The following is a 55,741-nucleotide window of genomic DNA, read 5'->3' as shown; positions in this document are numbered from 1 at the left end:
CTTGGTAGTGGGCGCCGCCGGTTGCACCGACCGGGCGACTTCACATCCTGTCGCCCCGACTCTGCTTTCGGCAGGTCGGAGGCCGGTCTCTCATCCGTGGGAGGGGGGCCTTCCGTGCGTCCGGGGCCGCTGCAGCCGGGCCGCGAGCTCCACCGGCAGGACGTCCCGGTTTGCCGGAGTGAGCTGGACGACCTCGATGTCGGCGCGCCGCTTGAGGGCGTCGGTGAACGGATCGCGGTGCGTGTGGACCGTGGCGACGACGTCGACCTCTGCGACGAACAGCGCGTCGACCGCGTGCCGGAACGCCGTGCACGCCAGTTCCATCCGCCCCAGCTCGTCGATGAGCACCAGCCGCCCGGTAGCCTCCTCGGTTGCTGCCGGCCGAAGCGACGGCAGCGCCAGTCGTTCCATGACGCCCAGGTCGACGCCGTATTTCCCTACCCGTGGCGGACCGGGCAGGTCGACATGGGCGAGTACCTCCCGCCGGCCTGCCAGAGTCTCCAGGGCGAATCCGACGCGGGCGCCGGATTGCCGGATCTCCTCGGTGGTGAAGCCGGTGGCCGCGTGGGTGGGCAGCAGCGCGGCCAGCCGACGGAGGGCGGTCGTCTTGCCCGCACCAGGGCGGCTCTCGAGCAGGATCCTTGTCGGCACACTGCCATCTTCACCCCCGCTTCCAGCGGCGGCCCGGGTGGGCTCGGCCGAACGGGGGGTTTTGGGGTGCGGACCGGTGCCGGTGCCGCCGTTGCGGGTATGGCGGCGCGCATGAGCGGAATTGAACTGAGCAGCACCGCGTTCGACGACAAAACGGTGATCCCCCGTCGGTACAGCGGGGAGGGTGAGAACATCTCACCGCCCCTGACCTGGTCGGGGGTGCCCCACGAGGCCACGGAGCTGGTGCTCCTGTGCGAGGACCCGGACGCGCCGGGGACGACCTTCCTGCACTGGCTGGTGACCGGCATCGATCCGGGGACCACCGGGGCGGCGGAGGGCCAGAAGCCCCTGGGGGGCCTGCCGTGGCCCAACGGCTTCGGCCGCGTGGGCTGGGGAGGGCCGATGCCTCCACCGGGGCACGGGCCGCACCGCTACTTCTTCCGCCTGTACGCCCTGTCCGAGCGGCTGCCGCTGCACGACCACCCGGGCGCCGAGGACGTGCACCGCGCCCTGAAGGGCAGGGAGCTGGCCTCCGGCACCCTGGTCGGGACCTATCAGCGCTGAGCGCGGCACCGCTGGTCGTAGCCATGGGCGCCGTACAGCCGGACGAACCGGGCCGCGGTGACCGTCCTGCGTTGCACCAGGCCGCGGGCCCGCCGCTCGTACAGCTCGACGCGCTCCTGCCCGCCCTGCCCGATCGGCTGGACGAGCCGGCCACCGGTGCGGAGCTGATCCACGAGCGGCTCAGGCACTCGCGGGAAGGCCGCGCAGACGATGACGGCGTCGTACGGGGCACGGGCCGGCATCCCGAGGGTCCCGTCGCCGAGTACGACCTCGGCATTGCCGACGCCCTGCCCGGCCAGCCGCAGGCGGGCCTCGTCGACCAGGTCGGGCCAGCGCTCGACGCTGACGACGTACGCGGCCAAGCGGGCCAGCAGCGCGGTCTGCCAGCCGTATCCGGTCCCGACCTCCAGGACCTGTTCGTCTCCGGTGAGGCCGAGAGCGGAGACCATCATGGCGATCAGCGAGGGCTGGGTGGTCACCTGCCCGTGGGGGAGCGGAACGGGCGTGTCCCGGTACGCGCATGCCACCTCGTCCGCGGGGACGAATTCCGCCCGGGGGATGCTCCGTACGGCCGTCAGGAGACGGTCGTCGGTCACACCCACGGCGCGGGCCGCGCGGACCAGGTACTCGGGGGTCCCTTCATGGGCCATCGGACCACGGGGCCGTGGCGGTGGCGTCGGCGGCCCCGATCGTGGTGCGTTCCAGTCTGACCACGATCCCCTTCGACGTCGGCGTGTTGCTGATCTCGGCCGTACTGCCTCCTGCTCCTGTCCATGTGCCCCATCCGCCGCTCGTCCGCCGCGCTGCGCCCAAGCCCAGTGTCGGCACGTTCCGCGCGCGGCGCGATCCGGGGCGGTCGGGCGCAAGGGGCGACCCGTGATCCGGGAGGCGCAGCGCGCCGGCGTCAGGACGGGGTCCCCTGATCGGTGTACCGCAGCAGGGCGCCCACGCCCTCGTGCAGCCTCAGCTTGCTCTCCGGTACGACGACCAGCTCGGCACCGGTGCCGACGAGGGCCCGGACGAGGGCCTCGTCGGCGCGTTCCTCGCGCGGGGCCCGCACGCCGAAGGACATCAGCTCCGCCTCGGTCAGGGCGAGCTGAGTGGGCTGGGAGCCCGCCCAGAGCCGCAGCGAAGACCCTGGCGGCCGGTTCAGCAGCAGTGCCGCGACCTGGCCGCGCTGGAGGGCGGCGACGGTGGCGGCCAGCCCCTCCGCCATGGGTCCGTCCAGGGCACGCCGGCCGATGAAGATGTCCACGAGTTCCCGGTCGTGCGCGGCCATGCGGCCGCGGAAGACGCCGTCGAGCTGCGGCTCCAACAGGGCGCGTCCGGTGTCGGTGGGGGTCCGGCCGCCCACGCGTACGACCTTGTCCCGCAGGGTGTGCGGGAGGCGGCGGATCAGTACGTTGCACGCCCACTCGTCCCCGCCCACGACGACGGCGTCGGCATGGGCGCGCCGCGCCCGTTCGTCCAGCCGGTGGCCGAGCCGGAGGGAGGTGTGGTGCCAGGTCGCCACCGCGACCCTGCGGTGCAGCCGCTCACCCGGGGTGACGGTGGACGCGGGCCAGGTGCCGGTCTCCGCCTCCAGAGTTACCCAGCCGTGGGTCTCGGCGGTCGGAAGGCCGCCGTAGTGGACGACTACGGCCATGTAGGGGATCTCCGGAACGTGCTGGGTGACCAGGGGCATCGCGTCCGGCAGGGTGCTGTAGCGCGCGGAGTCGTGCTCGGGCGGCCTGGGCAGCTCCCCGTCCAGGACGAGCGTGCCGTGGGCGGCGAAGATGGCCTGACCGTGCACCCCCGGCACCTCTGTGTCGGCGCCGACCACCTCCTCCAGTACGTTCAGCAGCGCCCGGTCCGAGCCCTGACGGGAGAGACTCTCGCGCAGCCGCCGCCAGCGCAGCGCGATCGCCCGCTCGGGATGCTCGACGTCTCGGGAGGTGTCCAGGTACACGGAGGCGAACGGGCCCGGCTCCGCGTAGAGGGGATCAAGGAACGACAACCTCATCGCCACTCCTCGTCGATGTTCTCCCCTCCTTTGATGATGCGCGCCCCGGGGGGCGATGGAGCTCGACAAGCGCAAAGCGGTGCGGAATGCGGGGCGGTCAGGCGCCGGCCGGCAGCAGCCCTTCGATCTCGCCGAGCCAGCCTTCCCTCTCAGCCTCGGTGATCCGGTCGTGGAGGTTGTCGCGCATCTCTGCCAGTCGGCCCCGTTGGGCAGGATCCGGCAGTCCGCCCTTGCAGGCCAGCAGAGTTGCGATGCGTGTCGCGGCGATCCGGGCATCCTTGCGCGAGCTCACCGGCCCGGCCTCGGTCGCGCCGGGCCGCCAGCCGGTGAGACGCCGGGCCGTCACGGTGGTCTTGGTTCGGCGCAACGTCTCCGCCTGCGCCCTGCCGCGCCCCTCGGCCACGGCTTCGGCCAGGTTGGCGAACACAGCCGTCAGCCAGAGCCATGCGGTGATCACCCACGCGAAGACGCTCGGTGACCGGATCGCCGACAGCGTGGTGAGCAACGCCCCGGCGTTCAGTTCCCGTGTCACTTGTGCGGGACGGAGCCCGTAGCTCAGGGGGTCGTATCCGCGGTACGGCGCGGCCTCGATGAGCGCGTCGAGCTATGCGATCTCGTCTTCGAGGGTCATCACCTCTTGGCGAGGTGGGCCACCCTGCGGTGGCGTCGGGGCTCACCTGCGCCTTCAAGTTGGCATCTGGCCATCACAGCACCGCCCGGCCGTATTAACCAGGGGTTTCTTTCAAGCACGAACCATCCGGCACATGAAGGTCCCGTCTGCCGTCGCCGCAGTACTCACCCCTGCGCTCGCATTCACCTCCCTGGCCGCCACCGCTTCCGCGGCCTCCGCGGACTCCGCCCCCGCCTCGACATCCGCCGCGCAGCACATCCCGTTCACCGACGCCACGGTCACGGCCGACGACGACGGCTCGTACAGGATCGTCTGGAAGGCACCCGGTGCGCACGAGGTCGCCATCCACGCGAACGGCCGCGTGGTCGCCCGCGGCGGGGCAGAGGGCAAGGCCACGGTGCGCGGGCTGCCCGCGGCCGACCGGCAGTGGTTCAACCTGGTGCCGGACCGCGGTGCGCCGCTGCGCATCGCCGACCGGCTGGTCAAGCTGGAGGGGACCGTCAACTTCCGGGACGCGGGCGGCTACCGCACCCGCGACGGCCAGTGGGTCAAGATGGGCGAGATCTACCGGTCCGACGCTCTGGACAAACTCACCGACGCCGACCTCGCGAAGCTGCACCGCCTGGGCATCGGTACCGACTACGACCTCCGCATGAAGTCCGAGCGCGCCCCCGCGCCTGACCGCGTGCCCGCCGGAGCCACCTACGTCGTCGCCGATGTGCTCGCCGGCTCGGCCACCTTCACCACCATGCCGACTTCCGAGGATGCGGCGGTGCGGATGATGGTGGACGGCGAGAAGTTCATGGTGAGCGGCGACAGCGCGCGGGCTGCGTACGGCCAGGTCTTCGCCGGGATCGCGAACGACGACGCGCGCGCCGTGGTCTTCCACTGCACGGCGGGCAAGGACCGTACCGGCTGGTCGAACGCCGCCCTGCTGACGGCGCTCGGCGTGCCGCGCACAACGGTGATGGCGGACTACCTGGCCAGCAACGACTATCGCGCCGCGGCCAATCAGGCCGCTCTCGACCACATGACCTCGGAGCAGGCCAAGATCTACAAGCCGCTCCTCGACGTCCGCCCCGAATATCTCAACTCCGGCTTCGACGAGGTCCAGGAGAAGTACGGCTCCTTCAACTCCTACCTGAAACAGGGACTGGGCATCGACGCGGGCGACCTGCGCGAGCTGAAGCAGGACCTGCTGGTCGGCTGACGCCCGCTGTTTCAGGCTCTGACACACGCAATTGAGAAAGGCCGAACCACCCATGCAACGACGTAACTTCGCCGCCGCTCTGACAGCCGCCATCGCCGCACCCGCGCTGGTCGGCGCCACCCCCAGCCAGGCCCAGGAGCGCACCGCCGCCTCCGGCGATGACACCGCGCTGCTGCACAGCATGCTCGCATCCCTGTCCAAGGAGCTCGACGACAAGGACACGGCCCGCGCCGTCGTCCCGCACCTCTACGACGTCGGCTTCGACTGGCACCCTGAGACGATTCCCTTGGCGGACATCGACTTCATCGTGGCGTACGGCTTCGGGAACCGGGCGCCGGCCGGGGGCGGCGACCCGACGAAGGTGCTCTACGAGCCGGGCCCGGTCAATGAGGAGCTGGCCGATACCGTGGCGAGGATCCGGGCGGTGCGCAACATCCCGGTGTACGCGCAGTGGGAGATCGCGCGGTTCCTGGAGTCCAAGTACCACATGACACATGTGACGTCGATCGAGCCGGTGATCGCGGCGGACGGCACGATCACTTATCTGAGCACCGACGGAGTCGCCGCCCAGGTCCTGGCAGACCGCAAGCAGTTGCCCGGCGGCATCGGCACCGCAGGTGTGGTCGGCTTCCGCGATCACATCAAACGCTGTGTACAGACCACGCGGGACCGGGGCATGAAGGCGTACGCTCCGCGCGGCTTCGACATGCCGCACACGTACGACGCCAAGTCCGGTCAGGCCTGGACGCGGCGGCGGGATCTCTACCTGGTCCACGACATGTTCGCCCAGTGGGGGGTGCTGCGGCAGAAGCTGATCGCTCAGGCCTACCCCAACGGCTGACGGTGCCCTCCGGCAGGTCCACCGCGCGACGCACGAAGTCGACGACTGTCTCCGGGATCTCGTCCAGCTTCGGGAAGCACCCCATGCGCTGGTACGACTTCAGCGCCAGCAGCAGGGCCAGCAGGCGCTCGTCTCCATCGGTCGGAGCAGAAGCCCACTCGACCTCGTCACGGCGCGAAGAACAGATGCAGCTCATGCGCGGTGATCAGCCGTTTGAACCGCGGATACGCGGTCCTCTCGATCGAGGTCACAACCGACCCCAGTGGTAACGCCGCGCTCCTGAACCGAGGCGAGCACCTTCACCGCCGGCGGCGCTGCCGCGGGGCCCACCCGGCGCTTTCCGTGAGGGCCGGGGTCACGCCCGCCGAAGGAGGGGAACGGGGTGACGCCAAAGTCGCAGAGGTGACTATGTGTATGTGATCGGCTACTTTGTGGTCGTGATTCCGGGGATGTGCAGCAGGGCGGTGAGGCGCCAGGTGCGGGCAGCGTTGTTGTTCGCCCTGCTCCTGCTGGTCGGCTGTCATCTGGTGGGCGCTCTGCACGGGCCGGGGTTCGCCACCCTGTCCGCGCACGCGGCCGTCGACGGCTGCTCGCACGCCGCGGCGGAGCACCGCGCGGACCGAGCGCCCGACCACGGTGACGGCCACACGGACGTGGTCGACCATGCCGTGGACCGGCTTCGTAACCCGGCGGACCGCGCCGTCACCGATCCCGGCGACACGGCGCCTCTCGCATACACGCCCCGCGCGGTGTCCGGCCCGTCCGATCGCGAGGGCCCGGAACCCTTGAGGGGCGATACCGGCGGCAGCCAGGCGACTCTGACCCGGCTCTGCGTCCTGCGGCGGTAGGCCGCGCCCGCACGCCTTCTCTTTCCGTGCCCGTGTCCGCGCAGGCACGGTGGGGAGCAGAGGCGTGCTCGCGTGCCCGTGACCCGTCTGCCTCGCACACCCTGCTTGCTCCGGTGTGCACCAAGGAGCGTTGCCGACCATGCACGTCCCCCTGCTCGAAAACTTCTGCGCGAACTCACTCGCCCCCGCGCCGCCGGTCGCCCGCGGCGCCCACCAGTTGGTGGGCAACACCCCGGTCCTGTGGGTGGGTGAGCCTTTCGCGCCTGCCGGACGGGGCTTCTTCGCCAAACTGGAGGGAGCCAACCCCGGAGGCATCAAGGACCGGCCCGGCCTGCACATGGTCCGGGAAGCCCGTCGCCGTGGCGCTCTGCGGCCCGGAGCCCCGATCATCGAGTCCTCCAGCGGCACCCTCGCGCTCGGCCTGACCCTGGCCGGTCTGACCCACAACCATCCGGTCACCGTTGTCACCGACCCCGGCATGGAACCGGCGATGCTGCGCCTTCTCACCACGCTGGGCGCCGAGGTGCAGCAGGTGGCCGCCCCGCATCCGGCCGGCGGCTGGCAGCAGGCCCGCCGCGAACAGGTCGCCGAGCTGCTGGACGCGAACCCGGGAGCGTGGTGCCCGGACCAGTACCACAATCCCGACAACGTCGCCGCGTACGCGCCCCTGGCCGCCGAACTCATCGCCCAGCTCGGCCGCATCGACGTACTCGTCGCCTCGGTCGGCACGGGCGGCCACTCAGCAGGGATCAGCACCGTGCTTCGGGAGAACTTCCCCGATCTGGCGCTGATCGGGGTCGACGCGACCGGCTCGACGATCTTCGGCCAGCCCGCCGCCGCGCGCCTGATGCGCGGCCTGGGCTCCAGCATCCACCCGGGCAACGTCGACTACCGCGCTTTCACCGAAGTCCACTGGGTCGCCCCCGCCGAAGCCGTCTGGGCCTGCCGCCAACTCGCCCGCCACCACTACGCCTCGGGCGGCTGGAGCGTCGGCGCGGTCGCCCGGGTCGCAGGATGGGCGGCCCGCACCCGTCCCTCCGGCACCCGCATCGCTGCGATCTTCCCCGACGGCCCCCACCGCTACCTGGAAACCATCTACAACGACGCCTGGTGCCAGGAGCACCAGCTGCTCGGCCACCTTCCGCCCGAGGACCCCGACACCATCGACGACCCGGCCGAACACACCGTGCGGCACTGGACGCGCTGCGGCCGCGTGACCGACCCGCTGGATCGCACCGCCCCCGCAGGCGTTCGCACCGTGGTGGGTGTCCGGTGAAGCAACTGTGCGTGCGCGTGCGCTCCTTCGACCCCGGTCTCCAGCTGCTGATGTTCAATCAGTTCGGTATCAATCTCGGCTTCTACATGCTGATGCCCTACCTCGCCGACCACCTCGCCCACGGCCTGGGCCTGGCAGCCTGGGCGGTCGGCCTGGTGCTCGGCGTGCGCAACCTCTCCCAGCAGGGGATGTTCTGGCTCGGCGGCACCCTCGCCGACCGGATCGGCTACAAAGCCCTCATCCTGACCGGCTGCGGCCTGCGCACCGGCGCATTCGCCCTGCTGGCCCTCGCCGACACCCTCCCGGCGCTGGTCATCGCGTCCGCCGCCACCGGGCTCGCCGGGGCCCTGTTCAACCCTGCCGTCCGCGCCTACCTCGCCGACGGAGCGGGCGAGCGCCGAGTGGAGGCATTCGCCGCCTTCAACGTCTTCTACCAGGCCGGCATCCTGCTCGGCCCCCTTGTGGGCCTTGCCCTGCTCGCCTGGGACTTCCGCCTCGTGTGTACGGTCGCGGCCGCAGTCTTCGCGCTGCTCGCCGTCGTGCAGGCCCGTGCCCTGCCCCCGTGCGGCCCGGCCGCCGACGCCGAGCGCGCGGGCGGGCTGCGCGGTATCGCCGCGGACTGGCGGACCATCGCCACCAACCGGCCCTTCGTCCTGTTCTCCGCCGCGATGGCCGGCTCGTACCTCCTGGCTTTCCAGACCTACCTAGCCCTGCCCCTGCAGGCCCGCACCCTTCTCGGTGAGGACAGCGGCACCGCCATGGGCGTGATTTTCGCGGTCTCCGCCCTGACCGCTGTCGCCGGACAACTGCGACTTACCGCCTGGGCCGGAAAACGCCTCGATGGCCCCCAAGCCATCGCGATCGGCCTCGTCCTGATGGGCGCAGCCTTCCTGCCTCTGCTGCCCGGCCCCTACCATCGGGCCGACGGGCTGTCGGCCGGGGGAGGGATGACCGGCCTCGTGCTCTGCGCGGGCCTGCTGGCCGTCGGCTCGGCGCTGCTGTACCCGTTCGAGATGGACACCCTGGTCCGGCTGTCCGGCGAGCGGCTGGTCGCCACGTACTACGGCGCGTACAGCACCGTCTCCGGAATCGCGGTGGCCGCAGGGAATCTGGGCGTGGGAGCCCTGTTCGACCTCGCCGCCCGCCTGGGCACACCATGGCTGCCCTGGGCGGCGCTGGCCGCCGTGGGCGGCGGTTGCGCGGCGGCCCTGACCGCACTGCGCCGCACGGGCCATCTCGACCCTGCCGCCGGTGTCCCGGCGCCGGCGGTGGCCTGAGCCCCTGGCCGGGCGTGCGCCTCACGCGTGGGGCGCACGCCCGGTCAACCGATGATCGGCCAGCTCCAGGGCTTCGGCCACCACACGTCGCAGATGCCCGTCCGGCAGCGTGTAGATCACCCGGCGGCCCTCCTTGCGGGTCGTCACCAGCCCGGAGATGCGCAATCGGGCGAGATGCTGGCTGACCGCCGGCCGGGCCGCTCCTACGGCCTCCGCCAGCGAGGTGACGTCCGCCTCATTCGCTGCCAGGGCATGCAGCAGCGCCAGACGGGTGCGGTCCGCCAGAAGACCCAGGACCTCGGCCGCGACCAGGAAATGCTCAGTGCCCACGTCTCGCGGCTGCGAACCCTGCGCAGATGATAGATGCATGCGTGCATTCATACGCACATAATAGGCGGGTGGGATCTCCGCCCACACCGCCGCCTGACGAAAGCGAGCGCGCCGTGAGCCAGCAGCACCACCATGGTCACGCCGAACCGGGTGCCGGGCACGGGCATGACCACGGTCACGAGGACGCGCACGACCACGGGTACCCGCAGAGCCGCGAGCGCGACGGCTCGCGCTGGTCGCGGGTGCGGCACCAGGTCTCCCATGTGGTCACGCCGCACAGTCACGAGGCCATGGACAAGGTCGACTCGGCGATGGAGACCTCCAGGGAGGGGATGCGCACCCTGTGGCTGTCCCTGGGCATCCTGGGGGCGACCACGGTGATCCAGGCGGTCGTCGTCGTGCTGTCGGGGTCGGTCGCGCTGCTGGGCGACACCCTCCACAACGCCGCCGACGCATTGACCGCCATCCCTCTGGGCATCGCGTTCGTCCTGGGCCGCCGTGCGGCGAACCGCCGCTACACCTACGGTTACGGACGCGCCGAGGACCTGGCCGGCGTCGCCATCGTGCTCACCATCGCCGCATCCTCCGCCCTGGCTGCGTACGAGGCGGTCGACCGGCTCCTCGGGCCCCGCGACATCACCCACCTGTGGGCGGTCGCCGCCGCCGCGGTGGTCGGCTTCATCGGCAACGAATGGGTGGCCCGCTACCGCATCCGCACCGGCCGCAGGATCGGCTCCGCCGCCCTCGTCGCCGACGGACTGCACGCCCGCACCGACGGCTTCACCTCGCTCGCCGTCCTCCTCGGCGCCGGCGGCGCGGCACTCGGATGGCGGGCCGCCGACCCGATCGTCGGGCTGGTCATCACCGTCGCGATCCTCATGGTGCTGAGGGAAGCCGCCCGCGAGGTCTACCGGCGGTTGATGGATTCCGTCGACCCCGCCCTGGTCGACACCGCCGAAACCGCTTTGCGCGCCGTGGACGGCGTCCGAGACATCGGGCAGGTCCGCATGCGGTGGATCGGCCATGCGTTGCGCGCCGAGGCCGACATCGTCGTCGACCCGCAGCTCACCGTGGTCCAGGCCCACGCCCTGGCCGTCGCGGCCGAGCACGCCCTCATCCACGCCGTCCCCCGACTGGTCGGCGCCACCGTGCACACCGACCACACCGCCGCCCACGGCGACCCCCACGCCGCCCTTGCCCACCACTTCACCACCTGACCTCGGCACGTCCTGAGCCGCACCGTCACCGTCCCCGGGACGACCACGAAGACCCCGCTGCCCGCAGGGGCCGGCAGCGCGGAGGCCGACGGGTACACCGTCACCGTCAAGGGCGAGCCGATGGCCGGCATGGCCCACCCGCTGACCGTCACCGAGTCCAAGGACGGCGAGCCGGTCACCGATCTGCAGCCCTACCTGGACACCTACGCCCACCTGACCGCCTTCCAGGTGGGCGACGCCGCATTCGCCCACCTTCACCCGACCACCAAGGCGAACGGTGACCACGGTGGCCCCGACCTGGCTTTCCACGCCGAACTGCCCACCCCGTTCGTCACGCCGAGCCCGCAGCGCGCCGCCCCTTGTAATTGATCTTCATGGTGTCCATGTCCGTGGCGGTGGAGCGCAGTTCGCGGAAGCCGTAGCCGTACTCCTTCAGTGCCGTGTCCGCCCGGTCCTCGGCGATCGCCGACGCCATCTCCTCGCCGTCCTCGGCGTCCGACACGACCACGTACCGGAAGCTGAAGTGCTTGAGTACCGCGTCGTAGGTGAGTGAACCCTCCTCGGTGAACTGCATCGCCGCCAGGCCGTGCTGCTCGACCTCGGCCAGCAGTCGGGCGCGCGCGCCGTCCGTGAGGCCGTCAAAGGTGCCGCGCACGATCACTCGGTAGGTGTGCTGGGTACTCATCGTGTCCTGCCGCCTTCATCGCATGAGTCGTTGAGGATCAAGGCTACGGCGGCGAGGATGAGCGGCACGCGGAATATTGTCGTCGTCGACGCCCTGTCCAACCTCGGGCTGCGGCCGCCGGCTCCCGGCGCCGTCCCCGGCTGCTGCAGGCCGGCCGGCCCCGATCTCGACCCCGACGGGACCGCCGGAGCACTGCTCGCCGACCTGCTGGTGGCGGCTTTTGCCGAAGTCTGACGGCTGCGCCCTGGTCGGGGCGGCTTCCAGCGTGTTCCATGGTCATCGGGGGGCGCCCGGACCTGCGGCGGCCCGCGCGAGGGAGCGAGGTTGCCTTGGCCACGACCGTACGACGTGCCGTACTGACTCTGCCCGCCGCACCGCTGGGCCCGGAGAACCCGCTGCCGGCGCTGCGGCCGCTCGACGAGATGCATGTCGTCGACGACCGGGCCCGGGAAGGACTGCCGCGTGACATGGCACGGCAGATCGGCTACGAGCCGCTGGGCACCGTCCTGCCGGTCCGCATCCTCGACGGGTACGGGCGCGAGCGCACGCCCACCGGCCTGGACGCGATCATCATCGAGAACGACCGGCTGCGGGCCACCGTCCTGCCCGGGCTCGGCGGCCGGATCCACTCCCTCCATCACAAGCCGACCGGCCGCGAACTGCTCTACACCAACCCCGTCCTGCAGCCCGCCGACTTCGCGCTCAACGGCGCCTGGTTCTCCGGCGGCATCGAGTGGAACATCGGCGCCACGGGTCACACCACGCTGTCCTGCGCCCCGGTGCATGCCGCCCGTGTCCCTGCCCCCGACGGCGGTGAGATGGTCCGGCTCTGGGAGTGGGAGCGGCTGCGCGACCTGCCGTTCCAGGTGGATCTGTGGCTGCCGGAGGACTCCGGCTTTCTCCATGTCGGTGTACGGATACGCAACCCGCACGAGCACACCGTGCCCGTCTACTGGTGGTCCAACATCGCCGTCCCGGAAGGTGAACGCACCCGGGTCCTGGCCCCTGCCGACGAGGCCTGGCACTTCGGTTACGAGCGGACACTGACCCGGGTCCCCGTCCCGGTGACCGGTTCCGTCGACCGTACGTACCCGCTGCTCAGCGACTTCCCCGCCGACTACTTCTACGAAGTGCCCGACGGCGCCCGCCGCTGGATCGCCTCCCTCGACGCCGAGGGCCAGGGTCTTGTCCAGACCTCCACCGACCTGCTGCGCGGCCGCAAGCTCTTCGTCTGGGGCAACGGGCCCGGCGGACGCCGCTGGCAGCAGTGGCTCACCGAACCCGGCACCGTCGGCTACGCGGAGATCCAGGCCGGTCTGGCCCGCACCCAGCTGGAGCACATCCCGCTCGAACCCGGCGCCGAGTTCAGCTGGCTGGAGTCCTACGGTCCGCTGTCCGCGGACCCCCGGGTCGTGCACGGCGACGACTGGACCGCGGCCCGCGCCGAGACCGAGCAACGGCTGGCCGAGGCGCTGCCGCGGGCCGACGTCGATGCCGCGTACGCGGCCTGGCGTCCGTACGCCGACACAGAGCCCGGCGAGTCCCTCGCCACCGGCTCCGGCTGGGGCGCCCTCGAAGTCCGGCGCGCCGGATACAAGTTCCCCGGCACGCCGTTCGCCGAGTCCACCCTGGGCGAGCAGCAGGCGCCCTGGCTGCACCTGCTCGACCGGGGCGGCTTCCCCGAACCGCGCCGCGTGGCGCCGCCAGGACCGTCGCTGGTCTCCGCGCACTGGCGCGACATGCTGGAGACGGCAGCCGCCGAACCCCTCACCGAGTACCACCTCGGTGTCGCCCAGTGGCACGCCGGCGACCGTGCCCAGGCGGTCCGCAGCTGGGAACGCGGTCTCGCTCTCGCTCCGTCCCGCTGGCCGCTGCTGCGCTGCCTGGCCGTCGCCGCCCAGGAGGGCGGCCAGCGCGACCGGGCCGCCGACCTCTACACCGAGGCGTTCGGTGACCTGTGCGCGGAGTGCCGGGACGACGGCGATGCCTGGACGGCAGCCACCACCGCTCTCGGCCGCGAGACGATCGAGGCGCTGCTGGCGGCCGGGCGGACCGAGGACGCCCGGACGGTCTGGACCGGGTTGCGCCCGGCGATCCAGCAGCGTGGCCGGTTCCGCCTGCTGGAGGCCCGACTCCTGCTGGCCGAGGGCGATCGCGCTGCCGCCCGTGCCGTCTTCGACGAGGGCTTCGAGGTCGCGGACCTGCGGGAGGGGGCGGAGATTCTGGACGAGGTGTGGTCGGCGCTCACCGACGAGCCACTGCCAGATGTATACAACTACCGGATGCGCCCGAAGAGTTGACGGGACACACCGAGGAGAGGAGCGGCGCGTGATCGTCTGGGTGAACGGGGCGTTCGGCAGCGGCAAGACGACACTGGTGGCCGAACTGCACCGGCGGTGGCCCGAGGCCCTCGTCCACGATCCCGAGCAGATCGGTTACGTCCTGCGGGACATCGTGGAGGTACCGAGGGGTAACTTCCAGCATCTGCCGCTGTGGCGAAGGCAGGTTGCCTTGATGGCCATCGGGCTGGTCGAGGAGTACGGGCGGCCCGTCCTGGCCCCGATGACCGTCGTCGATCCGCAGTACGCGGACGAGATCTTCGGCGCCCTGGAAACAGCTGGAGTGACGGTCCATCACTTCTTTCTCGAGGTGCCCGCCGATGTCCTGGAGCAACGGCTCGATGCCCGGGTCGTCGCCCCGGACGACCCCGTACGCGACGAGGCCGCCCGGCGGTGGGGCAAGGCGCAGATCGCGCAGTGCGTGGCCGCGGTCGACACGCTGCGGGCCGGGACGGTGCTCCTGGACGGCGAGCGGCCCACGCGCGAACTGGCGGACAAGGTGCTGACGCACGTGGGCACGGAGCCGCAATAGGGGCGCCGCGACCGGAACCTGCCGGGTCAGACGGGCAGGTTCCGGTCGACGTACTCGAAGACCGAGCCGTCGGGGTGGACGGCGATCAGGTTCCGGCCGACCGGAGTCGGCACCGGGCCCGCGACGATCCGGGCGCCGACCCGGACGAGGGCCTCGTGGGCGTCGTCGACATTCTTCACCGCGATCGTCGCCGTCACCTTGCGCAGGATCTCAAGCTCCGACTCGGGGCCGCTCATCAGCAGAAAGCAGCTGATCGCGGCGACCGAGACCCCGCCGCGCTCGAAGCGCAGCGCCGAACTGGCCGTGAGGTCCTCGTAGAAGGCCACCGCGGCCTCCAGGTCATCGACGCAGATACGCAGCGTGGTTCCCAGAATTTCCATGCGGAACAGGGTAGTTGGCGGGTCGTAGCGATGTGATCGATTCCACCTGCCGGTCCTCGGCGGTGTCAGGCGCGGCAGAGCACCTCGCCGTGCGGGACCATGAACCATGCGTCGTCCTGCTCGCCCCAGGTGTGCCAGGCCGCCGCGATGTCGGTCAGCTGCTCGGCGGTCGCGTGGCCGCCGTCCACGGCCAGCTTCGCGTACACCGAGTCGACCGTGCGGTCCGCCCACAGGCCGCTCCACCAGGCGCGGTTCTCCGGTGTGGCGTAACACCAGGTGGCGGCGGACGGGGTGATGTCGGTGAAGCCGGCCTGCCGGGCCCAGGAGAGCAGTCGTCGGCCCGCGTCCGGCTCGCCGCCGTTGGCGCGGGCCACTCGTCCGTACAGCTCCTGCCACGCGTCCATGACGGGCATGTCCGGGTACCAGGTCATCGCCGCGTAGTCGCTGTCGCGGGCCGCGACGGTGCCGCCGGGACGGCAGACCCGCCGCATCTCGCGCAGTGCCTGTACCGGGTCGCCCACGTGCTGCAGCACCTGGTGGGCGTGCACGACATCGAAGGAGTCGTCGGGGAAGTCCAGGGCGTGTACATCGGCGGTGGTGAACTCGAGGTTGTCCAGGCCGCGTTCGGCGGCGAACTCGGCGGCCTGGTCCAGGATCTCGCGGGTGGTGTCGACGGCGGTCACCCTGCCGGGGGCGACCAGTGCCGCCAGATCCGCGGTGATGGTGCCGGGACCGCAGCCGACGTCCAGTACCGCCATGCCGGGCCGGAGTTCGCCGATCAGATAGGCCGCGGAGTTGGCGGCAGTGCGCCAGCGGTGCGAGCGCAGCACCGACTCGTGGTGGCCGTGGGTGTAGACGGCGGTCTCCTTCGGCATGGCTGTGCGTCCTCTCTCGGAGCGTGATGCGAAGCGCTGAGCGATGCGCCAACCGTACGCCGAGCTGTCGGATGGTGAGACAGTCGTCTTGACATATGGACGCACTTGGCAGTGGCTCACACAGGCATCGGGCAGTAGACCGTCAGCGCCTCCGGCAGCTTGTCGATCAACAACTCTCGCTGACTGTGCGCCACTTCGCCGTCGTATGCGTAAGGCGTTCCCGGGGTCAGGCCGGCGATCCGTACCTTGCGACGCGGTACCGCCGCATGAACGGGGGAGCGGGTCAAGGGGCCCGCGACCGCAGCCGCGAGGAGACGAAGGCCGGGCGTGCCGCCGCCGTGCACCACCCGGACGTCCAGCAGTCCGTCCGCGAGGTTGTGGCGCCGGCCGGGCGCAGGGCCCACCCGCCGGAACAGGCTGTTGCCCACGAACAGCAGCCACAACGGCCGCCGCCTGCCCTGAAGTTCGGCCTCCAGGGGGCGTTCGCCGCGCAGCACGTGGAGCGCCGCCACGACGCCTGCGGGCCAGCCACCGATGCGTGGCGCCCAGCGCTCGCGGGTCCGTACCAGCTCCGGATAGGCGCCCAGACTGAAAGCGTTGAGGAAATAGCCAGGTGCTCCGCCCGGCCCGTCCGGGCCCGGACGGAAGCGGCCCAGGTCCACCCGTACCGCATCGCCCGCGCCCAGCGCGGTGCACACGTCGTCCACTGTCTCGATACCCAGGTCGTAGGCGAAGTGGTTGAGGGTCCCGCCGGGGAACACCGCGAGCGGCACACCGTGCGCGGCGGCGACCGAAGCGGCGGTGTTGACCGTGCCGTCGCCCCCGCAGATCCCGAGCGCACGGCCCTGTCCGGCTGCCTTCTCCAGCTCGTCGGAGAGCTCGCCGGGCGCGCACTCCACCACCTCGGCGAGCGGCAGCGCGTCCCGTACCAGCGAGGCCGTGGCCGTCGCCGAGCCGGACCCCTGATTGACGACGACCACCAGGCCCCGGCCGCCCGGCAGGGCCGGCGCGTGGGCGGGCGGTCTGCCCGGCGCGGGCAGCTGTCCACGCGTCGGCACGACACCGCGCAGCGCGAACGCGGCTCCTGTGCCGAGCGCGGCACCGGCCAGCACATCACTCGGATAGTGGACCCCCGTATAGACGCGGGAGGCGGCGACGGCCAGCGCGAGCGGGGCGACCGCCGCGCCCCAGCCCTTCGATTCGAGGGCGACGCCCGTCGCGAAAGCCGCCGCCGACGCGGCATGCCCGGACGGGAAGGAGGTGGTGAACGGCTGCCGGGTGAGCCGACGTATCACCGGAACGGCGTCCAGTACCGGCCGCTCCCGGCGCACCACGCCTTTCCCCACGGTGTTGATCGCGGCCGAGGCCACGGCCAGCGAGGCCACCCCGCGGAGCGCGGCGCGCCGGGCCCGGGCGCTGCTGCCGAGGGCCGCCATGCCCGCCGCGGCGCCGAACCACAGCAGCCCGTGATCGGCGCTGCGGCTGAGCCGTGGCAGTACGGGGCCGACGCCCGGCCAGTGCCGGCCGGCCACGCTCCGGAAGACGGCGAGATCGCGCCGGTGCAGCCAGCTGCGGAGTCTGGTGGGTGAGGGGACGGAGAATGCGTTGCTCGGTGACGACACGGGAGTGCGGATACCTCTTTCGGCCGGGTCGAAGCAGCAGGCGCGCTCGCGCGCGGCTCTCCGGACGGAGACAGTGGTCACATGCCATCTCACCCTTCCGACCGCGACCTGCTCGACCGCCACTCCGAGGCGCTCCAGCTCTTCACGGACCGGGTGCACGCCGTGCGCGACGACCAGTGGTCCGCGCCGACGCCGTGCACCGAGTGGTCCGTCCGCGATCTGGTCGCCCATCTCACGTCCGAGCAGCTGTGGGTCCCGCCGCTGGTCACGGAAGGGCGTACGGTCGCCGACGTCGGTGACGCCTACGACGGTGACGTGCTGGGCGACGACCCCGTTGCCGTCTGGGACCGTGCGGCGGCAGGGGCGCGCGAGGCGTTCGCGGCACCGGGGGCGTTCAGGCGGACCGTGAACCTGTCGTACGGGGACACCGCCGCCGACGCGTACTGTGCGCAGATGGTGACCGACGCGGTGGTGCACTCCTGGGACCTGGCCCGGGCGATCGGTGCCGACGAGCGGCTGCCGGAGGATCTGGTCGCGTTCACGCGGCGCGAGGTCGGACCGTATGCGAAGGGGCTTTCGCAGACCGGTCTGTTCGCCCCGGCCGTCAGGACCGAGAAGGACGCCGACCCGCAGACCCAGCTGCTCGCACTCCTCGGCCGGCGAGTCTGACAAAGAGGCGGTAAAGGGGGCACATCGGCGTACCGGCAGGGTATCGGACCGGGTCGACGGCATTGCCGTGGCAAGTGCGCAGGCGGTGATCCGCTGGACCGAGCAGCGCGAGGAGGAGTCGGCGGTCCTCCCGGCCGCCGGCGCCGATGCCCTCTCCGGTCGGCTCGGACACCACGCGAGGGGGAAGTGATGCGCGGCCCTCGCCCCGAGGTGGCGGTACGGAAGCACGCCGAGCTCGGTGAGGGCCCCACCTGGGAACCGGCCACCGGACGGCGCACGGGCGACTCTGCCGGGCGGGCGGTGTCGCTCAAACCTCCGTATAAAGGGCCATGGGAGCGAGACGGCACAAGGCAGGGCGGGCCGGAGCCGGACAGGGTGACGGAGCGGCAGCGAAGGGGACCCGGGATGGTGCGGGAGCGGACCGAGCGGGCCGGGCCGGGAGGGGATGCCGGGCGTGCCCCGTGGATCCCTCGGGAGGATCGGGGGCCCGTACGCTACGGGCCGCCCGCCCCCGATCCGGGGCTGCCCGTGCTGCCCGAGCTGGCCCGTGTGCTCGCCGCAGCAGCCGGGCGCAGCGAGCCCGAACCGACCGGTGGCGGCGAACCCCTGCGCGAGGCGGCCGCCGCCTACTGGACCCGGCGCGGGCTGCGCGGCGGACCGGAGTGCATCGCCGCCGCCCCCGGCGCGTCGCCGCTGCTGCTCGCCCTGATCGCCGCGCACGGAGGTGATGTCCTCACGCCGCGCCCCTGTCCCGCCACCTGGATCCCGCAGGCCCGACTGCTCGGCAGGCCCGCCTACCATGTGCCGACCCCGGCCGAGTGCGGTGGCGTGCCCGACCCGTACGCACTGCTGGAGACTGTGCGAAGGGTGCGTGCCGAAGGCGGCCGGCCCCGGCTGCTGCTGATCTCCGTCGTCGACGACCCGACCGCCACCGTCGCCCCACCGGAACTCGTCCGCGAGGCGTGCGAGGCAGCCGTCGCCGAGGGGATGCACATCGTCAGCGACGAGACCTGGCGCGACACCCTCCACCGCCCCCACGACACGGTCCTGCTCAGCCCCGCCGAGATGTGCCCCGACGACGTCACCGTCGTCTGTGATCTGGCCGGGGCGCTGACCCCGTCCGCCTGGCCGGTCGCGGTCGCCAGATTCCCGGACACCGAACGGGCGGCGGTGCGGCACGCCCGTACCCTCGACATCCTCACCGCCCTGGGCGCCCTCGTCGCGGGCCCGGTCGCCGCCGCGGCCGCCCACGCGCTGACCGAACCGGAGGCCGTCACAGCCCGGGTCCGCCGGGCCGCCGCGCTGCAGGCGCAGGTCGCCGCCGCGGCCCACCGGGCGGTGCTCGCCTCGGGCGCGCTGGCCCGGCCTCCGCAGGCGGGCCGCCATCTCTACGCCGACCTGGGGCCGCTCCGGGCCCGGCTGGCCACCCGCGGCGTCACGGACTCCCTGGAACTGGAGGAGTACCTCACCGAACGCCTCGGCGCGCCCACCCCCGGCGGCCACCGCTTCGGGGACGAACTGGGCGCGCTGCGGGTGCGGCTGGGCACCGGACCGTTGCTCGGATCAACCCCGGAGCAGCAGGTGGAGTCCCTCACTGCGGTGGAGCCCCTGAAATTGCCGCATGTCGCCCGAGCGCTGAGCATTTTCGGAACAGCCCTCGACGAACTCCGATGAGGAACCGAACTCCGATGACGTACGCGCCGATGTGCCGACGACGCACCGGCATACGTGAGCGCCGACGTACCGACGACGCCTTCCGGGACGGGAGTCCTTCGATGACGGAACAGACCGAGCGCTCCGATGCCGGGGCCGCGCCTTCGGCCCCCCTCGGGGAGATCTTCTCGCCGCGCCCCCTCGGTGAGGTGAGGGTCTGGCCCGCCGGCTTCGCCGACCGGCTCACCGCCCCGCTCCCAGGTGTCAGGGGCATGTCCAGACTGGCCCGTGAGCGCGCCGTGCGGCCCAACGCGGAGGGGCTGCGCGGCATCCACCAGCTGCCGTACGCCCCCGAACCGCTGCCCGCCACCGACGCGGGCACGACCTCCGTCACCTGGGCCGGGCATGCCAGCTGGATCATCCGGACAGGCGGGCTGACCGTCCTCACCGACCCCGTCTGGTCCCGCCGCATCCTCGGCACACCCGCCAGGATCACGCCCGTCGGTGTCCGCTGGGAGGACCTGCCACCCGTCGACGCGGTCGTCATCAGCCACAACCACTACGACCATCTCGACGCCCCCACCCTGCGCAGGCTGCCGCGCGACACCCCGCTGTTCGTCCCCGCCGGGCTCGGCCAGTGGTGCCGTCGCCGCGGCTTCTCCTGTGTCACCGAGCTCGACTGGTGGGAGTCGGCGGTGCTGCGCGGCGTCCGTTTCGACTTCGTGCCCTCCCACCACTGGTCCAAGCGGACCCTCACCGACACCTGCCGGTCCCTGTGGGGCGGCTGGGTCGTCAACGCCATCGGTGGCGGCGACGGGCCGCGGGTCTACTTCGCCGGGGACAGCGGCTACGGGCACTGGTTCACGGAGATCGGCCGCCGCCACCCCGGGATCGATCTGGCCCTGCTGCCGATCGGGGCGTATGAACCGCGCTGGTGGCTCGGCGACGTGCACACCGACCCGGAAGAGGCCGTGCAGGCGTACGAGGATCTCGGCGCCCGTGCGATGGCGCCGATGCACTGGGCGACGTTCCTGCTCTCCGCGGAGCCCGTGCTCGAACCGCTCACCCGGCTCCGTGCCGCCTGGCAGCGGGCCGGACATCCGCGCGAACACCTGTGGGACCTGCCGATCGGTGGCTCCCGGCTGCTGGACGGGACCCATGCCCCGCAGACACCCCGCACCTCGCAGACGCACCGCACCCCGCACACCCCCCGGGCGCCCCGGGGCATCAGTGGCTGAACCGGGCCCGCATCCTGCGCCACACCGTGGGAGCACCGCTGATCAGCAGCGTCAGACCGACCGCCGCGACCACGCCCTGCCACGGCTCCGGGAACAGCGAACCGCCCAGAATGCCGATCAGCTGATACGTCGCCGCCCACGCCAGACACGCCGGTATGTCCCCACGCGCGAACCTCCGCAGCGGCATGCGCCCCAGCAGACACGCCAGCATCACCGGAATCCGCCCGGCCGGCACCAGCCGCGACAGCACGAGCACCACTGCGCCGTGCTCGTCCAGCTTCTGCTGCGCCTGCGCAAGCCGCTCCGGCGCCGCCCGGTCACTGATCGCCCGCAGCCACTTCGAGCCGTTCTTCGACCGCACCCCGCGCTGCCCCAGCCAGTACAGACAGATGTCCCCGAGGAACGCCGCCGACGACGCCACCCCGAACACCACGAGCAGCGCGAACGGGTCCGTCTGGTGGAACGCCACCACGGCCGCCGAACTCACCAGCGCCCCCGTCGGCACCACCGGCACCAGTGCACCCAGCGCCACCAGCAGGAACAGGGACGGATAGCCGACGGCCTGCTGCGTCGACTCAGGGGGCAGCTGCCCGACGACCTCCGGGATCACCTGGCGGCCTCCGGCCGCACATGCTCGCCGTGGGTCAGCCGGTGCACCGCCACGTCCGGCGCCAGCAGCGCCGCCTGCCGGACGAACTCGTCACCCGGTGAGTGGAACTCGTGCGGCCGGACCCCGTCCATTCCGATCGGCCAGTACGTGCCGTAGTGCACCGGCACGGCCGAGCGCGGCGCCAGCCGGGCCAGCGCCTGCGCGGCCCGGCCCGCGTCCAGATGAGTGTGGCCGAGATACGGGCCCCAGCCGCCGACCGGCAGCAGCGCCACATCCACGGGGCCGACCGCCTCCGCCATTCCGTCGAACAGCCCGGTGTCCCCGGCGAAGTACGTGCGGGCCTCGCCCTCGACGACATAGCCCAGGGCGGGGGAGCGGTGCGGGCCCACCGGGAGCCGCCGGCCGTCGTGCCGCGCGGGGACGGCCCGTACCAGAAGCTCACCGACGCGCACCTCGTCCCCCGCCGCCACCTCGGTGATCCGCAGCCCGGGCACGCGGCGCAGCATCCGCAGCCCCGGTACGGAACGGACGGCGCCAACCGGCACGATCAGCCGGGTGCCGGGGGCGAGACGGGCCAGCGACGGCAGATGCAGGTGGTCGGAGTGCAGATGGGAGACGAGGACGACGTCCGCGACGGTGGCCTCGGGGCCCGGCAGCGCGCCCCGGCGACGACGCAGATGCGCGAAGTGGCGTACGAAGAGGGGGTCGGTCAGGACGCGGACTCCGGAGTCCTCGATGGTGCAGGTGGCATGACCCCACCAGGTGACTTCCACCGGCACCGTCTGTCTCCCGTCCGCCGTGGCTCTCTGTTCGGTCCCTTGAGCGTAGTGCCGAAGCGGGTGGGGGCGGATGCGTCCGGCCGCTGAACCGAAGAGGCGCGCTCAGTCCGTCAGCCCCAGCGCCCCCGCTGCCTGGATCGCCGGCCAGACCTCCGCCGACGCCCCCGCCCCGGGATCCGCCCGGCGCCGGGGGCGCATGTGTGTGCCGGTACGTACTCCTCCCGTCCTGACATGCGCCTTTTTGTACGGGAGTCGGAGCGGTAGGGTCGCCCGTACGCCTAGCACGGGGGGAACGCCCATGGAGGACGTACGGGTGGCGGCCATCGCCAGTCTCACGCCGCTGGAGGAACTCGACAGCGACCCGTTCCTCGTGGACACGCGCAGCCAGCACGCCATGTGCGCCCGCTGGGCCGCCGACAAGGGCTATGTCGTCACGCGGCAGTTGCGGTTCTACGGGCTGCGCCCCGGCCACCACGCCCTGTGGGCGGATGTTGACGACGGCGACGTCGAACTCTTCGTGGCGCCCAACGACCGGGTGCTCGCCCGGGCACTCACCTCGGTGCCGGAGTTCGCCGCGGAGTGCGAGCGGCGAGGCGTACGCCTGGAGTTCGCCGGTTTCGACGAGCCGTCGTACAGCTCCCGTACGAAGGCGAGCGTGCACCGCAGGCTCTCCATGCCGACCGCCGGATACGACGGCTGCTGACCGTCGCCCGTCCCGGGCTCCGTGCCGTGCGAACCTGCTGTGAAAGGCTGGGGCCGGGTCCGGAACGGCAGGGCCCGGACGTGTGAGGTGGGAACGGCGTGGGTAACGGGCGATGGCGTACGGCCGGCAGCGCCCTGATGCGAGTGATCGTGGTGTGGGCCGTCTCGACCCTCACCATGCTGGTGCTCGCCGGGATTCTGCCCGACTTCCAGCTCCAGTCGGACAACGGCGACAGCTTCACCAAGATCGCGTTCACCGCTGCCTGGGGCGCCGGCGCGTTCGGTCTGCTCTCCGCGCTGGTCTGGCCGGTCCTCGTACGGGCGCTGCTCATCGTGCCCGCCCTCGTCCTCGGGCTGCTGGTCTTCTTCCTCAACGGCTCGCTGCTGCTCGTCGCCCTGCGGCTCATACCGGACGGGCGTGGCGCAGCCAACCCGGAGACCGCGGTCGTCGTCGCCGCCGTGATGTCCGCCGTCGCCTCCGCGACCTCCACCGCACTCGCCGTCCGCGACGACAACGCCTACCGTCGCAGGCTCTCCCGCCTCGCCGACCGGCGCCGCCGTCGCAGCGGCACGGACGGCGGCCGCAGCGGACCGCCGGGCACGGTCTTCATCCAGCTCGACGGCGTCGGCCACGACGTCCTCGCGCGGGCCGCCGCGGGCGGTCTGATGCCCACCGTCGCGCACTGGCTCGCCGATGGGTCGGGCCACCGGCTCACCCCGTGGCGCACCGACTGGTCCAGCCAGACCGGCGCCAGCCAGCTGGGCATCCTGCACGGCAGCAACTTCGACATCCCCGCCTTCCGCTGGTACGAGAAGGAGACCGGCGACGTCATGGTCTCCAGCAGACCCGCGAGCGCCATCGAACTGCAGCGCCGCGCCATCGTGCGCACCCGTGACGGCGGGCTGCTCACCCTCGACGGCGCCAGCCGCGGAAACCTCTTCAGCGGCGGCGCCGACCAGCTCGCCCTCGTCCTGTCGATGGCTGCCCGGCGAGGCAAGGGGCGCCGCTCCCGGGCCGGTTACTTCGCGTACTTCTCCGACCCGGCCAACGCCGTCCGTACCGCCCTGTCGTTCGTCGCCGAGGTCGGCCGGGAGATCGGCCAGTCGACCCGGGCGCGGATCCGGAAGGACACACCCCGGATCAAGCGCGGCGGGCTCTACCCCTGTATCCGTGCCTTCGCGACCGTCGTCGAGCGTGATGTGGTGGTCGCGGCGCTCATCGGGGACATGTTCGCCGGACGCACCGCCGTCTACGCCGACCTCGTCGCGTACGACGAAGTGGCGCACCACTCCGGGCCCCACAGCCGCGACGCGGACAAGGTCCTCGCGCGCCTGGACCGTTCCCTCGCCCTGATCGTCAAGGTCGCCGAACACACCCCTCGCCGCTACCGGATCGTGCTGCTCTCCGACCACGGACAGAGCCCGGGGGAGACCTTCGCCGGGGCGTACGGGCTGACGCTCAAGGACCTGGTGCGGGCGGGCTGCGGGCTGCCCGTGCCCCGGCGGGCGCAGCGTACGAAGAGCGGCTCGGAGGCGCGGGACGCGGTAAGGATCGCCCTGCACCGGCCCGTCGAGGAAGGCGAGGCGGAACTCGCCGCGACCCCGTCCGACCCGGTCGTCCTCGCCTCCGGCAATCTCGGCCTGATCTCCTTCCCCGCCATCGACGGGCGCGCGACCCGCGAACAGCTCGACCGCCGCCATCCCGCGCTGCTGAGCACCCTCGCCAACCACCCCGGCATCGGTTTCCTGCTGGTCCGCAGCGAGCTGCACGGATCGGTGGTGCTGGGGCGTGGCGGCGCACAGACACCGGTGTCGGAACTGGCGGACGGGGAAGGCCTGCTGGAGCCGTTCGGCCCGGGCGCGGCGGACGCGGTGCGGCGCACCGACACCTTCCCGCATGTCGCCGATGTGATGGTCAACTCGATGTATGACCCCACCACGGGCTGTGTGCACGCCTTCGAGGAACAGATCGGCTCCCACGGCGGCCTGGGAGGTGAGCAGTCCCGGCCGTTCCTGCTCCACCCGCGCACCATGTCGGAGCCGGTGCCCTCCCGCATATCGGCGGGGCCGGGTGCGGACGGTGCGGAGCTGGTGGGGGCCGAGCAGGTGCATGAGGTGTTGCGGCGCTGGCTGCGGGAGTGTTCCGGACCGCAGGTACCGCTGACTTCGGACGACGCCGATGATTCCGGCGGGGCGGACGGGGCGGACGGGGCGGCGGCCGACTGAGGAGCATTGTCAGTGGTGGACGGCAGGATGGGGTCCATGACGAACTCAGCTGTTGTGCTCGCCGATGCCGCCTCCTACGCCGCCGCGGTCGAAGAAGCGTCGGCGGCCGCCGCCGCGTACTACGCCGCGGGCGAGAGCACGCTCGACGACGACGCGTACGACCGGCTGGTGCGCGGGATCGCCGCATATGAGGAGGAGCACCCGCAGGACGTGCTGGCCGCCTCGCCGACCGGCAAGGTGGCCGGCGGCGCCGCGGGCGGGGACGTACCGCACACGGTGCCGATGCTCTCCCTGGACAACGTGTTCTCCGCCGAGCAGTTCGTCACCTGGACGGCGTCCCTGGAGCGCCGGATCGGCAGACCGGTCGCCGCGTGGAGCGTGGAGCCCAAGCTCGACGGGCTCGCGGTCGCCGCCCGGTACCGGTCGGGCCGCCTGGAGCGCCTGATCACCCGGGGCGACGGCACGGCGGGCGAGGACGTGTCGCATGCGGTCGGCACCGTCGTCGGGCTCCCCGAGCAGCTCGGCGAGCCGGTGACGATAGAGGTCCGCGGCGAGATCCTGATGACGAACGAGCAGTTCGAACAGGCCAACACGGCCCGCACCGAGCACGGCGGCGACCCCTTCGCCAACCCGAGGAACGGCGCGGCGGGCACCCTCCGCGCCAAGGACCGCCCCTACAGGGTCGAGATGACGTTCTTCGCGTACGGCGCCCTGGCGCTCCCCGAGTCCGGCGAGCTGACCGGCACGCCGGCCGGACTCCCGCACAGCGAGGTCCTCAGGTACGTCGCCGGGCTCGGCGTGCACACCGCGGCCGACACGGACGTGGCGCCGCGCACTGTCACCACGGTCGAGGAGGTGCAGGCCCGGGTCGAGGAGATCGCCGCACTGCGCGCCTCGTTGCCGTTCGGCATCGACGGCATCGTGATCAAGGCCGATCTCGCGGCCGACCAGCGCGAGGCCGGTTCGGGCACCCGGGCGCCGCGCTGGGCCATCGCGTACAAGCTCCCGGCCGTCGAGAAGGTCACCCGGCTCCTCGGCGTCGAGTGGAACGTCGGCAGGACCGGCATCATCGCCCCGCGCGCCGTGCTGGAACCCGTCGAGATCGACGGATCGACTGTCAGTTACGCCACACTGCACAACCCCGCCGACATCACCCGCCGCGATCTGCGCCTGGGCGACCGGGTGATGGTCTACAAGGCCGGCGACATCATCCCCCGCATCGAGGCCCCGGTCGCCCATCTGCGGACCGGCGACGAGCAGCCCATCGTCTTCCCCGGGACATGTCCGCAGTGCGGTTCCGCGATCGACACGAGCGAGCAGCGCTGGCGCTGTGTCCGGGGCCGCGACTGCCGCCTCGTCGCCTCCATCTCGTATGCGGCGGGCCGCGACCAGCTCGACATCGAGGGCCTCGGCACGACCCGCGTCGTCCAGCTCGTCGATGCCGGGCTGGTCACCGACTTCGCCGATCTCTTCACGCTCGAACGCGAGCAGCTGCTCGGCCTGGAGCGGATGGGCGAGACGAGCACCGACAACCTCCTGGCCGCCATCGAGACGGCGCGTACCCGCCCGCTCTCCCGGGTCTTCTGCGCCCTGGGCGTACGGGGCACGGGGCGTTCCATGTCGCGGCGGATCGCCCGCTACTTCGCCAGCATGGACCGGATCCGCGCCGCCGACGTCGACACGCTCCAGCAGGTCGACGGCATCGGCAAGGAGAAGGCCGCCGGGGTGGTCGCGGAGCTGGTCGAGCTCGCCCCGCTGATCGAGAAGCTGGTCGCCGCCCGGGTCACCATGGTGGAGCCCGGCGCGACGCCGCCGCCGGAGCCGGGCGGGGAGGGCACGGGCGCGGCTGCCGCCGTCGCGGACGGCGGGACGGTGGCCGAACGGCCGCTGGACGGAATGACCGTGGTCGTCACCGGGGCCATGACCGGGGCGCTGGAGAAGCTCTCCCGGAACCAGATGAACGAGCTGATCGAGCGGGCCGGCGGGAAGTCCTCGTCCAGCGTCTCCAAGCGCACCACGCTGCTCGTCGCCGGAGAGAAGGCCGGGTCCAAGCGCACCAAGGCGGAGGACCTCGGCGTGCGGATCGCCGCACCGGACGAGTTCGCCGAACTGATCGCCGAGTTCCTGCCGTCGGAGGTGTGAGGGGCTCACACGCGGGCGCCCGTCCGCGAGGGTGGACGGGCGCCCGCGCCGAGCCCTTGGATTTTGCCTGAGAGTGGCTTTCTTTGCCTTCTTATTGCATAGTGAGGGCTCGGTCATGCCTCGCTATCGGCGAGCCGAGTGTGTGAACGGCTGCTGCGGCAGGCCGGGGGATGAGGGACGATGCATTCTCCGCACGACGGACGGCGACACGGCCGGTCCGTCCGCAACGGATATCGCGGTGTCACGCGCGGACTCGCCCTCGACCTCGGCAGTTCCCGCACCCGCGCCTGGATCCCCGGACTCGGCATCGTCACCGACGCCGAGTCCACCGACGATCCCGAGGGTGGGCGCGGTCACGGCCGCCCGGTCCGGCGCGGGCGCATCGTCGACCCCGAGTCCTGCGGCCGGATGCTCAGCCGCATCGCCGACACGGCACTGGGTGCCGACCGCAGCGAGACCCTGATCGTCCTCAGCCACCCGGTCCTCGCCGGGCCCGAACACCGCGCCGAGGCGCGGGAGCTCCTCGCCGCACTCGGGCCGACGAGCGTCATCGTGCTGAACAGCGCCAGGGCCGCCGCCGCATACGCCGGGCCGCAGGACGGCGGCCCGCTGCTCGTCGTCGACATCGGCGCCGAGCTGACCGAGGTCACCCTCCTGGTCGACGGAATGGTCCGGGACGCCCGCCAGGCCGAGACCGGACTCAGCGACCTCGGACCCGCCGAGCCGCCCACCGACGTCGTCCGCACCGCACTGGACATGATCATGGAGATGTGGCAGCAGGACCGGCACGGCGCGGTCCTCGGAGCCCTGCGCAAGGGACCGTTGCTCGCCGGAGGCGGTGCCCTGCGCCCCGACATCACCAACCGGATCGCGGTCCGCCTCGGGGTTCCGGTGCGGCTCGCCGACGACCCGGCCACCACGGTGGTCCGCGGCGCGGGGCTGATCCTCAGCTCCGCGCTCCGGCACGCCGCCGCGGCACCGGCCCTGCCCGGCCCGGCGAGGTGACCACATTCCCGGGGCCGCCCCCGGGGAACACACCCCCGAGAGGGCGACCGGACAGCCCGGCACACCGCACGGCGCGCCGAGGGCGCGCGACAGCGGCCCGTCAGGCCCTGATCGTGTTCCTCCTCGTCGTGCTCACCGTCGTCGGCGGCGCGTCCGCGGCCGTCGCGGCCGCCGGAGCCGTAACCCCGCCACGCTCCCTGTCCGGTCCGTCACCCGCCGCCGCGCACACGGCCGTCGTTCCGCCGTCCGCCCAGCACACCGACCGGACCGCCCGCCCCGGCCACCCGCACGACACCCGGCGGTCCCGCACGGCCACGGCGACCGGCCACGACCGCACAGTTCTCCCGGCCGTTCCCCGCCCCTGGGTCGCCACCGACCACATCCGCATCCAGCACCAGCTCCCGCCGCCCGGCCCCGGCGGCGCCCTGCTCCCGGGGGCGCCCGGCATCCTCGTGCCGTTTCCGGCTCGGCAACGGGCCCCGGACACCCGCTCCTTCGCAGCCGACCCCCTCCGCGTGGCGCTTCCCGGCGTACGCGGCCCTCCGAGGACGGACCGTTCCCCCGGCCACCGTTCTGCTCGACAGACCTGACGCCGCGTCCTCGCCGAGGCGAGTGCGGCAGGCGTCCCTCTCGGAGGATTTCCATGACTCGCGCCACCACGGTGCGAGCGGTTCTGGCTGCGGCCGTGCTGCTCGTCTCCGTGCTCATCACGCTGACCATGTCCCCTAGACTCGGCCTCGATCTTCAGGGCGGTACCAGGTTGGTGCTCCAGGCCAAGGACTCCGCCACCACGAAGGCGGACCGGGAGAGCACCGACCGAACCCTTGAGGTGCTCCGCCAGCGCATCGACTCGCTCGGCGTCGCCGAACCGACCCTGACCCGGTCCGGAGAGGACCGGATCATCGTCGAACTGCCCGACGTCCAGGACCCGCGCAAGGCCGCCGAAGTCATCGGCAGGACCGCCCAGCTCAGCTTCCACGCCGTCCAGGGCCCCGGCACGGAACAGGAGAAGGGGAAGGCCGCCGGGCTGACGCTGCCCGACGAGGAGGGCCGCCCTCTCGCCCTCGGCCCGGCCCGGCTCACCGGTGCGGGCGTCAAGGACGCCGGCGCCTCCTTCGACGCCCAGCAGGGCGCCGGCTGGACCGTTGCCCTCGACTTCCACAAGGGCGCGGGCCGGGACTGGACCCGGCTGACCGGCGAAGCCGCCTGTCATCCCGTTCAGGACGATCGGCGGCGGGTCGCGATCGTCCTCGACGACCAGGTGATCTCCTCGCCCCAGGTCGACCCGTCCGTCGGCTGCAACGTCGGCCTTCCGTCCGGCTCCACACAGATCACCGGCTCCTTCGGCGCCGACGAGGCCCGCGATCTGGCGCTGCTGATCAAGGGCGGCGCGCTGCCCGTTCCCATCGAGATCGTCGAACAGCGGACCGTCGGTCCGACGCTCGGCGCCGCCGCCATCGACGCCAGCGCCCAAGCCGCCCTCATCGGCGCCGCCGCCACCGCCCTCTTCATCACGTTCGTCTACCGGCTCTTCGGCGCCCTCGCCGCGGTGGCCCTGGCCGCGTACGGACTCATCTCGTACGCCGCGCTGGTCGCTCTCGGCGTCACCCTCACCCTCCCCGGACTCGCCGGATTCGTCCTCGCCATCGGGATGGCGGTCGACGCGAACGTGCTGGTCTTCGAACGCGCCAGGGAGGAGTACGCGGAACGTCCGGACCGCTCCCTGCGCTCCGCGATGACCGCCGGATTCCGTAACGCCTGGAGCGCGGTCGCCGACTCCAACGTGACCACCCTGATCGCGGCCGGTCTGCTCTTCTTCCTCGGCTCGGGACCGGTCAAGGGCTTCGGAGTCACGCTCGCCATCGGTGTTCTCGCGTCGATGTTCTCGGCACTCGTCATCGCTCGCGCCCTCACCGAGATCGCGTCCAGCTCGCGGTTCGTCAGCGACTACCGGGGCGTCAATGGCATCGCCCGCCCCGGCCGCGTACGGACCTGGCTGGCCCGCCGTGATCCGCAGCTGTTCCGGTCCCCCCGCCGCTGGCTGCTGATCTCCACGGCGCTGATCGCCGTCGCGGTCCTCGGTATCGTCGTACGGGGTGTCAACCTGGGCGTGGAGTTCACCGGCGGCCGGCTCGTCGAGTACTCCACCAGCCGGCCCGTCGACGTGGAGACCGCCCGCACTGCCCTGGCCGGCGCGGGGTTCGGCGACGCCGAGGTCACCACGGCGGGCGCGGGCGACCTCTCCGTACGTACCGGGGACCTCAGCAACGACGATGAGCACGCCCTGCGTGCTGTCCTCGCCGAGGAGGGCGGCGACACCACCAAGGTCCGCGACGAACTCATCGGCCCCAGCCTCGGCGACGAACTGCGGCGCAACGCGCTGATCGCGCTCGCCATCGCCGTCCTCGTGCAACTCGCGTATCTGGCGGTCCGGTTCCGCTGGACGTTCGCCCTGGGATCGGTTGCCGCGCTCGTCCACGACGTCATCATTCTGATCGGCGCGTTCGCCTGGCTCGGCCGCACCGTCGACGGCATCTTCCTGGCCGCACTCCTCACCGTCATCGGCTACTCCGTCAACGACTCGGTGGTCGTCTTCGACCGGGTCCGCGAACTGTGGGCGAAGGCGCGCCGCGTACCCGTGGCGACCGTCGCCAACCGCGCCGTCCTGCAGACCGTCCCCAGAACCGTCAACACCGGCATGGGCGCCCTCTTCATCCTGGCCGCTCTCGCCGTGCTGGGCGGCGACTCCCTCGCGGACTTCGCGCTCGCCCTGCTCATCGGTATCTGCGTCGGCACGTACTCCTCGGTCCTGACCGCCGTACCGGTCGCACTGACCCTGGAGAAGAGCAGCAAGGCCCCGCCGCCCGCTCGCAAGCGGGCCCCAGGGCGCACGTCCGGCGCGGGGACGAAACGCCGGGACCCGCTCGACAACGGGGCGCGCGTGTAACCGCTTAGCGCTCCCGCAGCGTGTGCCGCCCCCGCCCACCGGGGCGGGGGCGGCACACGTCGCGGCGGTCCTGTGTTCCGCACCCCGGTCACGGCACAATCCTGATTCTGTCCCGGTGATTGGAGCGTGCCCATGCGCGTCATGCCGCGTGAGGCATGGGCCACTCCCGTACCGGACATGACGGACCGGCACGGGCCGCTGCCCCCGCTGATGCTCGCCCTGACCGTCGTCACTCCCGACGCCGCCGCTGCTGCCCGCCGTCGCGATCCTGGCCGCGGCGAGTGCGGCGGCCACCGCCCTGGCGCGCACCGACGCACCGTGGCCCCGCCCCCTCGCCGAGAAGTGATGCACCGGACGCGGACCGTCAGGACGGGAGCGACCTCAGATACGCGGCGGTCTCCTGATCGGCGGGCAGAAACGTCTCGATCGCCAATTCGGCCACCGTCACATCCATCGGCGTATTGAACGTCGCGATGGAGGCGACGAACGAGAGCACCCGCCCGTCGTGCTCGACCACCATCGGCAGCGCGAACGACAGTGCCGACGGCGGTCCAGCCGACTCGTCCTGCCCGTCGGTGCTCTCCGGTACGGGATAAGCGGCGACCTCCTCGTACAGCTCACGCAGCTCCGCCGAACGGGCCAGCGCGATCTGACGTTCCATCTGCGCCAGCAGGTCGGCCCGCCACTCCCGCAGATTACGGATCCGCGGAGCCAGACCCTCCGGGTGAAGGGTGAGCCGCATGGCGTTGAGCGGAGGTGCGAGCAGGTGCTCGGCCACCCCCTCCAGCATCATGGCGATACCCCGATTGGCGGCCACCACGTTGTACGTCCCGTCGACGACGAGCGCCGGATACGGGTCGTACCCCTGCAGCAGCTGCTCCATGGCCTCGCGCAGCGCGCCCATCGCGGGATCGTCGAGCGCGGTCTCCGCGTAACGGGGCGCATAACCGGCCACCACCAGCAGGGCATTGCGTTCCCTGACCGGCACATCGAGATGCTCGGCCAACCGGATGACCATCTCCTCGCTGGGGCGCGAACGGCCCGTCTCGATGAAGGAGATGTGGCGGGCCGAGGAGTCCGCGCGCAGTGCCAGCTCCAGCTGGCTCAGTCGGCGCTGCTCCCGCCAACTGCGCAGCAGTGGCCCTACCCCTGTGTCAAGCACGACAGTTGTCATACGGAGACCGTAACGTCACCGGCACGGCCCATCGACAACCGACCTCGTGAGGGAGCCGCACCATGCCCGCCGAACCGCTGTCACAGAAAGAGATCGAGGACCGGCTGCGCGAGCTGCCCGGCTGGGCGCTGGAGGGAGACCGGATCACCCGCAGATACCGGTTCCGCTCGCACTTCGCCGCCGCCGGACTCACCATCCATGTCGCGCAGATCCAGGAGGAGCTGAACCACCACTCCGATCTGACGCTCGGCTACAACACCGTCTCCCTGTCGGTGAACACGCACGATGCGGGCGGGGTGGTCACCGAGAACGACCTGGAACTTGCCGCGCGTGTGGAGGCGATCGCCGCGGGGCACGGCGCGGCGTGACGGAGCGGGGGCGCCGCGCTCGTCGGGGCGCCGCGCCGGACCGAACGGTGCCACCCCGAGGACCCGGTTGATGCGCCTGGGCATGACCGATTTCCTTCGACGGTCCTGGGGACGGGAGGTGGGGGAGGCTGCCGGTGGCCAGGTTGCCACCGGCGGCGTCTCATTCTTGATCAACTACCGACGCGCGTAACCAACCTCATGGCCGAGTACACCTAGGCAGCCGGAGTCGAACTCTGCCCGCGCCTTACAGGCGGCGTGCGGCGCACGGGAGATCCTCCTGGGCCGACGCTACCGCCGTACGCGGCGCGCCGCCTGTTCGCGAGGAGGTTGTCCGTCCACAGCGGACGATGAAGGGAAAGGCGGAGTACCCACTCCTTTCCACTCTCAATGTATAGCGCACTGGGGGCCTTGCGGCAAGACCCGGGTCATGCCGCAGAATCGTCGGCCGAGGCCAGAACCTGCGGAAATGGGAGATTCACGAAGTGCGTGTGTTGTTGGCGACGTATGGGTCGCGCGAGGACGTCGAACCGCTGGGAGGACTCGCGGTGCACCAGGTTCCTCACGCAGGTCCAGACAGCTTGCTGTGCCCAATGGTTGCCATCGACCTCAGATCGGAGCTGATGCTGTGAACCCCCTGACCACCAGCGCGTTTGACCTTCCCGACCACCTCTCCCCCAAGGCCGACCCGGCGCTGATCGCCGACGACGAGCAGCACTTCGCGGCCATCGCGGAGTGCCTCGAGCAGTCGATCGCCGACCTGTCCGACCGTCTCGATGCCGAGCGCAAGGCGCCCGGCGGCGCCGGCCGGCAGGCGATGGACCGGGACACGGAGATCCACCGGCTGACCGCTCGCCTGCGCGCACTGCGTCGCTTCGGTTTGGACCTGTGCCTCGGACACATGGTCAGCGCAGACAACCCCGAGCCCGTGCACGTCGGACGACTTGGGCTTACGGACAGTGCGGGTCGCCGGCTGCTGCTCGACTGGCGCTCCCCCGCGGCTGAGCCGTTCTTCGGAGCCACCCACGCCAACCCGATGGGTCTGGCGAGCCGCCGCAGGTATCGCTGGACCCGCAGCCGGATCAGCGACTACTGGGACGAGGTGTTCACCCCGGACGGGCTTGTCGGGCACGCCGCGCTGGACGACCAGTCCGCTTTCATCGCCAGCCTGGGCAGCAACCGGTCGACACGGATGCGAGACGTGCTCGGCACCATCCAGGCCGACCAGGACACCATCATCCGCGCGGGATCCCGCGGCGCTCTCGTCGTCGACGGCGGCCCGGGTACGGGGAAGACCGTCGTCGCTCTGCACCGCTCCGCCTACCTCCTCTACTCCGACCCTCGCCTGGGTCACCGCCGGGGCGGCGTGCTGTTCGTCGGTCCGCACCAGCCCTACCTGGGCTACGTCGCCGACGTCCTCCCCAGCCTCGGAGAGGAGGGCGTGCAGACCTGCACTCTGCGGGACCTCGTCGCCGAGGGAGCCGTAGCAGCGATCGAGGCCGACCCGAATGTGGCCCTCCTGAAGTCGTCCGCGAACCTGGTGAAGGCGATCGAGACGGCCGTCAGGTTCTACGAGGAGCCGCCCACCACGGGGATGACCGTCACAACCCACTGGTCCGACATCTGGCTGAGCGCCGACGACTGGGCCGTGGCGTTCGAAGCAGCAGAACCCGGTACTCCGCACAACGAGGCGCGCGACCAGATCTGGGAGGAGCTGCTCACAATCCTGGTGGACAAGCACGACGGCGACGTCTCGGCTGACCTGCTCCGCAAGTCGCTGCTGCGGAACAGGGAGCTGCTTGCGGCCTTCGACCGCGCGTGGCCGCTGCTCGAAGCGGCTGACCTCGTCGGAGACCTGTGGTCGGTCCCGGCCTACCTGCGGAAGTGCGCTCCCTGGCTCAGCCCCGAGGACGTGTCGCAGCTGCAGCGCGGGGACGCCCAGGCCTGGACGGTGTCCGACCTGCCGCTCCTGGACGCAGCACGCCAGCGGCTCGGCGACCCGGAGGCGGCGCGACGTAAGCGTCGGCATAGCGCCTCTGTCGCCGCCGAACGCGAGCACATGGCCAAGGTCGTCGACGCCTTGCTCGAGGCCGATGACGACGGAGAAGGTGTGATGACGATGCTGCGCGGACAGGACCTGCAGGACGCCCTGGTCGACGAGACCGCGCCGCCCACCACCGAACCGGACCTGCTCGCCGGCCCGTTCGCGCACATCGTGGTGGACGAGGCTCAGGAGCTGACCGACGCAGAGTGGCAGATGTTGCTGCTCCGGTGCCCGTCCCGGAGCTTCACCATCGTCGGGGATCGAGCCCAGGCCAGGCACGGGTTCACCGAGTCGTGGCAGGAACGGCTCGAGCGGATCGGGCTCGACCGGATCAACCTGGCCTCCCTGAGCATCAACTACCGGACGCCGGAAGAAATCATGGCGGAAGCCGAGCCGGTCATCCGGGCCGTGCTCCCCGACGCCAACGTGCCGACCTCCGTCCGCAGCAGCGAAGTTCCCGTCGTACACGGATCTGTTGCGGATCTGAGCTCGATCCTCGGCACCTGGCTTGCCGCACATGCCGACGGGATCGCTTGCGTCATCGGCGATCCCACATTCCGGACGACGTCCCGCGTCCGGTCGCTGACACCGGAGCTGTCGAAGGGGCTTGAGTTCGACCTGGTCGTCCTCATCGACCCAGAGGCGTTCGGCAAGGGCATCGAAGGAGCGGTCGACCGCTATGTCGCGATGACCCGAGCGACCCAGCAACTCGTCATCCTCACGAGCTCCTGACGTCGGCCGGACGAACGCCCGCTCGCGGCCGAGTCGGTGGCGTTCCTGGACGCCGGCACACCACCGGTGCACATGGGCTTCGGCAGCATGCGCGTCCCGAAGGGCAACGCCCGGGTGACCGTCGAGGCGATCCGCGCGCAGGGCTGCCGAGCACCGGTCTTCCGCGGCTGGGCCGACCTTGCTTTCTGCCCAGCGATGCCGGGCGGTTGTCCTACAGTCGTCCTCATGCTGGATTACGACGCTGAGGCAGCTGCATACGACGCGACGCGTGGCGGCGTGCCCCGGGCCGAGGCGGCGGCCCGCGCGCTGCTCGGGCTGGTCCCGGAGTCCGTCCGCACGCTGCTGGACATCGGCTGCGGTACGGGACTGGTCACCGAGCGGATGGTGCTGGCCCGGCCCGCACTGCGGGTGCTGGGCACCGATGACTCGTACGGCATGGCGCGGTTCGCGCGGCAGCGGATCGGCGCCGTGGCGCTGGCCGACGCGCGGCGGCTGCCGCTGCCCGCCGCCGCGGTCGACGCCGTGGGCACTGTCTGGCTGCTGCATCTGTTGCGGGGGGCGGGTGACGTGCGGGCGGTGGTGTCCGAGGCGGCACGGGTGCTGCGGCCCGGCGGAGTGTTCGTCACCACGGTCGACAAGGACGCGGCGCACGACGTGGGCAGCGACATCGACGAGCTGTTCGCCCCGTACCTGCGCCCCAGCCCGTCCGACCCCGAGGAGCTGGTCGTCGCGTACGGGGCGGAGGCCGGGCTCGATGTGGTGGGGGAGAACCGATTCCTCGGACACGGGCAGGGGCGGACGCCGCAGAGTGCCGCGCGTGCTGTGCGTGCCGGCTACTTCGTCTCGCGTCTGGAGCTGCCGGGGACGGCGGCCGACGAGCTGGCGGCGGCTCTGCTGGCGCTGCCCGAGCCGGACCGGCCGCGCCGTGAGCCGGAGTACAGGCTGCTGGCGTTCCGGCGCAGGGGCTGAAGCCGGCGGAATCGGGGAGTCTCGGGGCTGCATCGCAGGTGGGAGGGGGCCACAGGGCCTTGTCCTTCGCCTTCAGCGCCGCCTTCAAGCGCGGCCGCGGCGTCAGCCCCCATGAGTACCGGAGCGGCCGCGGCTTGCCGAACCGGCAACAAAGGTCGCCACACGCCTGACGTCCGGAGAGGCTTGTCCGCATGACGAAGCACGCCGATCACGGCCCTCATCACGACAGCACGCACGGCCGGCACGACCACACCGGGCACGGTCACCGCCACGACACCACCGACTTCGACTGGGACGTCATGGGTCCGCTGCTGGAGCAGAACGGGGAGCTCAGCAGCGCCCAGTACGCGGCGGCGGCCCACTGGATCGCCGGACTGCCCACCGCCCCGCAGGTGCGCAGGGTCCTCGACATCGGCAGCGGCCCCGGCGTGATCTCCTGCCTGCTCGCCGAGGAGTTCCCCGAAGCCGAAGTCGTCGCCGTGGACGGCACCCCGGCGCTCCTGGAGCGCACCCGGGCCCGCGCCCAACGCCTCGGACTCGGCGATCGCGTCCGTACCCTGCACGCCGAAATCCCCGACGACCTGGCCAAGTTGGGAGAGGCGGACCTGATCTGGGCGGGTAACGCCCTGCACCACATGGGAGACCAGCGCGCCGTCCTCGCCGGCTTCGCCGGACTGCTGCGTCCCGGCGGGACCGTCGCCCTCGTCGAGGGCGGGCTGTCGCCCCGTCAGCTTCCGCGCGACATCGGTATCGGCCGGCCCGGTCTGGAGGCCAGGCTCGACGCGATCACCGCGGAGTGGTTCGAGGAGATGCGGGCGGCGCTCCCGGACGCCAAGCGGGAGATCGAGGACTGGAGCGCCCTGTTCACCGCGGTGGGGCTGGCCCCGCAGGGCACCCGCAGTTTCCTGCTCGACCTGCCCGCACCCGTCTCCGGCCGGGCGCGCGACCATGTCATCGCCGAATTCGCCCGCCGCCGCGAGATGTTCGCCGGGGAAATCGCCGCCGACGACCTCGCCACCCTCGACCGGCTGCTCGACCCCGAGGACCCGGCCGGACTGCACCACCGCCCCGACGTCTTCCTGCTGACGGCGCGCACGGTCCACCTGGCCCGACGCGCCTAAGGGATGCTCGGCACCGGCTCCAACTGCCACCACTGGCCGGGGGAGTCGGTGTCCTCCCACTGCTGCACATCGGCGCCGTCCGCCGTGGAGCCGTCGGCCACTTCCAGGACGAGTCCGCTGATGAAACTGACCAGCGTCACAGTGCCCGGCGCATCCAGGTGCTGTTCGATCAGCCACTCCTGGGCGCCGTAGTTGTTGGCCTTCCACTGCTGGATGTTGGCGCCGTTCTCCGTGGAGGCATTGGCGACGTCCAGTCGCTTGCCGCTGTGCGCATTGGTCAGGTGGTACAGCGCGGCGCCGTCGTGCACGGGGGAGAGCTGCCAGTGCTGGCCGCTCGCCCCCTCCTGCTTCTCCGGGCCCTGCTGCACCTTGGCGCCGCTGCCCCTGGCCGAGCCGTACACCTCCAGCAGCAGTTTGCTGCCCACATTGCGCAGCCGGTACAGACCCGGTGCGACGACGGGTGCGGCGTCCGCGCTCATGACGGTGTCTCCTCCGGGTTCACCCGCAGCAGACCGCCGCCCGGCGGGGAGCCGGACGGCGGTCGGTGCGTGATTCGGTCTTCAGCGGCTGGGCTCAGGCGCCCAGGTTGAACTCGCCCGGGTTCGGGCCGAGGCGCTTGCCCTCGTCCAGCGCGGCGAACGCGGCCAGGTCGTCGGCGTCCAGCTCGAAGCCGAACACATCGATGTTCTCGGCGATCCGCGACGGCGTCACGGACTTCGGGATCACCACGTTGCCCGTCTGCAGGTGCCAGCGGAGCACCGCCTGCGCGGGTGTGCGGCCGTGCTTCTGGGCGATCGCGATGACCGTCGGGACCTCCAGGAGGCCCTTGCCCTGGCCCAGCGGGGACCAGGCCTCGGTGGCGATGCCGTGCCGCGCGTGGAAGGCGCGCGACTCGGCCTGCTGGAGCTGCGGGTGCAGCTCGATCTGATTGATCACCGGGACCACGGAGGTCTCGTCGAGCAGGCGCTCCAGGTGCTCCGGCAGGAAGTTGGAGACGCCGATGGCCTTCGCGCGGCCGTCGGCGTAGATCTTCTCGAACGCCTTGTACGTGTCGACGTACGCGTCCTTGGCGGGCACCGGCCAGTGGATCAGGTACAGGTCGACGTAGTCGAGGCCCAGCTTGTCCAGCGAGGCGTCGAAGGCACGCATGGTCGACTCGTAGCCCTGGTCGCCGTTCCACAGCTTGGTGGTGACGAAGAGCTCCTCGCGGGGGACGCCGGAGGCGGCGACGGCCTTGCCGGTGCCCTCCTCGTTCCCGTAGATCGCGGCGGTGTCGATGCTCCGGTACCCGGACTCGATGGCCGTCGCGACCGCCTTCGCGGCCTTGTCGTCGGGCACCTGCCAGACACCGAAACCGAGCTGCGGCATCTCGACGCCGTTGTTGAGGGTGAGGGAGGGGACCTGGCTCACGAGCGGTCGATCCTTTACGTCGTCGGTTGGTATTCCCATGGTCAACGATCAGGAGGCGCCGTGCATTCCCTGCCGTACCCCCATTCCTCCCTGCCCCACCTCGGCGGGGCCGGGGCGGTCAAATCGTTCGTGCCGCCGAGGTGCGCCGCCATGATGTGACCGGCGCGGACGATGTGGTGCGCACCCGGGCCGAGCACGGCCACCGGCGCCTGCTGGCCACCACGGTCGGGCGCGTGGAGGTGTCCCGGATCGCCTACCGCGCAGCGAACGCGGCGAATATGCACGTCGCGGACGCGGTACTGTCCTTGCCCGCGTACCTGTACTCGCGCCCGCTGCAGCGCGCGGTGGTGCACGAGGCGGCCTCCGGGTCCTTGCGCTCGGCCGGAGCGGCACTTGGGCGCTCCACCGGGCAGAAGATCGGCACCCGGCAGCTGATGGAGATCTGCGTGTGCGCGGCGGCCGACATCGACGCCTTCTATCGTGAACGCGCCGCCCACCGTGCCGCCGTCGTGCCCGCCGGCACCCCGTTGCTGGTGCTCAGCTGCGACGCGACCGGCGGCAACATGATCCCGGCCGCGCGTCGCGAGCCGACCCGCGCCACGGCCGAGGCCCGGGCCGCCGACGGCCCGCAGCCGCCCTCGGCCCAGCTCGCCGACCGGGAACGCGCAGGGCGGCGCCGGATGGCGACCGTCACCGCCGTCTACGACGCATCCCCCGTGCCCCGCACGGCCGCCGACGTGCTGCCGCGCACCGCCGCCGATCGCGCCGAGCGCAACCGCCAGGCACCACGCGCGGTGCGCCGGGAAGTCCACGCCTCGCTCCCGTACAGCAGCGCCGACATGATCGCGGCGATGTTCGACCAAGCCGACCAGCGCGACCCCAAAAGACGACGACGCTGGATCGTGCTGGTCGACGGCAACAACCACCAGCTCGACCGGGTCCAGCACGAAGCCGGCCGGCGCGGCGTCCACATCGACATCGTCATCGACTTCGTGCACGTCCTCGAATATCTGTGGAAGGCCGCCGACGACCTGCACGCCACCCAGCCCGCCCGCCAGGCTCACGTCGCCGAGGTGGCCCGCACCGTCCTGGACGGCCACGCCAGCCGCGTCGTCGCCGACCAGCGCGCCCACGCCCGCGCCCGCAGCACCGCGAACGACGACACTCAACTGCCCGGCCTGCAAAGGGCGATCACATACCTGACCGCGAAACAGCCCTAACTCGGCTACGACATCGCCCTCGCCCTGGGCTGGCCGATCGCCACCGGCGTCATCGAGGGCTGCTGCCGCTATCTGATCAAGGATCGCCTTGACCTCACCGGCGCGAGATGGAGCCTGACCGGCGCCGAAGCCATCCTCCTTCTCCGCGCCGTCATCGACAACGGGGACTTCGAGGACTACTGGGAATACCACGGCCGACTCGAGCATAAACGGCAACACAGTGGCTCAACTTCGCGGCATATCAGCGTTGTTGCCAAGGGGCGGCCCTGCTGGACGAGGCTCTGGGCTGACCTGTGGCGGGGGTCGAACGCGCGCGCGACCCAGCGGGCGGTACGGCGTTTGCATGGTCCGAAGCGCAACTGGCGGACTGTGAAGGTCATTTGGGTTAACTTGTGACTTACGACCGGTGACGCTGGTGCTACAGTCGCTCAGCCGTTCGGTTTTCACTTCGAGGGGGGCCTCGTCAACCGAATGGGCGGGAGGTTTTTCTGTCCTCGGAAGACGCTTGCGCAACGTCGGAGTCATGATGGCGACTGCTGCGGTCATCACGCTTGCCACCAGCCCGGCCGCCTGGGCTTCGTGGGAGACGAATGCGAGCACCGTGTGGGGCGACAACGATACCTCGCGAGAATGGATCGACGAATCCTATAACGAAATCAAGTTCAAGGACTGCTACACCGCGACGACTAAACAGATCGGCGTCGAGCGCTGGCAGTTGGTCACGTGGGGCATGGACACCCTTCGTGACAGTTTCACGTTCACCAACTGTTTCAATGGTACGGACGCCGTCAGTACCGACACCCAGTCAGGCCTTCCTTACGGCACGTATTACTTCGAGACAGATGCTACGTGCCTCAGCTGCGTGGTAACTGTCAGGAAGATCGTCGTGGACACGACCCTGGCCGACTGATCCCGCCGGGCCGCTGCGCATCCTGCACGGCGGCCCGCCTTGTACTTCCTTGAGGCTCCATGCGCTTCTTCACCGCACTCCGCACCCACGCCGCTGTGCTGGCTCTGCCGGTGACCGGCTTCTTCTTTGCCTACGTCTTTTTCACGACCAAGGGGAGAATGAGCCATTTTACTTCACTTCCCTGGCCGGCCGAGGCCGCGTCCTTCGCCATACACGCACCCGTTCCACTGGCCGCCGCAGCGGCTGCGGGACTGGCTGCAGTGGAGGCGACACGGCTACGGACTCTCGGTGTGTGGGAGATGGGTCCCGCACGTTCCGCTCTGCGCGTTGCTGTCCAGCCGATCCTTGTCGTCGTGCTCACTTTGGCGACCCTGATCGCCGGCATCACGGCGGGCGCATTGTGGATCGTCGGAGTTGCTCCCGACGTGTACGTGCTGCAGCTGTTCGGCATGGTTGTGGTCCTGCTCGCCGCGCACGCGGCTATTGGATTCCACCTCGGGCGACGCCTCCACGCGTTGTACTCTGCACCGCTCGTATCCATTGCTGTGTTCATCGCAATCAGTTTCCCCTTGGGTACGAGCAGTTGGTGGGCGCACCATGTGACCGGGGCTGTCGGCCAAGTCAATTTCGGTGAGGCGTACACCCTCTCCATGACGATCGCCGCCGTTCTGCCGACGGTCTGCCTGGCCCTCGCCCTCATCGTGGCCATCGGCCCTCGACGTATCCGCGTCGGTGCTGTCGCGGTGTCCCTCGTGATCGCCGGCAGTGGCCTGCTCGGCGCCTACGGCATCACCCGGGAGTGGACCTCGTTCGCTCCTGCCGCCAAGGGGCTGGCCCCGATCGCCTGTGAGGGCGGCGTACCAGAGGTGTGCATGCCTGCCGCAGGTTCCGGAGATCTCGAAGATCTTCAAACCGCACTTTCCGGCATGACAGCGAAACTGCAGGCCAAAGGAATCATTGCGGAGATCCCTACTCGCGTCACCGATATCACTGTGTCCAGTATCCGACAGCCGGATACCGTAGGGAAGAAGTGGACGCTGGACCTTGCGGCCGGGAGCTCGGACGGCATCGCCTGGGAGGGCGTGGCAATCGCCGTCGTAGGAATGCCCTGCAAAACCCCGGACTGGAACACCATGCACTACAGCACCCTTTGGACCGCCCGGACCATGGGGGTAGCAGATGACTACCTCGCCTGGCTCTCCCGCGAATCGCAATCATTCCGGACCGGGGACGGCAAGGAGCAACTCCTCGCAGAGACGGACAGGGTGAACGGCCTTCCGTTGAACGAACAGAAGACCTGGTACGTCGAGCAGCTCCGGCTCTCCTGCCAGGGCGGCCTGTCAGGATGATCTGGTGGTTGCGTCAACGAGGCGCCTTCGGTCTGCTGCCCTATGCACTGTTCGCCTTCATCTTGAGCATCGCTCTCACATCGAATCTCGTCCTCGTTCTCCCCGCATATCTGGGCGGCCATCCCATACCGACCGAATTGAGCAACTTCTTCTCCCTTATGCCTTCTGTAGCCCTCGTTGCGTGCCTCGAAAGACGCTTGCCCGGTATGGAGCGATCCGCTGTGCGCCGGCTCGACGCGATGGATATCGCCCTGGTGACGGGCTTCGCCCTCCTGGCCAGCGCGGCGGCAGCGGCCATGACTCCATTGGACTCGGACGCGATGTGGACAGCCGCGCGCAACAATCTGCTCTTCTGCGGTCTCACCCTCGGAAGTTGGCCTCTCCTCAAGCACCGAGCAGTCCTCGTGCCTGTGTTCTGGATGATCCTCGCCATGTTCACCGGGGGCAGACATGTCAACGACCCTTATCCCTGGGTAATCGTCACCGAGAAGGCCGACGTCGCCCACGCCGCGACGGGCGCCGCCCTCGTCTTCCTGACGGGGCTTGTTCTCCTCACCTGCCTCGTGCCAAGGACCGACCGATGACACTCGTGCTTGACCGCGTCACTTTCACCTACCGCCGCAGGCTGCGTCCTGTCCTCTCCCAATTCACCTACGAGGTGCCCGACCAAGGTCTGACGATCTTGCTCGGCCCCAATGGAGCGGGAAAGTCCACGACGCTGGCCCTTCTCGCAGGGACGGTCGAGCCGACAGCAGGCAGAGTCCTGTTCAGCGATTCGAACGTCACCTCCACCACCCGTGAATTCCGCCGCCACGTGGCCTGGCTTCCCCAACGGGTACCCACGTCTCCGCAACTGACCGCTCGCGAGTACGTGGCATACATTGCCTGGCTCAAGGGCGAGAACCGCGCCCACGCGTGGGCGCGAGCCAGCACCGCCCTTGAACAGGTCGGCCTCGCCGAACAGTCCGGGCAGAAGACGGCCAGTCTCTCCGGGGGACAACTCCGGCGTGTCGGCATCGCTTGTGCCCTCGCCCACGACGCCCGCGTCATCCTGCTGGACGAACCGACAGCAGGTCTCGACCCTCACCAGCGTTCCGTGTTCCGTGATGTCCTGGGGGAAGTCGCGGCGAGTACCCCGGTACTGATGTCGACCCACGACGTGATCGATCTGGCCGACTCGGCCGACACCATCACCCTCATGGAGTCCGGGAGGGTGCGCCACCACGGCGGGACCCAGAGTTTCCTTGACCATGCCCGCCCGGAGGCTGCCCCCGGGCGGAGAGCGGAGTCGGCGTACTCCGCCCTCATGCGCCTCGACGGTTCGCGGTGAGCAGGTCGGCGCGTTCAGGATGTTGAGCGGGGAGGGTGCCGTCCGGGCGCCCGTCTTCGACGTCCGCGTAGAGGTCGAACTCATGCATCGTGTGCGACATGGCCCCGACGCTGGAGCCGGAACAGTCGGGGCGCCGCCCGAACCATCCCTGCGGGTCGCCGGGAGAGTGCGGAGGCGCCCCCGCGTCCGTCAGTTCGCCGGGGCCCCGAGCTGCTCGTACCCCGGGATCTCGCGCGGGTCTCGCGCACCCGGACCGACGTACTTCGCCGAGGGGCGCACCAGTCTGCCCGTCCGCTTCTGCTCCAGGATGTGCGCCGACCAGCCCGCCGTACGGGCGCAGCTGAACATCGACGTGAACATGTGCGCCGGGACCTCGGCGAAATCCAGCACGATCGCCGCCCAGACCGGCCCGGGGACAAATGGCTCTACCTTCTTGAACGGGTTGGTCCTCCCGTTCGTAGGGTGAGGACACCCAGGGGAGCTGGGTGTGGCTGACAAGTGGCTGCCTTTGACAGGGCGAGCAGCTCTGGCGGGCCCCGATCACCGGTGGCACCGAGAATCTCGGCACACCGACCGCGTACCACATCGGAACGTACGGCCGGCTGTGCACGGTCACCAAGGTGCCGGGCCGGGGCCAGCTCTGGCTCTCCACCACCAACTGCGAAAACAACGGAGGCGAACCGGACGGTGCGGACAAGCTGTTCCGCATCTCGATCACGTAGCGGGCTCTGTCCATGTGCCGTCCTGCCGGAGCGAGTTCACCTCCGGCGGGGCGGCACGGCCCTGTCTCAGCGGTACAGCGCGTCCACCTCGACCGCGTACGCCGCCTCGATCGCCTTCCGCTTCAGCTTCAGCGACGGGGTCAGCAGACCGTGCTCCTCGGTGAACTGATGCGCAAGGATCCGGAAGGTACGGATCGACTCGGCCTGCGACACCGCCGTGTTGGCGGCCACCACCGCCCGCCTGACCTCCATCTCCAGATCCGGGTCCCGCACCAGGTCCGCCGCGTTCATCGGCGGCCGCCCCTGCATGGTGAGCCAGTGGTCCACGGACTCCTGGTCCACGGTCACCAGCGCCGCGATGTACGGCCGGTCGTTGCCGACCACGATGCACTGCGCCACCAGCGGATGGGCCCGCACCCGCTCCTCCAGACCGGCCGGCGACACGCTCTTGCCGCTCGATGTCACCAGGATTTCCTTTTTCCGCCCGGTGATCGTCAGATAGCCGTCCTCGTCGAGCGCACCCAGGTCGCCGGTGGCCAGCCAGCCGTCGTGCAGCGCCGCGGCGGTGGCCTGCGGGTTGCCCAGGTAGCCGCCGAAGACATTGGCGCCGTGCACCCACACCTCGCCGTCGTCGGCGATGTGCACGGTGGTGCCGGGGATCGGCTGCCCGACCGTGCCGTACCGGGTGCGCTCCGGCGGATTGGCGGTGGCCGCCGCCGTGGACTCGCTCAGTCCGTACCCCTCGTACACCGTGACGCCCGCGCCCTCGAAGAACAGACCGAGCCGCCGCTCCATCCCCGAACCGCCCGACATGGCGTGCCGGACCCGGCTGCCCATCGCGTCGCGGACCTTCTTGTACACGACCTTGTCGAAGAACTGGTGCTGCATCCGCAGACCCGCGGAAGGGCCGGGGCCGGTCCCGAACGCCCGGTGCTCCATCGCCTCCGCGTACTTCACCGCTACGTCCACGGCCTTGTCGAAGGGCCCGATCCTGCCCTCCGCCTCGGCCTTGCGCCGGGCGCCGTTGAAGACCTTCTCGAAGATGTACGGAACCGCGAGGATGAATGTCGGCCGGAAGGACACCAGGTCCGGCATGAGCGCCTTCGCCGACAGCTCCGGCTGATGGCCGAGCTTCACCCGGCCGCGGACCGCCGAGATCTCGACCATCCGGCCGAAGACATGCGCCAGCGGCAGGAAGAGGAGCGTGGCGGCCTCGTCGCCCGGCTTGGAGTGGAAGACCGACTCCCAGCGCGACGCCATCGTGTCCGTCTCGAACATGAAGTTGGCATGCGTGATCACGCAGCCCTTGGGGCGGCCCGTGGTGCCGGACGTGTAGATGACGGTCGCCACCGAATCGGGCGTCACCGCCCGCCGGTGCCTGTGCACCACCTCGTCCTCGACACGCACGCCCGCCTCGACCAGCTCGGTCACCGCGTCCGAGTCCAGCTGCCAGAGCCGCTTCAGCTGGGGCAGCCGGTCGATCACCGAGGCGATCGTCATCGCATGGTCCTCGTGCTCGACCATGATCGCGGACACCTCGGCGTCGTGCAGCATCCAGAAGACCTGCTCGGCGGAGGACGTCGGATAGACCGGCACGGACTGGGCACCGATCGTCCACAGCGCGAAGTCGAAGAGCGTCCACTCGTAACGGGTACGCGCCATCAGGGCGACCCGGTCGCCGAACCGGACACCGTGGGCGATCAGCCCCTTGGCGAGCGCGAGCACCTCGTCGCGGAACGTCGCCGCGGTGACATCACGCCAGCGTCCGTCCGCGTCCTTCCGACCCAGCGCGACGCGGTGCGGATCCTCCTCCGCATAGTCGAAGACGGCATCGGCCAGCCCGCCTACCTGGGGCGCGACCGCCATGGGGGGGACAGTGAACTCGCGCAATGACCTGCTCCTTGTGGCGCTCCGCACAGCGCCGTGACGCTACCCCACCAGGTGGCTCGGCGGGAGGGCCCGGAACGACCGGTAAGCGTGCCATCTGCACAGGTCAGCCACAGATATCCGGCCAGATGGGCCAGGCCCGGGCGCGCTTCTGACGGTGGAGCAAGTAGCTCGCGCCGGAATCTCCACCGAATCTGTACGCCTCGACCACTCCCCTCCGGACGGGTACGGGGCGTTGGTCCGCACCTGCCGGGCCCGCCCACACCCGACCCGGTCGGGCGCGGCCTGCGCGTGCTGTCCATTCTCCCCGCGCGCGTGCGGTCATGCGCCGTCGCGGCCGCTGATCGCGCTGATTCCGCCGACGCCACGGATCAGCCGGTCCCCGCCCGCCAGGATCGCCGCCGCGAGCGCGTCCGCCGCCTCCTGCGCCGCGTCCCGGCGGCGGCCGTGCAGCAGGACGAAATCCACGTCGCCGAGTTCCGGCAGCCCCGCCCTGGCCGGTACTGGAGTCAGCCCCGGCGGGATGAGCCCGCGGGTGTGCGCCATCACGCCGAGACCGGCATGGGCCGCCGCGACGAGTCCGCTGAGGCTCGTACTCGTACAGGCGACGCGCCAGGACCGGCCGTGCTCCTCCAGCACCTCCAGGGCGCGGGCCCGGGTGAGACCCGGCGGCGGGAAGAGGACCAGCGGCACCGGGCGGTCCGGGTCGATCCGCAGCTGCGGTGCGCCGATCCAGGCCAGCGCGTCCTGCCAGACCAGTTCGCCGTGCGTGTCACCGGTCCGCCGCTTGGCGAGGACGAGATCGAGCCGTCCCGCCTCCAGCTGCCGGTGCAGCGTCCCGGACAGCTCCACCGTCAGCTCCAGTTCGACCTCCGGATGGTCGCGGCGGAACGACTCCAGGATCTCCGGCAGCCGGGTCTGCACGAAGTCCTCGGACGCCCCGAACCGCAGCCGCCCGCGCAGCCGCGTCCCGGTGAAGAACGCCGCGGCCCGCTCGTGGGCCTGCAGGATCGTCCGGGCGAAGCCGAGCATCGCCTCTCCGTCCACGGTGAGATCGACCCGGTGGGTGTCCCGGGTGAACAGCTGCCGCCCCGTCGCGTCCTCCAGCCGCCGCACATGCTGGCTCACCGTGGACTGCCGCACGCCCAGCCGGCGGGCGGCCTGGGTGAAGCTCAGCGTCTGGGCGACGGCAAGAAAAGTACGGAGCTGTGCGGAATCGTACACAGCGTCCAGGCTATCGCGAATCGTGATGACAGTGAGAACGGTATGCCGGATTCCCGATCGCCGTGATCAAGAGCAGGATGGAGAGGGCACGACCTGAACGAGAGACACGTGGAGCACATGAGCCGCCGCACCTTCAAGCTGCCGTCCTGGCTGCCGATCGACCCGTACATCCTGGCGCTGATCGGCACGGTCGCGCTCGCGGCGCTGCTGCCCGCGTCGGGGACCACGGCGGAGGTCGCGGACGGTGCGTCGACCGGAGCGGTCGCCCTCCTCTTCTTCCTGTACGGCGCCCGCCTCTCGACCGCCGAGGCGCTCGACGGCCTCAGGCACTGGCGGCTCCACCTCACCGTCCTGATCTGCACGTTCGTCGCGTTCCCGCTGCTGGGACTGGCGGGCAAGGGGCTGGTTCCGTACGTCCTGACCCCGCAGCTCTACAGCGGCTTCCTCTTCCTCTGCCTCGTCCCGTCGACCATCCAGTCGTCGATCGCCTTCACCTCGGTCGCCCGCGGCAACGTACCCGCGGCGATCTGTGCGGGCTCCTTCTCCTCGATCGCCGGGATCTTCCTCACCCCGCTGCTCGCCGCAGCGCTGCTCGGCAACAGCGGCGGCGGATTCTCGGCCGACGCGCTGCTGAGGATCGGGGTCCAGCTGCTGCTCCCGTTCATCGCCGGGCAGCTGCTGCGCCGCTGGATCGGCGGCTTCCTCTCCCGTCACCAGAAGGTCCTCGGCTACGTCGACCGGGGCTCGATCCTGCTGGTCGTCTATACGGCATTCAGCGAGGGCATGGTCGCCGGCATCTGGCACCAGGTCACCCCGGTGAGGCTCGGTGCGCTGCTGGCCGCCGAGGCGGTGCTGCTCGCGCTGATGCTCGCGCTGACCTGGTACGGGGCAAAGCGGATCGGCTTCGACCGGGGGGACCGGATCGCCATCCAGTTCGCCGGCTCGAAGAAGAGTCTGGCGTCCGGGCTGCCGATGGCCAGCGTGCTTTTCGGGGCGCACGCGAGCCTTGCCGTGCTGCCCCTGATGCTCTTCCACCAGATGCAGCTGATGGTGTGCGCGGTGATCGCGAAGCGGCGTTCGCGGGATCCGCAGGACGAACTCCGGGAGCGCCCGGGGACTCCGGTGGGCGGTGCGGTGGCGGAGGCGCCCGTCCCGGTGGGCTGACGCGCCGGCCCGAACCCGAAGGCACCGACGGCGCATGCCACGGGGGGCGGGACCGGCCGGCGCAGGGGGCGCTCCCCGTCGGCCGGACCCTCGACCCGTGTCACGGGGCCCGGCACCCCAGAGGCTGTCGGGCTACCCCTGATCGGGCGGTCGTGCCCTGCCCCGCCCGCTTCCCGATCGAAGGTAGCCCGACAGCCTTTCAGCCCTGGCCGACCGTCGCCTCCAGCGCGATGCGGTGCTCACCCGCGTACACGTTCATGGACGGACCCCGGAGGAATCCGACCAGGGTCAGTCCGGTCTCCGCCGCCAGATCCACGGCGAGCGACGACGGCGCCGAGACCGCGGCGAGTATCGGGATCCCGGCCATCACCGCCTTCTGCGCCAGCTCGAACGAGGCCCGCCCCGACACCAGCAGAATCGCCCGGGACAGCGGCAGCCGGTCGTCGGTCAGGGCCCGGCCGACGAGCTTGTCGACCGCGTTGTGCCGGCCCACGTCCTCCCGGATGTCGAGCAGTTCACCCGTCTCGGAGAACAGCGCCGCCGCATGCAGGCCCCCGGTCCGGTCGAAGACCCGCTGCGACTCGCGGAGCCGGTCGGGAAGGGCCGAGAGCAGCGCGGGCTCGACCCGGACCGGGGGAGTGTCGGCGATCGGGTGCCGGGTGGTGGTGCGGACCGCGTCGAGGCTCGCCTTGCCGCACAGACCGCAGGACGAGGTCGTGTAGACGTTGCGTTCGAGCGTGATGTCGGGGATCTGCACGCCGGGCGCGAGCTTCACATCCACCACGTTGTACGTGTTCACGCCGTCCGCCGTCGCACCGGCGCAGTACACGATCGACTGCACATCGGAGCCGTCACCGATCACGCCCTCGCTGACCAGGAAGCCCGCCGCCAGCGCGAAGTCGTCGCCCGGCGTGCGCATCGTGATGGCGAGCGGCCTGCCGTTCAGCCGGATCTCCAGGGGTTCCTCGGCGACGAGGGTGTCGGGGCGTGTGGAGACCGCCCCGTCCCGGATGCGGATGGTGCGGCGGCGCTCGGTGACCCGTCCCATGGCGGTTAAACCCGATTCTGTACGTGTTGGAAGCCGAAGCGGCCCTGATGCAGAGGTTGCCGTGGGTCACCGGGTTGTCGTGCGGAGAGGCGACCTTGACGATCTCAGTGTCCTGCACAGGGAGTGTGACATTGCAGCCGACACCGCAGTAGGCGCAGACGGTGGTGGTCTCCGTCTGGGCCGGCTCGTCCCGGGTTCCGGCCGCCCGCATGTCGAATTCGGACGCGGACGTCGTCCAGCCGCATCGCGGCCAGGTGCGGCCCGCGGGCAACGAGATGGCTCGCGCCGGCGCGGTGGAGCGCGGCCCCGGCATGGGCGCCGATCGCACCGGCGCCGGCAACTGCGACTTTCACGGGGCTCTCCGTTCGGTAAGGGACCGAGCGAGGGAGCAGGAGACGATGTCAAGTCGACAGAATATTGTCTACAGTATGCTTTGACGGGTCAAGGGTGTTGTCAAGCCTCCAAGCCTCGGCTGCTAATCCTGTGGGATCACGTGCCCCCGTACCGGGCGGTAGCCACCAAGACTGGATAGTTCCTGCCATACGTAGCGAGGGGAACCTCTACATGACCGGCTCACGTGTCGTGGCGCTCGGCCACTATCAGCCCGCCAGGGTGCTCACCAATGACGACCTGGCGGCCATGGTCGACACCAGCGACGAGTGGATCACCAGTCGCGTCGGGATCAAGACCCGCCATGTGGGAGGCCCTGACGAGCCGGTGGACGAGATGGCCGCACACGCGGCGGCCAAGGCGCTCGCCACGGCCGGACTCGACCCCGCCGACATCGATCTGGTCCTCGTCGCGACCTCCACCGCGATCGACCGTTCGCCCAGCATGTCCGCGCGCGTGGCCGCCCGCCTCGGCATGGCTTCGCCCGCCGTCATGGACATCAACGTGGTCTGCTCCGGCTTCACCCATGCCCTCGCCACCGCCGACCATGCGATCCGGGCGGGCGCCGCGACCCGTGCGCTGGTGATCGGCGCCGACAAAATGGCCGACATCGCCGACTGGACCGACCGCTCCACCTGTGTCCTGCTCGGCGACGGTGCGGGCGCCGCGGTCGTGGTCGCGGACCCGCAGGGCGGCGCGGACGCCGCGCCCGGCATCGGCCCCGTGCTCTGGGGTTCGGTGCCGGAGATGGGCCGCGCGGTCCGGATCGAGGGGACGCCGCCGCGCTTCGCCCAGGAGGGGCAGTCCGTCTACCGCTGGGCCACCACCCAACTGCCGCCCATCGCGCGCAAAGTGTGCGAAAAGGCAGGAGTCACCCCCGAGGATCTCGCCGCGGTGGTACTGCATCAGGCCAATCTGCGCATCATCGAACCGGTCGCCAGGAAGATCGGTGCGGTCAACGCGGTCATCGCCCGGGATGTCGTGGATTCCGGCAATACGTCCGCCGCTTCGATCCCCATGGCCCTGTCGAAACTGGTGGAACGCGGCGAGGTCGACAGCGGCGTTCCGGCACTGCTTTTCGGGTTCGGCGGGAACCTCTCGTACGCGGGTCAGGTGATCCGTTGCCCATGACCCTCCCCATTGTGCTCGGTAGTCTGTAGACGATAGGCAATTGCTCGTCGCCCGGAGGGGGACCGCGATGTTGTCCACAGGACTGCCGCAGGGCGCCGTGCCGAAGCTGGAACGGCCCCGTCCGCTGCGCGAGCGCGTCTATGAGACGCTGCTCGAACTGATCACCACGCGTGCGCTCCGCCCCGGCCAGCATCTGGTCGAGAGTGAGCTGGCGGGGCACCTCGGTGTGTCCCGGCAGCCGGTGCGCGAGGCCTTGCAGCGGCTGAACACCGAGGGCTGGATCGATCTGCGTCCCGCCCAGGGCGCGTTCGTCCATGAACCCACCAAGGAGGAGGCGGACCAGCTGCTCTCGGTCCGCACCCTACTGGAGGCCGAGGCCGCCCGGCTGGCCGCGGCCAACTCCGGCACGGCCGGCATTGCCGCCCTCGAAGAGCTCTGCTCCAAGGGCGAGCGGGCCGTCGCCGACGGCGATGTGGATCTCGCCGTCGCCACCAACGCGGCCTTCCATGCCAAGGTCATGGAGCTGGCGGGCAATGTGGTGCTCGCCGAGCTCGCCGGACAGGTCGACCGCCGGGTCCGCGGGTACTACACACCGGTGGCCCGTCGGCGCGGCACCCAGTCCTGGATCGAACACCGCTCGCTGATCGCGGCGATCTCCTCGCGGGACGAGCAGCGGGCCACGGAGATCATGCGGGCGCACACGGAGCACACACGCAAGACGTACCACCAGCGCGAACAGGGTTAGTGGGCGGTTGACACGCAGAGGCCGGGGCGGCTCGCCCCGGCCTTTCTACTGTCCCGCACGCTTTACCCGATCGTCGAGCAGCTCGACATCTCTCACATCATGATGTGCAAACAAACACGACTGTGTTAGAAATGGGTCATGGGTGTCGCCAATCGTCTGGACCTGACCCTGCGACTGGTGCAGGGCTCCGACCGGGTTTCCGTGTCGGAGCTCTCCCATCGCCTGGGGGTCTCCGAAATGACCGTTCGCAGGGACCTGGACGCGCTGGAGCGACAGGGGCTGGTGCGCCGGGTGCACGGCGGCGCCGTCGCCACACGTTCGCGTGAGGAGGGAGCGGGCTTCGCGGCCCGTGAGCCGTGGCAGGCCGCGACGAAGGACCGTCTCGGTGCGGCCGTGGCCGCGATGGTCGAGCCGGGATCTCGCGTGCTGCTGGACGCGGGCACCACCACCGTGCACGTCGCGAAGCATCTGGTCGAACGCGCCCCGTTGACGGTCGCGGTGCTCAGTCTGCAGGCGGCGGTTTGCCTGGCCGACCGGCCCGGCATCGAGCTGCTGGTCGTCGGCGGCCGGTCCCGTTCCGGGGAGCAGTCGCTGGTCGGCCCGCTTGCCCTGCGCACACTTGAGGCCCTGGCCTTTGACTGCTTCGTGCTGTCCATCGGTGGTGTGCACGCCGAGTACGGGTGGTCGGAGTTCTCGCTGGACGACGCGGCCGTCAAACAGGCCGCCCTTGCGCAGGCAGCGCGCACGATCGCCGTGGCGGACGCGACCAAGCTCGGGGTGCGCGCGTTCAGCCAGGTCGCCGCGCTGGGGGCGGTGGACGCCTTCGTCACCGACGCCGCAGCCCAGGATGCCGCCACGCACCCCAATGGCCCGCTGACCCTGACGGCCCTGCGTGATGCGGGCGTCAGCACGGCCTTGGCCTGACCACCGTTTGCTATGAGGAGCGCATCATGACCGCTGTCCCACGACCGCTGATGATCCTGGTCGCAGGCCCCTACCGGTCGGGCACCGGGGACGATCCGGCCAAGCTCGACGCCCATGTGCGGGCGATGAATCAGGCCGCACTGGTGCTCTTTCGCTCCGGCCACCTGCCGGTCACCGGCGAGGCTCTGGCCCTTCCCCTGCTGGAGACCGCGGGAAGCACCGGCCCGGGCGACGCGGCATTCCAGGAGATCTTCCACCCCATCGCCGAACTGCTGCTGGCGCGCTGCGACGCGGTGCTGCGCATCGGCGGCCCCTCGGGCGGCGCGGACCGGATGGTAGCGAGGGCCCGGGACCAGGGGCTGGACATCTACACCCGTATCGACGACGTCCCATCCGCCCGGTGACGGCCGGCCTGGACACCCCCGACCGCCGCGGCCGTACCGGCCTGGACCGGCACGGCCGCGACCTGACCGGCAACCCGCGGGTGCGTATCGAAGACGTGGAAGTGCTTTCCTGCGACTGGTACGTCCTGCGCCGGACGACCTTCGACTACCGGCACAGGGACGGCCATTGGAGCCGGGAGCAGCGGGAGACCTACGACCGGGGCGACGGTGCCACGATCCTGCTCTACAACACCGATCGCCGCACTGTTCTGCTGACTCGCCAGTTCCGTCTGCCGGCCTACGTCAACGGGCATCCCGACGGCATGCTGATCGAGACCGCCGCCGGGCTCCTCGACGGCGACAGCCCCGAGGAAGCCATCCACCGGGAAGCGGCCGAGGAGACCGGACACACCATCGGCACCCCCGAGCGCGTCTTCGAGGTGTACATGAGCCCCGGCTCGGTCACCGAACGCCTGCACTTCTTCGCTGCCCCTTACCGTCCGCAGGCCTCCGCCGCCGACGGGTACGGGATCGCGGCCGAGGGTGAGGACATCACGACGGTGGAACTCCCCTTCGCGGAGGCGCTCGCGATGGTCCGCAGCGGCGCCATCGCCGACGCCAAGACCATCATGCTGCTGCAATGGGCGGCCCTGGACGGCCCGTACCGGCACTCCTGATTGCCCGCCCGGCCACGGCGCGGGCCTCGAAACACCTCCGCGCCGACCGCCGACCGCCCCGCCCGCCGCACGCCTTTGTCCTCGATGCGGAGAAAGTTGTAGCGGATTCCTGCGCAACTTCTTCCCAGTCCCGGCAACCGCTGCTACGTTCCCCTCGAAAGCCCGACGGACAGGCCGATGTGGCGGGGAGGGGCGCGTGAGACGTATGACGGCACGACCCGCGAATGCGCATCAGGCGCGACTGCTCCGGCTGTTGCGCGACGGCGGGCCCAACTCCCGGGCACAGCTGGGGGATCAGATCGATCTCTCCCGCTCCAAGCTCGCCGTCGAGGTGGACCGGCTGCTGGAGACCGGACTTGTCGTGGCCGACGGACTCGCCGCCTCCCGCGGCGGACGTCGCTCGCACAACATCCGGCTTGCTCCCGCACTGCGCTTCCTCGGCGTCGACATCGGTGCCACATCGATCGATGTGGCGGTCACCAACGCGGAGTTGGAGGTTCTGGGCCACCTCAACCACCCCATGGACGTACGCGAAGGACCTGTCGCGATCTTCGAACAGGTGCTGTCCATGGCGGCCAAGCTCCGGGCCTCCGGACTCGCCGAAGGCTTCGACGGCGCGGGCGTCGGCGTACCGGGACCGGTCCGCTTCCCCGAAGGCGTACCGGTCGCACCCCCGATCATGCCCGGCTGGGACGGCTTCCCGGTCCGCGAGGCACTCAGCCAGGAACTGGGCTGCCCCGTCATGGTCGACAACGACGTGAATCTGATGGCGATGGGGGAACAGCACGCGGGCGTCGCACGCTCCGTGGGCGACTTCCTCTGCGTCAAGATCGGTACCGGTATCGGCTGCGGCATCGTCGTCGGCGGCGACGTCTACCGCGGTACGACGGGCAGCGCCGGCGACATCGGCCACATCCAGGTCGAACCCGACGGCCGCGCCTGCGCCTGCGGCAACCGGGGCTGCCTGGAAGCCCACTTCAGCGGCGCCGCGCTGGCCCGCGACGCCGAGGACGCGGCGCGCGCGGGACAGTCGCAGGAGCTCGCCGCCCGGCTGGAGGCGGCCGGGAAACTCACCGCCGCCGATGTGGCCGCCGCCGCGGCCGCCGGTGACGCCACCTCGCTCGACCTGATCCGCGAGGGCGGCAACCGGGTCGGCCAGGTCATCGCCGGACTCGTCAGTTTCTTCAACCCCGGACTGGTGGTGATCGGCGGCGGTGTGACCGGCCTCGGCCACACGCTCCTCGCCAGCGTCCGGACCCAGGTCTACCGGCAGTCCCTGCCGCTGGCCACCGGCAACCTCCCCATCGTGCTGGGTGAGTTGGGGCCGGCCGCCGGAGTGATCGGCGCCGCCCGGCTCATCAGCGACCACCTGTTCTCACCGGCCTGATCCTCGACCGGTACGCACCACCGAACCGCCTCCCGCCTCTTCCGGCCGGGGGGTCCGGGGGGTGACCCCCGGAACAGCACTGCGCCCTGCCCGCTCACCGGCCCTTCCCCAAGCTCTCGGCTTCGCTCGAGCAGGGGGAGATCCCATTCGCCGAGGGGATTTGTCATGGCACCAGAACCACCCC

The 55,741-nt window shown here is 70.9% G+C and carries 54 protein-coding genes and 4 pseudogenes (1 of these 58 only partly in view); 38 read left to right on the top strand and 20 right to left on the bottom strand.

Annotated features, from left to right (window positions below):
- Positions 1–90: 90 nt before the first annotated feature.
- Positions 91–651 carry a nucleoside-triphosphatase gene (locus tag OH809_RS07245; protein ID WP_406423167.1) on the bottom strand — a complete coding sequence of 187 codons (561 nt, stop codon included), beginning with the start codon at positions 649–651 and terminating at the stop codon, positions 91–93.
- 111 nt (positions 652–762) lie between these two features.
- On the opposite strand from OH809_RS07245, the gene OH809_RS07240 reads away from it, so the two are divergent.
- Positions 763–1,215, top strand: a complete 453-nt coding sequence (locus OH809_RS07240; protein WP_406423168.1) for a YbhB/YbcL family Raf kinase inhibitor-like protein — start codon at positions 763–765, stop codon at positions 1,213–1,215.
- On the opposite strand, the gene OH809_RS07235 is transcribed toward OH809_RS07240, so the two are convergent.
- The 3 genes and pseudogenes from OH809_RS07235 to OH809_RS07225 form a co-directional block, all read right to left on the bottom strand.
- On the bottom strand, positions 1,206–1,865 hold the full coding sequence (locus OH809_RS07235; protein WP_406423169.1) for a protein-L-isoaspartate(D-aspartate) O-methyltransferase: 660 nt from the start codon (positions 1,863–1,865) through the stop codon (positions 1,206–1,208). The two genes, OH809_RS07240 and OH809_RS07235, sit on opposite strands and share 10 nt — an antisense overlap.
- Before the next feature lie 254 nt (positions 1,866–2,119).
- Complete coding sequence (locus OH809_RS07230; protein ID WP_406423170.1) at positions 2,120–3,217, bottom strand: hypothetical protein; 1,098 nt, start codon at positions 3,215–3,217, stop codon at positions 2,120–2,122.
- A gap of 295 nt (positions 3,218–3,512) precedes the next feature.
- Positions 3,513–3,786, bottom strand: a pseudogene (locus OH809_RS07225) (potassium-transporting ATPase subunit B); the annotation flags it as partial.
- A 195-nt stretch (positions 3,787–3,981) separates the two neighbouring features.
- Between OH809_RS07225 and OH809_RS07220 the strand changes: the two are divergent.
- The 5 genes from OH809_RS07220 (at position 3,982) to OH809_RS07200 (ending at position 9,300) form a co-directional block, all read left to right on the top strand.
- A complete protein-coding gene (locus tag OH809_RS07220; RefSeq protein ID WP_406423171.1) occupies positions 3,982–5,058 on the top strand; it encodes a tyrosine-protein phosphatase in 1,077 nt (358 codons plus the stop codon).
- Positions 5,059–5,110: 52 nt separating this feature from the next.
- The gene (locus OH809_RS07215; protein ID WP_406423172.1) at positions 5,111–5,899 is read left to right on the top strand and encodes a hypothetical protein; all 789 of its coding nucleotides are present in this window, start codon (positions 5,111–5,113) and stop codon (positions 5,897–5,899) included.
- A 416-nt stretch (positions 5,900–6,315) separates the two neighbouring features.
- On the top strand, positions 6,316–6,747 hold the full coding sequence (locus OH809_RS07210; RefSeq protein ID WP_406423173.1) for a hypothetical protein: 432 nt from the start codon (positions 6,316–6,318) through the stop codon (positions 6,745–6,747).
- A 139-nt stretch (positions 6,748–6,886) separates the two neighbouring features.
- Positions 6,887–8,023 carry a PLP-dependent cysteine synthase family protein gene (locus OH809_RS07205; RefSeq protein WP_406514926.1) on the top strand — a complete coding sequence of 379 codons (1,137 nt, stop codon included), beginning with the start codon at positions 6,887–6,889 and terminating at the stop codon, positions 8,021–8,023.
- Positions 8,020–9,300 carry an MFS transporter gene (locus OH809_RS07200; RefSeq protein ID WP_406423175.1) on the top strand — a complete coding sequence of 427 codons (1,281 nt, stop codon included), beginning with the start codon at positions 8,020–8,022 and terminating at the stop codon, positions 9,298–9,300. The genes OH809_RS07205 and OH809_RS07200 overlap by 4 nt, the downstream gene beginning before the upstream one ends.
- Positions 9,301–9,321: 21 nt before the next feature.
- Here OH809_RS07200 and OH809_RS07195 read toward each other — a convergent pair whose 3' ends face one another.
- A complete protein-coding gene (locus OH809_RS07195; protein ID WP_406423176.1) occupies positions 9,322–9,681 on the bottom strand; it encodes an ArsR/SmtB family transcription factor in 360 nt (119 codons plus the stop codon).
- Between the two features lie 62 nt (positions 9,682–9,743).
- Here OH809_RS07195 and OH809_RS07190 point away from each other — a divergent pair, with 62 nt between their 5' ends.
- Both OH809_RS07190 and OH809_RS07185 read left to right on the top strand, forming a co-directional pair.
- A complete protein-coding gene (locus tag OH809_RS07190) occupies positions 9,744–10,847 on the top strand; it encodes a cation diffusion facilitator family transporter (RefSeq protein WP_406423177.1) in 1,104 nt (367 codons plus the stop codon).
- Between the two features lie 120 nt (positions 10,848–10,967).
- Positions 10,968–11,216: a hypothetical protein gene (locus OH809_RS07185; protein ID WP_406423178.1), complete on the top strand. Its 249-nt coding sequence runs from the start codon at positions 10,968–10,970 to the stop codon at positions 11,214–11,216.
- Here OH809_RS07185 and OH809_RS07180 read toward each other — a convergent pair.
- Complete coding sequence (locus tag OH809_RS07180) at positions 11,179–11,532, bottom strand: DUF6204 family protein (RefSeq protein WP_406423179.1); 354 nt, start codon at positions 11,530–11,532, stop codon at positions 11,179–11,181. The two genes, OH809_RS07185 and OH809_RS07180, sit on opposite strands and share 38 nt — an antisense overlap.
- A gap of 57 nt (positions 11,533–11,589) precedes the next feature.
- Between OH809_RS07180 and OH809_RS07175 the strand changes: the two genes are divergently transcribed.
- The 3 genes from OH809_RS07175 (at position 11,590) to OH809_RS07165 (ending at position 14,403) form a co-directional block, all read left to right on the top strand.
- Positions 11,590–11,766, top strand: coding sequence for a hypothetical protein (locus OH809_RS07175; RefSeq protein WP_406423180.1), 177 nt, complete (start codon positions 11,590–11,592; stop codon positions 11,764–11,766).
- Positions 11,767–11,861: 95 nt separating this feature from the next.
- Complete coding sequence (locus tag OH809_RS07170) at positions 11,862–13,832, top strand: DUF5107 domain-containing protein (protein ID WP_406423181.1); 1,971 nt, start codon at positions 11,862–11,864, stop codon at positions 13,830–13,832.
- Between the two features lie 28 nt (positions 13,833–13,860).
- Positions 13,861–14,403 (top strand): AAA family ATPase, encoded by a 543-nt coding sequence (locus OH809_RS07165; protein WP_406423182.1) that lies wholly within the window; start codon positions 13,861–13,863, stop codon positions 14,401–14,403.
- A 26-nt stretch (positions 14,404–14,429) separates the two neighbouring features.
- On the opposite strand, the gene OH809_RS07160 is transcribed toward OH809_RS07165, so the two are convergent.
- The 3 genes from OH809_RS07160 to OH809_RS07150 form a co-directional block, all read right to left on the bottom strand.
- Entirely contained in the window at positions 14,430–14,783 is a 354-nt protein-coding gene (locus OH809_RS07160; RefSeq protein WP_393305398.1) for a VOC family protein, read from the bottom strand.
- 65 nt (positions 14,784–14,848) lie between these two features.
- Positions 14,849–15,658, bottom strand: a complete 810-nt coding sequence (locus OH809_RS07155; RefSeq protein ID WP_406423183.1) for a methyltransferase domain-containing protein — start codon at positions 15,656–15,658, stop codon at positions 14,849–14,851.
- 116 nt (positions 15,659–15,774) lie between these two features.
- Complete coding sequence (locus tag OH809_RS07150; RefSeq protein WP_406423184.1) at positions 15,775–17,280, bottom strand: bifunctional phosphatase PAP2/diacylglycerol kinase family protein; 1,506 nt, start codon at positions 17,278–17,280, stop codon at positions 15,775–15,777.
- 81 nt (positions 17,281–17,361) lie between these two features.
- On the opposite strand from OH809_RS07150, the gene OH809_RS07145 reads away from it, so the two are divergent.
- The 4 genes from OH809_RS07145 to OH809_RS07130 all read left to right on the top strand — a co-directional run bounded on the left by OH809_RS07145 (position 17,362) and on the right by OH809_RS07130 (position 20,840).
- Positions 17,362–17,949 carry a TIGR03086 family metal-binding protein gene (locus tag OH809_RS07145; protein WP_406423185.1) on the top strand — a complete coding sequence of 196 codons (588 nt, stop codon included), beginning with the start codon at positions 17,362–17,364 and terminating at the stop codon, positions 17,947–17,949.
- Between the two features lie 67 nt (positions 17,950–18,016).
- Positions 18,017–18,139, top strand: a complete 123-nt coding sequence (locus OH809_RS07140) for a hypothetical protein (RefSeq protein ID WP_406423186.1) — start codon at positions 18,017–18,019, stop codon at positions 18,137–18,139.
- Positions 18,140–18,354: 215 nt separating this feature from the next.
- The gene (locus tag OH809_RS07135) at positions 18,355–19,623 is read left to right on the top strand and encodes an aminotransferase class I/II-fold pyridoxal phosphate-dependent enzyme (RefSeq protein WP_406423187.1); all 1,269 of its coding nucleotides are present in this window, start codon (positions 18,355–18,357) and stop codon (positions 19,621–19,623) included.
- A 101-nt stretch (positions 19,624–19,724) separates the two neighbouring features.
- Positions 19,725–20,840 carry an MBL fold metallo-hydrolase gene (locus OH809_RS07130; RefSeq protein ID WP_406423188.1) on the top strand — a complete coding sequence of 372 codons (1,116 nt, stop codon included), beginning with the start codon at positions 19,725–19,727 and terminating at the stop codon, positions 20,838–20,840.
- Here OH809_RS07130 and OH809_RS07125 read toward each other — a convergent pair.
- Both OH809_RS07125 and OH809_RS07120 read right to left on the bottom strand, forming a co-directional pair.
- Complete coding sequence (locus OH809_RS07125; RefSeq protein WP_406423189.1) at positions 20,830–21,450, bottom strand: DedA family protein; 621 nt, start codon at positions 21,448–21,450, stop codon at positions 20,830–20,832. The two genes, OH809_RS07130 and OH809_RS07125, sit on opposite strands and share 11 nt — an antisense overlap.
- The gene (locus tag OH809_RS07120) at positions 21,447–22,229 is read right to left on the bottom strand and encodes an MBL fold metallo-hydrolase (RefSeq protein ID WP_406423190.1); all 783 of its coding nucleotides are present in this window, start codon (positions 22,227–22,229) and stop codon (positions 21,447–21,449) included. Before OH809_RS07120 ends, OH809_RS07125 begins: the two co-directional genes overlap by 4 nt.
- Before the next feature lie 298 nt (positions 22,230–22,527).
- On the opposite strand from OH809_RS07120, the gene OH809_RS07115 reads away from it, so the two are divergent.
- The 6 genes from OH809_RS07115 to secD all read left to right on the top strand — a co-directional run bounded on the left by OH809_RS07115 (position 22,528) and on the right by secD (position 31,251).
- Complete coding sequence (locus OH809_RS07115; protein WP_406423191.1) at positions 22,528–22,932, top strand: hypothetical protein; 405 nt, start codon at positions 22,528–22,530, stop codon at positions 22,930–22,932.
- A 98-nt stretch (positions 22,933–23,030) separates the two neighbouring features.
- Positions 23,031–25,157: a phage holin family protein gene (locus OH809_RS07110; protein ID WP_406423192.1), complete on the top strand. Its 2,127-nt coding sequence runs from the start codon at positions 23,031–23,033 to the stop codon at positions 25,155–25,157.
- 27 nt (positions 25,158–25,184) lie between these two features.
- A complete protein-coding gene (gene ligA / locus OH809_RS07105; RefSeq protein WP_406425327.1) occupies positions 25,185–27,299 on the top strand; it encodes an NAD-dependent DNA ligase LigA in 2,115 nt (704 codons plus the stop codon).
- Between the two features lie 180 nt (positions 27,300–27,479).
- Positions 27,480–28,304, top strand: a complete 825-nt coding sequence (locus OH809_RS07100) for a rod shape-determining protein (protein ID WP_406423193.1) — start codon at positions 27,480–27,482, stop codon at positions 28,302–28,304.
- Between the two features lie 113 nt (positions 28,305–28,417).
- The gene (locus OH809_RS07095) at positions 28,418–28,894 is read left to right on the top strand and encodes a hypothetical protein (RefSeq protein WP_406423194.1); all 477 of its coding nucleotides are present in this window, start codon (positions 28,418–28,420) and stop codon (positions 28,892–28,894) included.
- Between the two features lie 53 nt (positions 28,895–28,947).
- Positions 28,948–31,251 carry a protein translocase subunit SecD gene (gene secD, locus OH809_RS07090; protein ID WP_406423195.1) on the top strand — a complete coding sequence of 768 codons (2,304 nt, stop codon included), beginning with the start codon at positions 28,948–28,950 and terminating at the stop codon, positions 31,249–31,251.
- 364 nt (positions 31,252–31,615) lie between these two features.
- Here secD and OH809_RS07085 read toward each other — a convergent pair whose 3' ends face one another.
- A complete protein-coding gene (locus OH809_RS07085; RefSeq protein ID WP_406423196.1) occupies positions 31,616–32,425 on the bottom strand; it encodes a helix-turn-helix domain-containing protein in 810 nt (269 codons plus the stop codon).
- 62 nt (positions 32,426–32,487) lie between these two features.
- Between OH809_RS07085 and OH809_RS07080 the strand changes: the two genes are divergently transcribed.
- The 4 genes from OH809_RS07080 to OH809_RS07065 all read left to right on the top strand — a co-directional run bounded on the left by OH809_RS07080 (position 32,488) and on the right by OH809_RS07065 (position 37,656).
- Complete coding sequence (locus OH809_RS07080; RefSeq protein WP_406423197.1) at positions 32,488–32,793, top strand: 4a-hydroxytetrahydrobiopterin dehydratase; 306 nt, start codon at positions 32,488–32,490, stop codon at positions 32,791–32,793.
- A 625-nt stretch (positions 32,794–33,418) separates the two neighbouring features.
- Positions 33,419–35,566 (top strand): RNA polymerase recycling motor ATPase HelR, encoded by a 2,148-nt coding sequence (helR, locus tag OH809_RS07075; protein WP_406423198.1) that lies wholly within the window; start codon positions 33,419–33,421, stop codon positions 35,564–35,566.
- Positions 35,567–35,791: 225 nt separating this feature from the next.
- Positions 35,792–36,535 (top strand): class I SAM-dependent methyltransferase, encoded by a 744-nt coding sequence (locus OH809_RS07070; RefSeq protein ID WP_406423199.1) that lies wholly within the window; start codon positions 35,792–35,794, stop codon positions 36,533–36,535.
- Positions 36,536–36,726: 191 nt separating this feature from the next.
- Complete coding sequence (locus tag OH809_RS07065; RefSeq protein ID WP_406423200.1) at positions 36,727–37,656, top strand: class I SAM-dependent methyltransferase; 930 nt, start codon at positions 36,727–36,729, stop codon at positions 37,654–37,656.
- On the opposite strand, the gene OH809_RS07060 is transcribed toward OH809_RS07065, so the two are convergent.
- Both OH809_RS07060 and OH809_RS07055 read right to left on the bottom strand, forming a co-directional pair.
- The gene (locus OH809_RS07060) at positions 37,653–38,135 is read right to left on the bottom strand and encodes an RICIN domain-containing protein (RefSeq protein WP_406423201.1); all 483 of its coding nucleotides are present in this window, start codon (positions 38,133–38,135) and stop codon (positions 37,653–37,655) included. The two genes, OH809_RS07065 and OH809_RS07060, sit on opposite strands and share 4 nt — an antisense overlap.
- A gap of 94 nt (positions 38,136–38,229) precedes the next feature.
- Positions 38,230–39,066 carry an aldo/keto reductase gene (locus OH809_RS07055; protein ID WP_406423202.1) on the bottom strand — a complete coding sequence of 279 codons (837 nt, stop codon included), beginning with the start codon at positions 39,064–39,066 and terminating at the stop codon, positions 38,230–38,232.
- A gap of 155 nt (positions 39,067–39,221) precedes the next feature.
- Between OH809_RS07055 and OH809_RS07050 the strand changes: the two genes are divergently transcribed.
- From OH809_RS07050 to OH809_RS07030, 5 genes are all read left to right on the top strand, one after another.
- Complete coding sequence (locus OH809_RS07050; protein WP_406423203.1) at positions 39,222–40,286, top strand: hypothetical protein; 1,065 nt, start codon at positions 39,222–39,224, stop codon at positions 40,284–40,286.
- A gap of 523 nt (positions 40,287–40,809) precedes the next feature.
- Positions 40,810–41,196, top strand: coding sequence for a hypothetical protein (locus OH809_RS07045; RefSeq protein ID WP_406423204.1), 387 nt, complete (start codon positions 40,810–40,812; stop codon positions 41,194–41,196).
- A gap of 59 nt (positions 41,197–41,255) precedes the next feature.
- A complete protein-coding gene (locus OH809_RS07040) occupies positions 41,256–42,545 on the top strand; it encodes a magnesium transporter (protein WP_406423205.1) in 1,290 nt (429 codons plus the stop codon).
- A gap of 206 nt (positions 42,546–42,751) precedes the next feature.
- Positions 42,752–43,129 (top strand): hypothetical protein, encoded by a 378-nt coding sequence (locus tag OH809_RS07035; RefSeq protein ID WP_406423206.1) that lies wholly within the window; start codon positions 42,752–42,754, stop codon positions 43,127–43,129.
- A complete protein-coding gene (locus OH809_RS07030) occupies positions 43,126–43,875 on the top strand; it encodes an ATP-binding cassette domain-containing protein (protein WP_406423207.1) in 750 nt (249 codons plus the stop codon). Before OH809_RS07035 ends, OH809_RS07030 begins: the two co-directional genes overlap by 4 nt.
- Before the next feature lie 189 nt (positions 43,876–44,064).
- On the opposite strand, the pseudogene OH809_RS07025 reads toward OH809_RS07030, so the two are convergent.
- The 3 genes and pseudogenes from OH809_RS07025 to OH809_RS07015 all read right to left on the bottom strand — a co-directional run.
- Positions 44,065–44,277 (bottom strand): annotated as a pseudogene (locus OH809_RS07025) (citrate/2-methylcitrate synthase); the annotation flags it as partial.
- A gap of 386 nt (positions 44,278–44,663) precedes the next feature.
- A complete protein-coding gene (locus OH809_RS07020) occupies positions 44,664–46,463 on the bottom strand; it encodes an AMP-dependent synthetase/ligase (RefSeq protein ID WP_406423208.1) in 1,800 nt (599 codons plus the stop codon).
- A 342-nt stretch (positions 46,464–46,805) separates the two neighbouring features.
- Positions 46,806–47,717, bottom strand: coding sequence for a LysR family transcriptional regulator (locus OH809_RS07015; RefSeq protein ID WP_406425329.1), 912 nt, complete (start codon positions 47,715–47,717; stop codon positions 46,806–46,808).
- Positions 47,718–47,825: 108 nt separating this feature from the next.
- On the opposite strand from OH809_RS07015, the gene OH809_RS07010 reads away from it, so the two are divergent.
- Positions 47,826–48,872 (top strand): bile acid:sodium symporter family protein, encoded by a 1,047-nt coding sequence (locus OH809_RS07010; RefSeq protein WP_406423209.1) that lies wholly within the window; start codon positions 47,826–47,828, stop codon positions 48,870–48,872.
- Between the two features lie 199 nt (positions 48,873–49,071).
- Here OH809_RS07010 and fdhD read toward each other — a convergent pair whose 3' ends face one another.
- The 3 genes and pseudogenes from fdhD to OH809_RS06995 all read right to left on the bottom strand — a co-directional run.
- Entirely contained in the window at positions 49,072–49,920 is an 849-nt protein-coding gene (fdhD, locus tag OH809_RS07005) for a formate dehydrogenase accessory sulfurtransferase FdhD (RefSeq protein WP_406423210.1), read from the bottom strand.
- Positions 49,921–49,925: 5 nt separating this feature from the next.
- Positions 49,926–50,143: pseudogene (locus OH809_RS07000) on the bottom strand (Fe-S-binding domain-containing protein); the annotation flags it as partial.
- Positions 50,139–50,273, bottom strand: a pseudogene (locus OH809_RS06995) (2-dehydropantoate 2-reductase N-terminal domain-containing protein); the annotation flags it as partial. The pseudogenes OH809_RS07000 and OH809_RS06995, both read right to left, overlap by 5 nt.
- Before the next feature lie 211 nt (positions 50,274–50,484).
- On the opposite strand from OH809_RS06995, the gene OH809_RS06990 reads away from it, so the two are divergent.
- From OH809_RS06990 to OH809_RS06960, 7 genes are all read left to right on the top strand, one after another.
- Positions 50,485–51,441, top strand: coding sequence for a beta-ketoacyl-ACP synthase III (locus tag OH809_RS06990; RefSeq protein ID WP_406423211.1), 957 nt, complete (start codon positions 50,485–50,487; stop codon positions 51,439–51,441).
- 67 nt (positions 51,442–51,508) lie between these two features.
- Positions 51,509–52,186 (top strand): GntR family transcriptional regulator, encoded by a 678-nt coding sequence (locus OH809_RS06985; protein WP_406423212.1) that lies wholly within the window; start codon positions 51,509–51,511, stop codon positions 52,184–52,186.
- A gap of 138 nt (positions 52,187–52,324) precedes the next feature.
- A complete protein-coding gene (locus OH809_RS06980; protein WP_345511187.1) occupies positions 52,325–53,110 on the top strand; it encodes a DeoR/GlpR family DNA-binding transcription regulator in 786 nt (261 codons plus the stop codon).
- A 26-nt stretch (positions 53,111–53,136) separates the two neighbouring features.
- Positions 53,137–53,514 carry a DUF4406 domain-containing protein gene (locus OH809_RS06975; protein ID WP_406423213.1) on the top strand — a complete coding sequence of 126 codons (378 nt, stop codon included), beginning with the start codon at positions 53,137–53,139 and terminating at the stop codon, positions 53,512–53,514.
- A complete protein-coding gene (locus OH809_RS06970) occupies positions 53,511–54,170 on the top strand; it encodes an NUDIX domain-containing protein (RefSeq protein WP_406423214.1) in 660 nt (219 codons plus the stop codon). The genes OH809_RS06975 and OH809_RS06970 overlap by 4 nt, the downstream gene beginning before the upstream one ends.
- A 205-nt stretch (positions 54,171–54,375) precedes the next feature.
- Complete coding sequence (locus tag OH809_RS06965) at positions 54,376–55,557, top strand: ROK family protein (protein WP_406425330.1); 1,182 nt, start codon at positions 54,376–54,378, stop codon at positions 55,555–55,557.
- A gap of 165 nt (positions 55,558–55,722) precedes the next feature.
- Positions 55,723–55,741: the start of a sugar ABC transporter ATP-binding protein gene (locus tag OH809_RS06960; RefSeq protein WP_406423215.1), read on the top strand. 1,508 nt of this gene lie beyond the right edge of the window; only the first 19 of its 1,527 coding nucleotides appear in the window; the start codon lies at positions 55,723–55,725; the stop codon falls past the right edge of the window.

The organism is Streptomyces sp. NBC_00873 (genome assembly GCF_045207415.1).
In the GTDB taxonomy this organism is placed as follows: domain Bacteria; phylum Actinomycetota; class Actinomycetes; order Streptomycetales; family Streptomycetaceae; genus Streptomyces.
Note: the sequence above shows the minus strand (reverse complement) of the source record. Positions and strands in the feature narration are given on the sequence as shown.

What these genes read in the sequence shown, in the direction of transcription:
- OH809_RS07240 (WP_406423168.1), top strand. Translation starts at nt 763, where the DNA reads ATGAGCGGAATTGAACTGAGCAGCACCGCGTTCGACGACAAAACGGTG.
- OH809_RS07235 (WP_406423169.1), bottom strand. Translation starts at nt 1,865, where the DNA reads ATGGCCCATGAAGGGACCCCCGAGTACCTGGTCCGCGCGGCCCGCGCC.
- OH809_RS07230 (WP_406423170.1), bottom strand. Translation starts at nt 3,217, where the DNA reads ATGAGGTTGTCGTTCCTTGATCCCCTCTACGCGGAGCCGGGCCCGTTC.
- OH809_RS07220 (WP_406423171.1), top strand. Translation starts at nt 3,982, where the DNA reads ATGAAGGTCCCGTCTGCCGTCGCCGCAGTACTCACCCCTGCGCTCGCA.
- OH809_RS07215 (WP_406423172.1), top strand. Translation starts at nt 5,111, where the DNA reads ATGCAACGACGTAACTTCGCCGCCGCTCTGACAGCCGCCATCGCCGCA.
- OH809_RS07205 (WP_406514926.1), top strand. Translation starts at nt 6,887, where the DNA reads ATGCACGTCCCCCTGCTCGAAAACTTCTGCGCGAACTCACTCGCCCCC.
- OH809_RS07195 (WP_406423176.1), bottom strand. Translation starts at nt 9,681, where the DNA reads ATGAATGCACGCATGCATCTATCATCTGCGCAGGGTTCGCAGCCGCGA.
- OH809_RS07185 (WP_406423178.1), top strand. Translation starts at nt 10,968, where the DNA reads ATGGCCGGCATGGCCCACCCGCTGACCGTCACCGAGTCCAAGGACGGC.
- OH809_RS07180 (WP_406423179.1), bottom strand. Translation starts at nt 11,532, where the DNA reads ATGAGTACCCAGCACACCTACCGAGTGATCGTGCGCGGCACCTTTGAC.
- OH809_RS07175 (WP_406423180.1), top strand. Translation starts at nt 11,590, where the DNA reads ATGAGCGGCACGCGGAATATTGTCGTCGTCGACGCCCTGTCCAACCTC.
- OH809_RS07160 (WP_393305398.1), bottom strand. Translation starts at nt 14,783, where the DNA reads ATGGAAATTCTGGGAACCACGCTGCGTATCTGCGTCGATGACCTGGAG.
- OH809_RS07155 (WP_406423183.1), bottom strand. Translation starts at nt 15,658, where the DNA reads ATGCCGAAGGAGACCGCCGTCTACACCCACGGCCACCACGAGTCGGTG.
- OH809_RS07145 (WP_406423185.1), top strand. Translation starts at nt 17,362, where the DNA reads ATGCCATCTCACCCTTCCGACCGCGACCTGCTCGACCGCCACTCCGAG.
- OH809_RS07135 (WP_406423187.1), top strand. Translation starts at nt 18,355, where the DNA reads ATGGTGCGGGAGCGGACCGAGCGGGCCGGGCCGGGAGGGGATGCCGGG.
- OH809_RS07130 (WP_406423188.1), top strand. Translation starts at nt 19,725, where the DNA reads ATGACGGAACAGACCGAGCGCTCCGATGCCGGGGCCGCGCCTTCGGCC.
- OH809_RS07115 (WP_406423191.1), top strand. Translation starts at nt 22,528, where the DNA reads ATGGAGGACGTACGGGTGGCGGCCATCGCCAGTCTCACGCCGCTGGAG.
- ligA (WP_406425327.1), top strand. Translation starts at nt 25,185, where the DNA reads ATGGGGTCCATGACGAACTCAGCTGTTGTGCTCGCCGATGCCGCCTCC.
- OH809_RS07100 (WP_406423193.1), top strand. Translation starts at nt 27,480, where the DNA reads ATGCATTCTCCGCACGACGGACGGCGACACGGCCGGTCCGTCCGCAAC.
- secD (WP_406423195.1), top strand. Translation starts at nt 28,948, where the DNA reads ATGACTCGCGCCACCACGGTGCGAGCGGTTCTGGCTGCGGCCGTGCTG.
- OH809_RS07085 (WP_406423196.1), bottom strand. Translation starts at nt 32,425, where the DNA reads ATGACAACTGTCGTGCTTGACACAGGGGTAGGGCCACTGCTGCGCAGT.
- OH809_RS07080 (WP_406423197.1), top strand. Translation starts at nt 32,488, where the DNA reads ATGCCCGCCGAACCGCTGTCACAGAAAGAGATCGAGGACCGGCTGCGC.
- OH809_RS07070 (WP_406423199.1), top strand. Translation starts at nt 35,792, where the DNA reads ATGCTGGATTACGACGCTGAGGCAGCTGCATACGACGCGACGCGTGGC.
- OH809_RS07065 (WP_406423200.1), top strand. Translation starts at nt 36,727, where the DNA reads ATGACGAAGCACGCCGATCACGGCCCTCATCACGACAGCACGCACGGC.
- OH809_RS07060 (WP_406423201.1), bottom strand. Translation starts at nt 38,135, where the DNA reads ATGAGCGCGGACGCCGCACCCGTCGTCGCACCGGGTCTGTACCGGCTG.
- OH809_RS07045 (WP_406423204.1), top strand. Translation starts at nt 40,810, where the DNA reads ATGATGGCGACTGCTGCGGTCATCACGCTTGCCACCAGCCCGGCCGCC.
- OH809_RS07040 (WP_406423205.1), top strand. Translation starts at nt 41,256, where the DNA reads ATGCGCTTCTTCACCGCACTCCGCACCCACGCCGCTGTGCTGGCTCTG.
- OH809_RS07035 (WP_406423206.1), top strand. Translation starts at nt 42,752, where the DNA reads ATGGAGCGATCCGCTGTGCGCCGGCTCGACGCGATGGATATCGCCCTG.
- OH809_RS07030 (WP_406423207.1), top strand. Translation starts at nt 43,126, where the DNA reads ATGACACTCGTGCTTGACCGCGTCACTTTCACCTACCGCCGCAGGCTG.
- OH809_RS07020 (WP_406423208.1), bottom strand. Translation starts at nt 46,463, where the DNA reads ATGGCGGTCGCGCCCCAGGTAGGCGGGCTGGCCGATGCCGTCTTCGAC.
- OH809_RS07010 (WP_406423209.1), top strand. Translation starts at nt 47,826, where the DNA reads ATGAGCCGCCGCACCTTCAAGCTGCCGTCCTGGCTGCCGATCGACCCG.
- fdhD (WP_406423210.1), bottom strand. Translation starts at nt 49,920, where the DNA reads ATGGGACGGGTCACCGAGCGCCGCCGCACCATCCGCATCCGGGACGGG.
- OH809_RS06990 (WP_406423211.1), top strand. Translation starts at nt 50,485, where the DNA reads ATGACCGGCTCACGTGTCGTGGCGCTCGGCCACTATCAGCCCGCCAGG.
- OH809_RS06985 (WP_406423212.1), top strand. Translation starts at nt 51,509, where the DNA reads ATGTTGTCCACAGGACTGCCGCAGGGCGCCGTGCCGAAGCTGGAACGG.
- OH809_RS06980 (WP_345511187.1), top strand. Translation starts at nt 52,325, where the DNA reads ATGGGTGTCGCCAATCGTCTGGACCTGACCCTGCGACTGGTGCAGGGC.
- OH809_RS06975 (WP_406423213.1), top strand. Translation starts at nt 53,137, where the DNA reads ATGACCGCTGTCCCACGACCGCTGATGATCCTGGTCGCAGGCCCCTAC.
- OH809_RS06965 (WP_406425330.1), top strand. Translation starts at nt 54,376, where the DNA reads ATGACGGCACGACCCGCGAATGCGCATCAGGCGCGACTGCTCCGGCTG.